Origin of the sequence: Pseudoalteromonas sp. T1lg22 (assembly GCF_002964645.1) — a bacterium.
Lineage (GTDB): Bacteria > Pseudomonadota > Gammaproteobacteria > Enterobacterales > Alteromonadaceae > Pseudoalteromonas.
In genome coordinates this window covers 431764-488179 of sequence record NZ_PQBY01000016.1, presented here as the reverse complement: position 1 = coordinate 488179, position 56416 = coordinate 431764, and the positions used below count along the sequence as shown (strand labels likewise).

Here is a 56416-nt window from a genome sequence, read left to right as displayed (position 1 = left end):
AACGCTTTACCGACTTGGCCGATGAAAAGCTTTTTGTCGATTACAACACCAAGGGGATCCTGGCCTATAAGCGCGCCGCCGATGCCTTGCTGCGTTTGCAGCCCTTAGGGATTTCTCACCCCATAGCCGCCGATCTATTGGCCGTAGCCGAGCAGGCCCTAAAGGATGTGATGACCAGCAACCGCTACCTCTTCCTGCATCTTGATACAGATAGATTCTTTTACTGTGTGCGCCCCTATTACAAGCCATATCGTGTCGGTAAAGAGGTGTATCGTGGCGCTAATGCCGGCGATTTTGCCGGTATAAACGTGATTGATATGCTATTGGGCCTGTGTCAGGCCAATGAAGTCAGTTATTCGCAGCTGCTGGTGGATAAGTTTCTCTATATGATGCCGCAAGATCAGCGTATCTTACGCGATTGTATGCGTTTACCTTCCTTTATGGATGAGTTCCTGAAAGTGGGTAAGCAGCATCATAAGGCCAGCTGGTTTCAGGATAACCTTAAAGCATTTTTAAGCGTGTGCAAGCTGCATGGGCAGACCGCCATTCAGCACCATAATCAGTTGGTGGAGAAGTATATTCGCGTGCCGAATGAGCAGCTCGGTGCCGAACATCAGGATAAGGTGACCGCCAGTGGTCCGCCCTTGCCCGTGCTTCTGGCGCAATTGGAAACACTCCGTGACCGCCGTGCCGCGCGTCCTCGCGATGATATTTTTACCCGCTACGACGATGTGCAGCGCCTAACCAAGATGGTGGATTAAGTTTTGAAAACTCAGTTTCGTTTGCCCGCAGGGCCTTATTTCTTAAGTCACTCTGTGGGTCGTCCGCTGCGCTCGACGGAGCAACACTTTCATGAGCATTTTTTCGCTCCCTGGCAGCAGGAGCAAAACGAGCCATGGCCACAGTGGCTCGGGGCAGTGCAGGATTTTACCGTCGCATTAGCACGCCTGTTTAACTCAGAGGCCAGCTTGTTTTGTCCTCAGGTGAATCTTTCCAGTGCCCTGAGCAAGTTGGTTGTGGCGCACCCGCGTTTGCGTAAGAACAAGTGCAAGGTGCTGATGTCGGAACAGGATTTTCCCAGCATGGGTTTTGCGTTGCAAAAATCTCTGACTCCGGACAGCGAAATCGTCTTTATTCCCGCCTCCGAGGACATCAGCGATATCCGGGTGTGGCAGCAACATTTGCAAGGGGATATGGATCTGGTCTTTATCAGCCAGGTGTATTCCAATTCCGGGCGTCAGGCGCCGGTGGCCGAGATAGTGGCCGCCGCCAAGGAGCTCGGCATCTTAAGTCTGGTTGATGTGGCTCAGGGCGCCGGGGTGATCCCCCTGGATTTGGCCCGGGTGCAACCGGATTTTCTAATAGGATCGAGCGTAAAATGGCTGTGCGGTGGCCCGGGAGCCGCCTATTTATGGCTTAGCGCCGAGCAATTACCTGGCTGTGAACCTAAGGATGTAGGCTGGTTCTCCCATGCCAATCCATTCGAGTTCGATATCCATCACTTTGCTTACCACGACAGTGCACTGCGCTTTTGGGGAGGTACACCCAGCGTCGCCCCCTATGTGTTAGCGGCGCACAGTATCAATTGGTTTAATGACTTTGGCATCGACAAGGTGCGCGCCCATAATTTGAAGCTGCAAGGGCAATTACTTGAAGAATGTGCCCACCTGGCGGCATCACCACTGGATGCACGGCGGCGCAGCGGTACCCTGATTCTTCATGCCGGCGACAGGCAAGAGCAGATGATGCAGGAATTAAAGCAACACAATATCAGCGTTGACGCGCGCCACCTCGGAGCCCGAGTGTCGTTTCACATCTATAACGACGAACAGGATGTGGCGCAGCTGGTATCAGCGTTAAAGCGGTTTATTTAACTTGGCCGCCGCGTTGATATTTTCTTTGTACTTTTGCAATTCGCTGATCGCCTTCTTTTCATTTTCGATAAGGGCGTGATAATTGGCGCGCACTATGGTTGCCTGCTGCTTCTTCGCATCGTCGATAGAGTCGCCGCCTAAATAGTTGGCGGTTGCTTGATTTATATTCTCAAGCTGCGCCAGATCTTTAGCCATACGCGTTTCGTAGTCACTGATATTACGTTGGTGCATGGCGATGCGGCGGTCGTATTCTTGCGACTTCAGGTAGCTGTCTACCTCACTCACATTAGGCTGTTGAGAATCGTCTTCTTCGCTGGTCACGGCCGTCACTGTTTTAGCACCAGAGTAACGCACCTTAATAATTTGCGCGTCTTTGCCACAGGGCTGCTGACTAAAGGTTGCTACGCCATTGATGGTGCATTTATAAACCGCCGCATAGCTGGGCAAGGTGGTCAAACAAAGAGCCGCGGCAAATATAACTGGGTATTTCATAGGACATGTCCGTATGGTTAGGGTTATAAGATTCTAGAACTTTCCATTGGGAAATCAACACCCCGTTAACAATCAATATATTAGTAGCGGCTATTTCCGCTGACAGAGTGGGTGCTGTGTATAGGTATATTGCCGATAGTACCAAGCTCTAATTAAGCTTTAGTTAAGGAGGTGGGGGCGCGATTGAACTTCGGACGCTTGCGACTGAACGCCGAAGGAGGGATGAGCGCTCGTGCCTCCTGCGCTTGCAGCCGCACTCACTCCTACGGGCGCCTGCGCGGCTCAAAATGTTCCGGACATTTTGTAGCTCTAGCACGCCCCTGTGCTAGCCCTTATAGGCGCCTACGCGGCTCAAAATGCTCCAGGCATTTTGTCGAAAGGGTTCGAACCAAGTCCGCCTGCTCGAAATTTAGTTATAAAAAAACCGCCGTAAAGGCGGTTCTTTTAAAACTAATGGCGGAGAAGGAGGGATTCGAACCCTCGATAGAGCTACAAACCCTATACTCCCTTAGCAGGGGAGCGCCTTCAGCCACTCGGCCACCTCTCCGGCGCGAATCAGTTTGATAAATTTGGCGGAGAGATAGGGATTTGAACCCTAGATAGGCTATTAACCTATGCCGGTTTTCAAGACCGGTGCTTTCAACCACTCAGCCATCTCTCCATGGGGTAGGATAATACTGAGGCTTGTGGCCAGTGTAAATAGATAATGAATCGTTTGCTTGATTTTTGTGCTAATTCAGGGCGCTAGCAAGAAAAAAGTGAGGATTTCAGGTGCTAAGCTGGTTGGGTCTTAGCACCTGCTGGTTGTTTTTAATACCAGAAAGTAACATTAGTGTAATTAATTACTTGTAACGCACAACACCGCTAAGAGCTAGCTCTTTACCAAAGCGGTTTAGCTTGGCCATCATTTTAGCTTTACGCTTGCTTGGCTTGGTTGCTACATGGTTGGCTGCTGTTTGATTTAGGGTGTTTACTGGGTTCATGTTTGCTTGCTCCGGGTTGTGCCTGTGGTTGAAAACAAGGCTATTGTGCAACCAGTGTGGTTAAAAATAAAACGATATATTTTGGCCCATTCGGATAAGTTTAATTAATGCGATTAATGTTTTATTAAGTTTCAAAAAAAAGATTTATGAATGAATATTTAGGTGGAAAATGCGCTAATAGACCAATAACCAAGGTTTTTTATCTTGTGGCAAGTGATTTTTTAAAATATCGTGCATATTTATTCAGATAAATCATATTTGTTATAGGTTGGCATTTTGAACCATCAAACCAGGTATTTGCTCTTGTATCATCCGCTGCAGGCAAAAGCGCAATTAAAAGCTATTCGCCAGCGTTTGCATTCCTTGTCATATGCCTATGTTGAGGTGGCTACCAGTGGCGACTTTTACGCCGATTTACAGGGGCTGCAAACCTATATTCCCAATACCAAACGAGTAATTGCACTTGGTGGCGACGGTACACTTAATCTGGCCGCCAATGCTTTCGCCTATAGCGAGGTCGAAGTAGCCCTGGTTCCCTGTGGTAGTGGTAATGATTTTGCTCGCCAGTGGCGTTGCTCTGAGCAGCAATGGATCGAAGCCGCATTAACACATGCCAGCTCGGCCATAGATCTGGGTAAGGTTAATGAGCGCTACTTTATCAATATCGCCGGCGTTGGCTATGATGCTGCCGTGGTTGCCGCCAGTCAAAATAAGCGCGGCCGTTGGGCGCACCTGAATTATGCCTGGCAGGGGATTAAAATGCTGTATCGCTACGCCCCCTCGTTATTGCAGTTTTCGACTACCAAGGCGCAAGAGCACAGGTTGCTGATGATGTGTTTAGCCAATGGCCGTTACTTTGGGGGCGGCATGTGTCTGGCGCCCAAGGCGAATATTTGCGATGGCCAATTAAGTTGCGTGCAAATAGGAGCGGCGCCGTTTTGGCGGCAAATTCAGGCGCTGATACTTAGCTATTTTGCCGCTCATACCCGGCTTAAGCAGGTCAATATAACCCCTGTATCCCAGCTTGATGTGCACACCGCAAATATAGGCATAGAGGCGGATGGAGAGTATATAGGCACCACACCCGCACTTTTTAGTGTGCAGCGCGGTGCCCTGAACTTTGTGATGCCCGTCTAGGCTGGTGCCTGTGTGCGCTTGAAAAAGAGGCCTATTTTATCGAATGGGGTCAGCACTATGGCGTTGCCCAGTAATACAAACACAAAGCCGTATACCGTATTAAGCTGCCATACGAAACCTTCAAACAGGGTGCTTAGAATCACAGCTACCAAAGGGAAGAGCACAATCACGTAGCTGGCTTTTTCCGGGCCGATATTCTTCAGCAAGACAAAATAACAGGCAAAGGCGATCACTGTACCGAAGGTGCTTAGATACAGCAGGGATAACCAATACGCGGTGCCGGCAGTGCTAAAGTCCCAACTAACATCGCTGATTAAAACGAACAGTGCCAGTCCCAGGGTGCTGTATAACATGCCCCAGGCATTGCCCTGCAGCACGCCTACCTGAGCCTGGGAGTTACGTACGCTCACCATGTTGCCTATGGACGCTACAAGCGTGCCAGCAAGACACAATAACAGGCCTATTAATAACTCATTACCGAGATCCAAAGTGGCGATGGCCGGCCAGAACAAGATCACTATGCCTACCACGCCGAGCAGGGCACCAAAGTAGATGCGTTTGGCTATGGGTTTGCCAAAGAATAATCGGGTGTTGATGATATTCATCAACAGCAGGGTGCTAAAGGCGATGGAGCTCATTGCCGAGGTGAGATAATGCTGCGCCCAGTAGAGGATCAGATAGTTGGCGCCAAAGTTACACAGGGCCAACAGGGTAAAAAAGCCATGATCGCGGGCGCTAAAGCGCATCGGCAATTTTTTAAGCAGTACAAAAGCCCACATAATGACGGCGGCAATGGCAAAGCGTAAAAACAGCGAAACTTGCACCGCCACATCGCCAAGCTGGAATTCTATGGCCAGCCAGGTTGAGCCCCAAATCAGGACGGTAAAAAAATACAGCAGGACGTTGTTCATGGCGTTTTTCTCAAGGCGACTAAAGCTGGTATTTTAAAGTTATTCTGTATACTGTACATAAACAGAAAACATCATTTTATACCTATACAGATCAGCCATGTCTCGCATTGTAAATAAGCAGGGTAACATCTACCTATATCAGCAAGTCATTGACTTGATTAAAGATATGCAGTCGCAAGGCACCTTGGGTGCGGGTGAAAAGCTGCCTTCTTTGCGTGCTATGGCACAAAAGTTGTCCATTAGTATTCCCACCGTTCAGCAGGCTTATCAAGAGCTTGAACGTCAGGGGGTGATCAGTGCCAGAGAAAAGTCCGGTTTTTACCTTAATGCCGGCTCAGATCAGTGTCATCAGCCTCGTCGTATTCAACTGGCGCGCCAGCCGGTAGCGGTTAATAAACAGGCCTTGATTGAGCAGGTTTTTGACAGTTTGCATCGTGCCGCCGTGGTGCCCTTAGGGATAGCCAACCCGGTGGCGGTAAACCCCACCGATAAGGTGCTGAGCCGGACCATGCGGCGAGTGATGAATGTGGCCGGGCATAAGGCTATCAATTATGGCCCCCTGGATGGTTTTGCGGCGCTAAAAAAGCAGATCATCAACCGTTACCTGGATTTTGCCATCGGCGTTAACAGTGATGAGTTGATCATTACCAATGGTGCCCAGGAAGCGCTGCATATCGCTGTGCAGTGTGTCACTCAGGCGGGGGATATAGTGGCCATAGAGTCGCCCTGTTATTTTGGCATTATCGAAATGCTGGAGAGTCTGGGACTCAAGGTGATAGAAATTCCCATGTGCCCGCAACAAGGGGTGTGCGTCGAAGATCTGCAGCAGGCGTTTGCCGAGCATGATATTAAGGCCTGCATCTTTTCCACCAGTATTAGCAATCCCTTGGGCTCGAAAATGCCTGAGGAGCGACGCCGACGTCTGGTGCATTTAGTGGAGGATCAAGGTGCGGTGCTAATTGAGGATGATGTGTATGGGGAGCTTGCCTACGAGCCAGATGGCGCCAAACCGGCTCAGTATTATTCGACCAAGGGCAAGGTGATCACCTGCTCGTCGCTGTCAAAAACCGCCGCGCCAAGCTATCGCGTGGGCTGGATGATAGCCGGCAAGTTTGCGCCTCAGGCGCGGCGTTTAAAGCGGGCCATGAGCTGCGCGTCGTCACTGATGAATCAGTGGACCCTGTACGAATTTATGAATAGCGGCGATTACGATAAAAATCTGCGGGTGATGCGCCAGCGCCTGGCGCTCAATAAAGAGCGGATGCGGGCCTTGGTGCAGCGGCATTTTCCGCCTGGCACCCGAATGACCAATCCACAGGGAGGCTGTGTATTGTGGCTGCAACTGCCGTCGCAGTATGATGTTGTTGCCTTGTTCCACCTGGCGCTGGAGGCGGGGATCAGCATTACTCCGGGAGCTATTTTTAGCGCCACCGACAAATATCGTCAGTGTTTACGCCTGAGTTTTGGGGTGCAATGGAGCGAGGAAATAGAAAAGGCAGTGGCCCGCTTAGGGGCGCTCTGCCTGCAAGTGCAAAAGGGTAAGGCGAAGGTTACGCCTATGGGCACGCCAATGGGCATGCCAAAGGCTTAGTTACTTAGCAGCTGATACTCTTTCAATTCGGGGATCATGCTAAGCAGCTGAGCTTCTTGTTGCGCCAACTCGCTAAATGAATGGCATAGCGCATCCGCACGTTGTTCTATTTGCGAGGCTTGCAGCTCAACTCTTTGCTCGACCTGCTCACCAAGGCGCTCCATACGTTGCTCAAATTCATCCATGTCGCCGCCTGAGCCTAATAACTCAGAGCCCAGAGCGATAAATATACTGCCGATAGACTGCACCATGGCCTGCTCTACGGCTTGTTCAAAGTCCTCATCAAACTGGCTTTCAATATCATTGCCTAATTGTTCAAAGCTTTGTTTGCCCATTACAAAGGCACCGTCCTGGTAGAAGGTCTGTTCAATATTGATGCCGATATTTTCAACTATATCGCTCAGCGCCTCATTGTGACTGATGCCAAATGCGGCGCCGACTTCTTCTAGGGCAACGCCGGCGATCTTAACGCCATCCAGGGCTATTTGAGCCACCTCGGGCATATAGGTTCGTACCTTATCTGTGTAATCGTCCAGGGCCTGTTGTTGCTCGGCATTTAACTCAACGGGTTGACCATCGACTTCAAGCAGACCTGAGCTGTACACCAGGTGCTGGTTATTGGCATTGGTGATCTGTAAACGCTGCGGCTCGATGCGTACATCGTTTTTAAATTCAATGTTGCATTGCTCAGAGCCAAACGAGAGCGAATTGGCTTCCCCGGCGATGGCGGTGCCAGAAAGGCTAATGGCAGAGATAATGGCTAGCGTGCTGGTTTTCATGGTGATAATTCCTGTTATTCTGTTGACGCTATGACTAATACAATTTCGGTGCCAATTAATAAAGATGATAAAAATCATAGCGTTATAATTTCATCTTGTGTGCTGCCAATGCCTTGTTTAGTGCCTTTTACTAACTTTTAGTGAAATTAACTTTGCCGTGGATTAAAACATTTGCTCAATTGTCAGCCTGCTAGGTAACTGCTCCTGCGTCACCCTAGTACCGCCGTCCATGGCGGCAAAAGCCGACCTAGGACCCTGGCAGCAAAGGCGGATCCACAACGGGCTATCCAAGGTGGAATAACCTTACGAATTAAGGCGGTATAATTATTAATCAATTATGTTTATTGAAACGATAAAAAAATCTCACTTTCCAGTTTGCGATTTAGCGGCTATTTATTCACTCGAAGGCGCCTAGCCCTGAATTCGCCGCACCTAAGTTGGGGAGCGGTGATAACTGATTTAGATTTATTGGAGTGTATTGTGGGTAAAACATATTCCTATGATGCGTTTGAAGACGAATTTGTTGCAGATGAATATGAAGCGATGGGACGCAATCAAAACGACCGTCGCAAGCGCAAGGTAAAAAAGAAGCTGGACGATTATTTAGAACAGCGCAAGCTGAGAAAGCATCTCGGCAGCGATGACTTTGACGAGTATTTAAATGAATAAATAACGGGCCTTTGGCCTATGAAGTCTTGGTGTAATTAAGCCGAGACTATTTTAAGACTTTAAAGGGGCTACGGCCCCTTTTTTGTTATACCAATGCTGTTAAGTATGTGAGCAGATATAGCGTTGGCTATTTAAGTGAATTGGTATTATCGCAGCGCAAAAAAGACCGCCATGGAAAGCAGGGTGGTGGCGTAGATACTATGGCTTTTGTAGGCGGTAATAATGGCGACAAGGGCCGCAACCAGATACGGATTCTGGTAGCTCAACTGCCACTGATTGCCAGGTAAAACCACTATGGGTACCCAGATGGCGGTAAGCACGGCCGGGGCGCTAAAGCTTAAAAAACGCTGCATTTTTGCGCCGACCCGAAATGGCAGGGCACGGTGTAAAAATAAATAACGACTGCCAAAGGTAATGGCCGCCATCAGTAATATGGTGGTGATCATTGCACCCTCCCGCGACTAAGCACATAGCCAACGCTCATGCCGATGAGGGCGCTAAACACCAGCCATAATTCTACTTGCCAGGACTTGAGCACCGCAGCACTTATCCCCGAAGCCAGTACACAGGCCAGAGTTGCCCAGTTTTTAATGGCCGGGATCACCAGGGCGATAAAGGTTGTGGCAATGGCAAAATCGAGACCAAGATTGGTTAAGTCAGGCAGCAACTGTCCCGCCACTATGCCCAGCAGGGTCCAAATATTCCAGGCAACATAAAAGCTAAAACCAGCACTGAGGGCATAAATGAGTCGTGCCTTGGTTTGATAGGCCTTTGGGTGGTGGGAAAAAGCAAAGAGCTCATCGGTCAGCACAAAGCTGACAGGTAAGCGCCACCTCAAGGGTTGAGCAATGACCTTTTGGCGAATGGCCAAGCCATATAAAAAGTGCCGAGAACTGATGATGAAGGTGGTGATGGCTATGGTCAGCAAAGGGGTGTCGTTGGCGATAAGCTCAATGGCCACCAACTGGGCCGAGCCGGCAAAAACCAATAAAGACATCAGCTGAGCTTCCATTAAAGTAAAGCCGTTTTGCATTGCCAACGAGCCGCACAAGAGCCCCCAGGGCAGTACCGCCAGGTTAAGAGGCATCATATCGATTTGCCCTTTGATAAAGGCATTTTGCTGCAGTTTGGTACCGCGTTTTATATGAGTAGACTTGCTCATAGATAAAAATTAACCGAGTTGATTTCGCACCGACGCTAGAGTTTGGCATAATCGCGGCTATTGCAAAAGAAGTGGAGCAGTTATGAAAGTTTGGGATGGATATATACGTTTTTTTCATTGGGCCTTGGTAAGTTGTTTGGTCGGCCTGTATTTCTCCGCCGAGGAAGGAGCCTTGGAGCTACACTTTGTGCTCGGTTATATCACCCTGGCGCTTTTGGCTACGCGTTTAATCTGGGGTCTGGTTGGCAGTGACACAGCGCGCTTATCGGCGCTATTTCATGGCCCCAAAGCGGTTGTTCAGGCTTTACAAGCCAAGCATTTAACTCCCGGGCATAACGCCGCTGGCAGCTATATGGTGCTGGTATTTTTTGCATTGATTCTGTTGCAGTTGGCGACCGGCTTGATGACCACTGATGACATCATGGTTGATGGTCCTTTGGTGCAATATGTGTCTTACGACTGGGTTGAATGGGCGTCTTCGTTGCATCATCAGAATTTCGATTGGCTGTTAATCGCCATCGGCCTGCATCTTGTTGCCATTGTTGTTTACGCCCTGCGCGGCAAAAAACTGGTGCCGGCTATGGTTACCGGACGTAATAAGCAAGTCAGCACCGCTGCACAGCTAAAAGCAAGTTGGCCAGCTTTTGCTCTGTTTGCCGTTTTATTAGGTGTGCTGCTAACAACCTGGGGTTATGAGCCACTACAAACTCTGCTATAGCGACGAATGGCGGCTGTTTACGATCTGTTACAAAACTATGAACAGCCGCTAGGGCTTACTAAATGCGGGGTCATGCCCCGCACGTAAGTCTTTATCTTCTGTTTACATGTTTACCATATTGTAACGTACCTGTTTTGGCATTATTGTCCGCCAGCAACAATAAAGCAGTAATGCTAACAATTAAAACAGGTATTTGTATGAAGCAAAATCTTCGCCGCAGCGCAATTGCGTTAGGCATTTCTTCTGCGCTGATGAGCGCCCCGGCCGTAAGTGCCACTCTAGAAGCGCAAGCTAAGACTCTGGATTCTCAGTACAAGGTGAATGTAGAGCGTCAGGTCGCTGAATTTAAACAACAAGAAAAAACTGCGGTTGCCTGGTTGGTCGAATTAAATGGTCAGTCTCTCTACGGTGTTAATAAGTCGCAACAGGCCACTGTGAGTGCCAACATTAGCGATATGCAGCAGCGTGTAATGAGCGATATGCAGAGCATGGATTTAAACCTTAAGGTTATTACCCGCACCTCTAAGCTTGCTAATGCCTTGGTTGTTGATGGCCAGGAAACCGATATACGTCAGTTGGAAAACCATACCGACGTTAAAGCCGTATATCCCGTTTATGATTACGAGCTGGCGGTAGCAGACAGCGCCGATTATGTTAAGGCCACGCCCTTGGTTGAAAACGGTCTTGCCAGCGGTAAGGGCGTACGTGTGGCCGTACTGGACACGGGTATCGACTACACTCATGCTGCCTTTGGGGGTGAAGGTACACTTGAGGCCTATGCCGCAGCCACTGCCGATGAATCAGTCACCTGGCCGCAGGGTATAGTTAAAGGCGGTTATGACTTCGTCAATATGGACCCAGATCCAATCGACAATGGCACTAACCACGGTACCCATGTATCTCACTCGGTAACCGGTATTGCCCCAGATGTTGAATTATTCGTGTATTCCGTGTGTGCAGGTGGATGTTCGGGTAAGGCCCAGCTTATGGCCTTGGAAGCGGCTATGGATCCTAACCAAGACATGGATATTGAAGATCGGGTTGATGTGATCAATATGTCACTCGGTGGTGACTTTGGCGATATCGCCGAAAGCGCCGTAGGCCTGTTTATTAACCGCGCCGTGGCCTTGGGCACCAATGTGGTGGTCTCTGCCGGTAACGATGGCGATATTCCATACATTGTTGGTGGTCCGAGCACGACCGAGCACGCTCTTTCTGTGGGCGCGATGACGCATCCAGCGGAAGAAGTGAGCATTGCCAAGGGTACGGTAGCCGGGGCCGAAGCGGTATTCCAGGGCGCCAGCTTTGGTCCGGGTGTAGGCAGCTTTAATAGCGATGATATTGAAGTTGTTTACCCGGAATCGAATCAAACCGCTTGTGTTGCTTTTGCCGATGATGTTGATTTTACCGGCAAGGCGGTGATTCTTGATCGTGGTGGTTGTGCTTTCACTCTTAAGGTATTGGCGGCGCAGGAAAAGGGCGCGGCCTTTGTGATTATCGCCAACAATAGCGATGACGGCACCCCTGCGCCTATGGGCGGCTTCGATGCGGCGGTTACCATCCCATCTGTGGGTGTGAACAAGGCTACAGGTTTACAGCTTAAAGAAGGCGCAGCCTTTACTGTTGAATTAACGCTGGCGACCACCGCCGGTGCTGTTGCTGACTTCAGCTCACGTGGACCTTCGGTAAGCGGCTTGCTTAAGCCGGAAATTACCGCTCCTGGCGTAAATATTATGACCGCCCACCCTGGTACGGGCGATGGTCTAAGTGGTGCTAACGGTACTTCATTCTCCGGACCAATTACGGCGGGAGCTATGAGTATCCTGAAAGAAGCTCTACCAGAGCGTAATGCCTTTGAACTAAAAGCAACGCTTATGAATGCGGCGAACATGGATGTCACTATGATACCACGAGAGCTGGATGAAAATGCCGAGCTGGCACCAATCAGTATTATTGGGGCGGGTCTGGTAGATGTTGAAAAAGCAGCCAACTTACCGGTAGCTGCCTGGGCTAAAGACACCCGTCAGGCAGCACTATCGTTTGGTTTACACAGCCTGGCAGAAGTGGCCACCATGACCAAGACGGTACAGGTTAAGAACTTCTCAAATACGGCGAAAACATACGATCTGGCTTGGCAGCAGCGCTATGCGGATGATGCGGAGTCTGGCGCCATCATGGCGGAATACCCTTCGTCAGTGACTGTGCCAGCAGGTCAAACTGTTGAGTTCGATGTAACCGTAACCATAGACCCTGCCAAGTTGCCGCAATGGGGCGTGGACTTCTCTAACACCTGGAAAAGTGAGGCAGGTCCGTTACTGACCAAATCTGAGCTAGACGGTGCCCTGGTATTCAATGAAGGTGGTGAGCATGCCTTACATCTGGTATATCACGTGCTGCCACGTGCCGCAGCAAAACCTGTGTTAGATGCGCAAAAGGCCGAAGAAGGTGTGGTATATACGGTTACCAACGAAGGTGTTACCGATTTTATACCTATGATCATTGCAAATGTTGCCACCGATGCGGTTGGTGACAGCGAGCGTCTGGACATAGTTTCTGGCAGTGTTGAAACTTTCGAAGTACCCACATCCTTCTGTGATTCTGGCTACGGTGTGTTTACTACCATAGTCTTGAACCAGGCTATTGCCTCTAACTTTATCGGTAACTTTGCCGCCGATTTCGACTTAGAAAGCGATGGTGTATGGGATGCGCGTGTGCATTCACTGAGCTACCGCTCATTTGAAACTACTGTGCCGTTACCGCCAATTCCGGTTACTTACTCTGTGCCAACTTACTCATTGAGCAACCTGTACTTTGATAGCGGAACCAATTATGTAACCCTGCAAAACTGTCTTGAAGACTATGGTCTAACCGCTGCAGAGCTGGGTACTCTTGATGCCACCGTCCGCTTTAGGGTAGGCGAAGGTTACTATGATGGTTCAGGTGCCAATGCGGTAGACAGTGTGCAAGGTAGTTACGACTTTGCCCTAGCAAATGTTGCGGCAATGGCTGTAGATGCACAGGGTAATGAAGTTGCAAGTCTGGCTCCGGGTGAATCGGCGCAATTGCTATTTACCGATGCTGACTTCACCATCTTGTCTGCTTCAGGCTCGACCCCGGTTGTCGCTTCGATTGGTGACGATATGAAAGTGGCACCAAGCCTAGCCGATGCCGAATTCAGCGTTGATGAAAACACTGTTGATGGCACAGTAATTGGTACTCTATCGGCAATGCGTAATGCGCCGCTGGCCGGTGCTATCTCTGAGTTTATCGTCACCGGCTCTACTTCAACGGCGGTAGAAATTAATGACATGGGCGAAGTGCTTGTGGCCAATGCCGAGCAGTTGGACTTTGACGCTGGCCTTGAGCAGATCACTTTGACAGTGGTTGCCACCGACACCTTTGGCCACATTTCAAATGAAGCAACTGTTGTTGTTAAGGTGAACAACCTGGCCGACGAGATTTCTGAGCAGCCGACAACACAGCCTAAGGTTGAACCTAAGAAGAGCACTAGCTCAGGTACTTGGGCCTGGTTGACTCTGCTGATGGCACCGGCGTTATGGTTACGTCGTCGTCGCGGCTAAGCTAATATTTGGGCACAAAAAACGGCGCTTATTGCGCCGTTTTTTTATTGCTTAAAGAGCTTAGTCTTTAAACGAATTGTGGCAGTCTTTACAGCCTTTCGCCCAGTTTTGGAAAGCTGGTACGATAGTTTCTTTATCGCCGCTTTGTGCTGCTACCGCTAGCTCTTGTGCGTATTTTGCAAAGGCATCTGCTTTAGCATCAAAGGTCGCACGGTCTTCCCAGATAGCTGGTAGTGCGCTGGTGTCGCCCTTGTCAGTGCCGGCACCGAAGGCTTCCCAAGGCATTTGTGAAAGGGCTGCGGCATTGTTAGCACGCATGGCAAAACGCTCGGCCTCGAAAGGTACCTTGCCTTTAAGCATGTCACCCATATCGGCGATTTGTACACGGAGCAGTGAGAATGTCGATTTACGGTAGTCGATAGCATCTTCAGGTTTTTCAAAAACCGAGCTTGCTAAGGCTGATGATGAGCTGGCAGCCAGCGCGATTGCAGTGATAATAGAGTGTAGTTTCATTCCATTAGTCCATTATTATAAAAGTTGTGTCCCTTTTTACCTAAGGGATGCAGCGAAGACAAGCCTGGCTCGGTAATTAGCATTGTACAGACCTGTCAGCACTGTGAAGAAGTATTTACTCGCCTAGGTCGATATCGGCAAAAATCATCCCCCGACGCATGCTTCTAAAGGCAAGATAAACCTCGGCAAGCAGGGAAATAAATGCCAGGATCAGCAGCACCATGGCAATCATAAAGCACAAGGCTATCGCGGTTCCCAGGTTAACCGATTGAATATTAGCCATAAAAAGCAGCATCACCACGGCACTTACCAAGGTGGCGCTAAGTACGCTTAAGCTAAAAGCCAGATGAATATAGCGGGCGCGTTTAAGCAGGGCACGCAACTCTGTGGTCAGGGAGCGGTTAAAATCTTCATCGCTGCTAGTTTTTAGCTTACGCTCAAGAGTGCGAGCCCGGTCAGTGATGCGCGCTAAACGATTTGATAGTACCCCCAAGGTGGCGGCGATACCCGTGATAAGGAAAACCGGGGCAACGGCGGTTTGAATCACCTTTGCCATGGTGAGAATATTAACGACATCTGTGTTCACACTGACTCTCACTGAAAGAATGACAATGTCGTTAGTCTAGCGGTAATTGCCGATGAAGGATAGAATTTTGCTCTGGCGAAAAGCTGGACACTAGGCAATAAAACTGAGAATCTCAGTAACTTAACAACAATCACAGGAGTGAACATGGAACCCGTATTACCTGAAAAAAATGACACGGCGAAAAGCAACGATGAGAAGAGCATGGCGATGTTGTGCCATTTAGCGGCTTTGGCCGGTTTTATCGTACCTTTTGGCTCAATTTTAGGCCCTTTGATTATCTGGTTGGTGAAAAAAGAAGAGATGCCTATTGTCGATCGTCATGGCCGCGAGTCATTGAACTTTCAGCTCACCATGCTGATCGCCTATATCGTTTGTTTTATTTTGATTTTTGTCGCCGTGGGTATTCTGCTGCTGCCAATCGTCGCCTTGTTCTCCTTTATTATGGTGATTGTGGCATCGATCAAGGCCTATGAGGGCAAAGAGTTTAGTTATCCGTTTACCATTAAATTCTTATAAATGGTGAGATCGGTAGCAGGATGCGTTTAGATGAACCCGTAGGGCAGCGCTTGTAGCGCATTTCTACTGTGTTGTTATATGTTAATGTACGCCTACATGGATGTAGGCGGTAGAGCGACGCAGGAGCCAAAGCCGAGAATAACTACACCACACATGTGCCGCCTTGTATAAATACACTACAAACTGCTGCAGAAACAAACAACAAAGGTCAACAGACCCTAGGAATTATGGCCTATTTAAGCCTGTTATTGAGCGCCTTTATTGCTGCCACTCTGCTGCCTAGCTCTTCGGAGCTGATGCTCAGCGCCATGGTGGTTAAGGGCGGGTTGTCCTTACCCTTACTCTGGCTCAGCGCCACCTTTGGCAATGTCTTGGGCAGTTGTGTGAACTATGCCCTGGGAACCCAGGTGACTCGCTTTGCCGATAGAAAATGGTTTCCCGTGTCCGCCAAGGGCATGGCCAGGGCGCAGCGGCAGTTTAATCGCTTTGGTGTCTACAGTTTGCTGTTTGCCTGGCTGCCAGTGGTTGGCGATCCGCTGACCTTAATTGGCGGCGTATTTCGGGTGCGCTTTAGCCTGTTTCTGCTGCTGGTCAGCATAGGCAAAGGCGCCCGCTATCTGCTGGTGATCCTGATGGCGCTCGGGCTTGAAGAATTCCTCTAAGCGCTCGCTACTGAGGGCGTTGCCAGTCCAAGGTCAGCGACACCGAATCGGCAAAACGCAAGGCATGGGGTTTATCGACTCTAGCCTTGGCGTAGTGCACGCTGGGGTGGCTATGACACAAGGCCAAAATCTCCGCCACCAACTTTTCCAATAACAGAAAATGCCCCTGCTCTACCAGCTCGATCACCGCCTTGGTGATGGTTTTATAGTTGAGCGCCTGAGCTACTTCATCTTGCTCGCAGGCCTTATCAGCCGGGTAATGAATCTCCAGGTTGATCACTACGTCCTGCTTCTTTTCCCGCTCCTCGGGATTAAAACCTATATAGGTGCGCAGCCTGAGGTTGGTGACATTGATAATGGCGTTGGTCATTAGTTTTTCACCAGCTGTAAAAATTCGTTGCGGGTTTTTGAGTCGGTACGGAAATTGCCCAGCATCACGGACGTACGCATTTTTGAATTCTGCTTTTCCACGCCACGCATCATCATACACATATGCTGGGCTTCAATGATCACACCCACGCCCTTGGCGCCAGTCACCTGTTCAACCGCCTTGGCGATCTGATGGGTGAGTTGCTCCTGAATTTGAAAGCGGCGCGCATACATGTCGACGATGCGGGCAAATTTCGATAGCCCCAGCACCTTACCATCCGGGATATAGGCGATATGGGCCTTACCGACGAAGGGCAGTAAATGGTGCTCGCACATGGAATAAAGCTCAATGTCCTGCACCAGAACCATATCATCCGCATCAGAAGAGAACACCGCATTGTTAGTGATCTCTTCAAGCGTTTGTCGATAGCCCTTGGTAAGGTATTCCATGGCCTTGGCGGCGCGTTTCGGGGTGTCGAGCAGACCTTCTCGCTGTGGGTCTTCGCCAACGGCGCTGATGATCTGCTTAAAGCTGTGTTTTAAATCGTCTTGCATACTGTTCTCGTCTATTTTAGGTGGCGGCCGCCGTCGATGGCGAGGCTGCGCCCGGTAATGTAATGACTATTGAGCAGCAGCTCCACGGCGGCAATAATTTCCTGGCAGCCGGGCTCTATGCCCATTAGGGATTTGGTTAAGGTCTTTTGCTTGTACTGCTCATCGTCATGGTCATTGAAAATAATCAGCGACGGGGCAATGGCATTGACCTTTATCTTCGGCGCCCATTTGGCGGCATACGACTTGGTCAGGTTGTCGAGCGCAGCCTTGGAGGCGGCATAGGCCAGATGTTTTGGGCTGCCGGTTTCGACCACATAGTCGGTCAGGTGAATCACATCGGCGTAGCCCTCGGCCTGCTCCAGCATATCGGCGCAGTACTGATTGATTAAATAGGGCACCTTGGCATGAATGCGCATCATGTCGTCGAACAGCTGGGCATAATCACTGTTGTTGGCCTCGCAGTCCCAGCTTGAGGCGTTATGAATTATGGCCCGCAGTCCACTGGTATGACGGCGAAGTTCGTCAATAAACTCCAAAATGCTGTGATCGTCGTTAAAGTCTGCGGCAATGCAGGTTGCCCCTTGCGCCGCCAGCTCGTCCACTGCCGGATGCCGGGTGCGGTAACTAATAATGACGTCGTGACCCTGGGCCAGCAAATGGGAGGCCAAAGCAAGGCCTATGCGCTGCCCGGCGCCGGTAATTAAAATAGGAAAAGACATAATTTCCAAAGGCTAAAAGCGTATAACCTTTACTATAAACAAATGAGTTCATGATTGCAGTGTTTACGTATACAAATGCGTGGGCGATCACTGTGTTAGCAAAGAAAAAGCTATTGGGCGGGTGGCTAAGCAGGGCACCGACAAGACACCGGTGCCCGAGCAGATCAATCGTAGATGGTAGGTATGGGTTGGCGCTTATGCTGGGTGCGCTGGTAGATGCCGATAATATGCGCTTCAACTTCGGCGCTCACCGGTTTGCCTTCTAAAAAGTCATCAATTTGGTCGTAACTCAGGCCAAGGGCGACCTCGTCGGCCAGCCCTGGGCGGTCGCACTCGAGATCCGCGGTAGGAACTTTGTGCACCAGATCCCTTGGCGCTCCCAAGGCTTCGGCCAAAGCGCGCACCTGGCGTTTGGATAGGCCGAATAAAGGCGCTAGATCGCAGGCGCCATCGCCAAATTTGGTATAAAAGCCGGTGAGGTTTTCGGCGCTGTGATCCGTGCCGACTACCAGGCCTTGAGTCAGACCGGCGATCTCATACTGGGCTATCATGCGCTGGCGTGCCTTCACATTGCCCTTAATAAAGTCCACCTGGGTCTGCGCCGGCAGGGCCAGCTCGGTACCCGCGGCCAAGCCTGCTAACACCTCATCATGCATATGATCGCTGGCCGGTTTGATATTTACGGTCACGCGTTGGCTAGGTTGTATAAAATCAACGGCCAATTGGGCCTCATGTTCATCGGCCTGGACGCCGTAAGGTAGACGCACGGCAATAAACTGATACTGATGGGTGTTATGCTCGTCATTGAGTTCGTTCACCGCCAATTGGCACAAACGACCACAGGTGGTGGAATCAACGCCGCCGCTAATGCCTAAAACCAAACTATGGCAATGGGCCTGCTGCAGACGGTGCTTAATAAATGCCACGCGACGGGCAATTTCCTGGTTAATATCAATGCTTGGTTGCACCTTCATTTCGGCAACGATTTCGGCTCGCATAACTCCCCCGCTTGAGCTCAATGGTGAGTCGCTATTATGTAAGTATTTAACCAAAAGTTAAAGCGCGCAGCGGAGCTCTTGTAGCTCGGCCTTTGCCGCCAAGGTATAAGGCAGCCAATGGTAACCTGTTCCCCCCTTGTCGACGCAGAACCAAAACTAAATACCGAGCGCTGCTCCTTGCCCCAATTCCCGCGCACAATTAAAAGACACCAACAAAGCTGAAAAAATGTCATACACTAATGCTCAAAATAATAAAAACGCTAACAAATAGGTAAGTTACACATGTTGAAATGGGGAAAGCGCATTTTAATGACGGCCATTATAGGGCTGCTGTTGGTGACCGCGCTGGTTTACGGCCTGCTGTCGCTGAGTTTACCGACCTTGGATGGCCGTGGCAGCAGTGATGCGATCGAGAGCACGGTTACCATTAAACGTGACGCCTTGGGGCAGGCCATTATCGATGCACAAAGCATGAATGATGCCGCCTATGGCCTGGGCTTTGCCCATGGTCAGGACAGATTTTTCCAAATGGATCTATTGCGCCGCAATTCAGCCGGTGAGCTCAGCGAGTTGTTTGGTGAGGCGGCACTGGAGCTGGATAAAAAAATGCGCTTTCATCAGCTGCGTCAGCGCAGTGAGCGTATTTTTGCGCAATTGCCCAAGTCTCAGCAGACCTTGTTAAGCAGTTACAGCCGTGGCGTCAACGAGGCGCTGCAAGCTCAGTCGTTAAAGGGCTTTGAATATCTGCTGACCGGCGCCGAGGTCACACCCTGGCAGCCAGAGGATAGCCTGCTGGTGATCTACAGCATGTACTTGGACTTGCAGGCTGGCACCTTTGATCGTGATATGGTGTTGGAGCAAATTGAACAACTTTATTCCGCGCAAATGCGTGAATTCTTAACCCAGCCCAGTCCCTACCAATCGGCGCTGGACGGCAGCGAAATAAGCCTTAAAGAACTGGCCATTCCCATGCTGTCAGCAGCAAATCTTACCGCCTCTGTGCCAGAAATTATCGCCACGCGAGAGGTGGGCAGCAATAACTGGGCGGTCTCCGGGGAGTTAACCAGCAGCGGCCAGCCCATGGTCGCCGATGATATGCACCTGGGATTAGCTGTGCCCATTATTTGGTATCGCGCCCAGTTAAATATCGCCGATATTCAGGTCACCGGAGTGTCGCTTCCTGGGGCGCCGGCGATTGTTGTCGGCAGTAACGATAATATTGCCTGGGGCTTTACCAATGCTTATGTGGATACCTCGGATTGGGTTCGCCTCGACGGCGATGACACCGTGGAAAAGGTGCAGGAAACTATCGCTATTGCCGGTGGTAAAACGCATGAATTCAGTCTATTAATGAGTGATTATGGCCCAGTGCAAGAGGTCAACGGCCAGCGCTATGCCCTCAGTTGGGTCGGTCATTATGACTACGCGGTAAACCTGGATCTGGCGGAACTCGCCACTGCCTCCTCTGTCACCCAAGCGTTTCAAATTGCCGATGATGCCGGTATGCCGGTGCAAAATTTAATGGTGGTGGATAAGCAAGGGCAAATTGGCTGGCAGCCCATGGGCGCCATTGCCGCGCGTACCAATCCAAGCGATATTGCTCTGGCTGCCGAAGAGTTTCAGTCCGACTGGTCCCACAATGAACCGCAGCGCCCCCGGGTAATGAATCCTAACTCGGGTCGTTTGTGGAGCGCCAATGCGCGGGTAATATCAACTCAGGAGCACGCCCGTTTGGGTGATGGTGGCTATGCCCTAGGGCCCCGCCAGCAACAAATACGCGACCGCCTTTTTGCCCAAAACACCTTTGATGAGCAGGCGTTCTTAGCCTTGCAGCTCGATAATGAGGCGCGCTTCTTATCTAAGTGGCAGGCGCTGTTAGTCGCAACGCTCAAAGAGCAAGGCAGTACCCAGAATTTAGCTCTGGTTGAGCAATGGCAGGGCTGTGCCTGTGCCGACTCCATAGGTTATACCCTGGTGCGTTATTTCCGCAGCGCCGTGATGGATACCCTGTTTGCCGATATTGAGGCCAGATTGGCTGAGCATGAGCTCTCCCTTGGTCCCATTAAGCGCAATTTAGAGCCGGCCACCTGGCAGTTGTTGGACAACCCAAGTGTCTGGGGTTTTGCCGATAAACAGCAGCTGTTAAGTAAGAGTTTTAATCTGGCGTTGGCGCGTCTGCGCAGTAAATTTGGCGAAGACACGGCGAATTGGCGCTGGGGTAATGTCAACGCCATGGAGCTGAAACATCCTTTTGCCAAGCAAATCCCGCAGCTGGGGAGCTGGTTGAACATGCCTAAAGTTGAGGCCTTTGGCGATAGCTTTATGCCGGCGGTACAGCGCACCGACTTTGGTGCCTCACAACGCTTTATTGCCCAACCGGGAAGGTTAGAGCAGGCGATTATGGCCATTCCCGGCGGCCAGTCGGCGCATCCCTTGTCGGCCTTTTACCGTGCCGGTTATGAGCAATATGCCACGCACCAGGCCACGCCCTTGCTACCCGGCGCGCCAGAGCACAGATTGGAGATCCGTCCGGCTCGTTAGGTCTATCAGCGGTCGCAACCCGAGTGAGGTTGCGGCTCTTATCTGTGCGCGCAATTTGGCGGCGATAAACTAGACTAGGATTATCGCTAAAAAGCTACATAAGGACACAATAATGAGTAAAAACAGCATGATGATTGCGGTTCTGGTTGCCACAGTGGTCACCGCGCTAACGGTAAAGGCCGCACAGGCAGAGGATGTTGAGGTAACCACTCAGCAACTGGACAAGCATATTTATGTCTTGTTTGGCCGCGGTGGCAATATTGCCGCCCATGTGGGCGCCGATGGCACCTATATTATCGATGACCAATTCGCCAAGCTGGCGCCGCAAATCAAAGCCAAGCTCAAAGAGCTCAACCCCAATGCCGCGGAGTTTGTGCTAAACACCCATTATCATGGCGACCACACCGGTGGTAACGAGGTGTTTGCGCAGGCGGGGGCCCATGTTATCGCCCACCATAATGTTCACAAGCGCTTGGAAGAAAAGCATGGCGCGGGCTCTGAATTTTTACCACGCCTGAGCTTTGGTGCCGACCTGACTTTGCACTTTAATGGGGAGCATGCGCGCCTGGTGCATTATGCCAATGCCCATACCGATGGCGATGCGGTGGTGTTCTTCAGCGACGCCAATGTGGTGCATATGGGGGATATCTATTTCAATACCGGTGGCCTGCCCTATGTTGATGTCGATGGCGGTGGCAGCGTCGAGGGTATTTTGGCGGCGCTGCAAAGTGTGCTAGAGCAAATTGACGACAGCACCCAGGTGATCCCCGGACACGGGCCCATCAGCGACAAGGCTGGACTAATGCGCTATCAGGCGTTGGTGGCCAAGGCCAAAACCCTTATGCTTGAGGCCATGGAAAAAGAGCAGACCCTGGATGCGGTAATCGCCGCCGACCCCTTTGCCGAACTGAATTTAAAATACGCGGACTGGTTGCCGAAAGAGCGGGTGATCACCCTGTTTTACCGCAGCCTGGGTGGCGAAGAATCGAAACCTTAATTTAACATTTGTAATCGCTTACTTTATACTCCTTGTTCTTAGCTACAAGGAGTATAAAGAATGAATAACAACAATAACTTGCCTGATCTCACAGCCTCGGTAGGCAAAAAGAAGGGACTGATCGGCGCTATTTTCGTGGTGCTGGTATTGCTGCTTGTGGGGTTCAAGAGCATGTATACCGTGGATGAAGGTCATGTCGGTATTATCAAGCGCTTTGGTGAGGCCACCGAGCAGGTTAACCCTGGTCTGCATACCAAGATCCCCTTTGTCGATACGGTGGAAATGCTGGAGATACGTACCCGTAAAAACGTCGAAAAACTGCGCGCCGCTACCCATGAGCAGATGCCATTGACCGCAGAAGTGAGCATCAACTGGACGGTCAATCGTGAGGAAGCCTTTGATCTATTCAAAAGCTATGGCGGCCTGACTCAGTTCGAAAGCCGTATTCTTGACCCTAAATTGCGTTCCGCGACTAAGGATGCTCTGGCGCGCTATAAGGCCGAAGAGCTGATCCAAAACCGCTCGCAGGTAATTGCCCGCATTGAAGAGTTATTGCTGGAAGAAATGAAGAGCTACCCGGTTAAACTGGACTCGGCGCAAATTGAAGACCTGGTATTGCCACCTAAATACATTCAATCCATCGAAACCAAGCAAACCGAGAAAAACCTGGCGGCGGCAGAAAAGCACAAGCTAGAGCGCCAGAATCTGCAGGCGCAGCAGGAAGTGAACACCGCTAATGCGCAACGTGATGCCGCCAAGGCCAAGGCCGATGGTCTGGCCTATGCGATCAAGGTTGAAGCCCAAGCCGAGGCAGAAGCCATTCGTATGAAGGGTTTGGCTGAAGCCGAAGCCATGCAAAAGAAAGCCGAAGCCATTAAGAACAACGCCACCTTGGTTGAGTACATGCGTGCGCAAACATGGAACGGACAAATGCCAACCACGGTTATGGGTTCGGATCAGGGTATTCTTTGGAATATGAAAGAAAAGTAACCCCAAGTAATTGATGAAAATAAAAGCGGCCTGGGCCGCTTTTTTCATGCCTTTAGGTTGTTAAAACACTTCCTTCAGGGTGGCCATCATTTCCTCAACCGAGAGGGATTGCGGCGTGTCGTAATCGCTCAGCAGGCTGTCGGCGAGGTCCCGTTTATGTTGGTGCAGGGCGAGGATCTTCTCTTCTATGGTGCCCTTGGCAATCAGGCGATAAACGGTAACCGGGCGGGTTTGCCCAAGGCGATGGGCACGGTCCGAGGCCTGCTGCTCCACCGCCGGGTTCCACCAGGGGTCCATATGAATGACGTAATCGGCGGCGGTGAGATTGAGCCCCGAACCACCAGCCTTCAGGCTGATCAAAAACACCTCGCCATCGCCATTTTGAAAGGCGTCGATACGGGCCTGCCTGGCTGCGGCGGGCGTCGAACCATCGAGATACTGATAGCCAATCCCCTGTTCTTCCAGGTACTCGCGGATCAATTGCAAGTGACCAACAAATTGGCTGAATATCAGCGCCTTATGATGGTTGTCGCGCAGTTCCTCGAGTAGGTGCCCCAGGGCCGAAAGCTTGCTGCTGGTCAGCGTGCTTTGCTCGGCCACCAATTGGGGATGGCAGCAGGCCTGGCGTAACTTGGTTAACTGGGCCAGCAGTTGAATGCGTTGCTCCCCCGGGTTATCTAGCTGCTGTAATTGCGTTAATTGTTCCAGGGCGTTTTGTCTCAGGGCTTCGTAAAGGTGCTGCTCATCCTCGCTGAGGGTGATCAATTGATCGATATCCGTGCGTTCGGGCAGTTCGGTTAGCACCTCGGACTTCAGGCGGCGCAGAATAAAGGGTTTGATCAGCTCTTTAAGTACGCGCTTGGCTTTGAGTGCCTTGGCGGGCTCCTGCTGCTGATTATCGATGGGCAGCACAAAGCGCCGGCTAAAACGTTTTAAGTTGCCGAGCAGCCCAGGATTGATAAATCGAAACAGGCTCCACAACTCGGTGAGGTTATTCTCTATGGGTGTGCCCGTGGTGATCAGGCGGAAATCGCCCTTGAGGGCATAGGCGGCTCTAGTACGCTTGGCCAGCGGATTTTTCAGGGCCTGAGCCTCATCGGCGACAATGGTACACCAGCGAATTTTTTCCAGCGTTTCAATATGACGCTGCATTTGCTGGTAACTGATCACCAAACAATCGAAGGCGGCGCTTTGCTCTATGGCTGCTTGTTGCGCCTCGGCAGTTTTTAACTCACTAAAGAGCTGCACCCTGAGGGTCGGGGCAAATTTCGCCGCTTCCTTTTGCCAATTAAAACAGACCGAGGTGGGGGCGATGATCAGTGTCGGCCCTTTTGCCGCGCGTGCCACTAGTACCGCCAGCGCCTGCAGGGTTTTGCCAAGGCCCATGTCGTCCGCCAAACAGCCGCCCGCACCCCAATGGGCCAGGCGCATGGCCCAATCAAAGCCGTCGACCTGATAGTCGCGCAGTTGCGCCTGCAGGGTATTGGGCAGGGTCAGGGTTAAGGCGTTCGCTTCGCTCATGCGTTGATGTAATTGCTCCCAGCCGGGCACGGTTTGCATGCGCATGCCTGTGGTGTGGTCACGAATAAGGCGACTGCTCAGCGGATGATAGAAGCCTTGGTCGGCAGCGCCGTTGAGCACATCGAGCTGGGTTTTTAACTGTTCACTGAGGGCGAGAATGCGGTTGTCTTCCAGGGTGATAAAGCGCCCGCCGCTGGTGGCCAGGGCATCAAGGAGCTGGCGTAACTCCAAGATCTTGCCATCGTCCAAGGTGGCACTGCCGGTAATATCGAACCACTCATTATGTTGGTTGATACTTAACTGAATATTCTCACTTTTCAGCGGCTTGGTCATATGCAGCGTTTTGCCCCGCGGCCAGCGTAGCTTGATTGGCAGCTCTTGGTTGGGTTTGCTAAGGGCCAGTTGCAGCTGCTCCAGGGTGGCCAGTGCCAGTTGCCAATCCGTCTGAGCTAAACAGGTGTCCTGCATGGCCTGAAAATCCGGGCATTGATTATCCAGCTGCTCTAGTAACCTCTGCTCATAGGCGAGATCGCGATCCAGAGCGATGCGTTTGCCCTTGATATGGGCGCTGACATGGCGACTGCCCAGTCCGGGCTTCATTGTCGGACCATGCTCGCCAAAAGGCATCACCACACAGTCGAAGTTCAGCCCGGTTTTCAGTGGCGTGATGTTGACCACCAGGTGTTTATCCGGCTCGGTTTGGGTGAGGGTTTCGCCAATCCCTTCGATATCCGACTCGAGATTGATCAGTGGCGCTATGGCGCGAATGCTGTCTATGGCTTTTTGTTTTGCATGTGCCGGAATCACTAACCCGGATTCGCCGATAATTTTGGCGACCTTAAGGTGATTGGCGTTGAAAATGCTAAATTCTGCTAAGCCGTCACGGACGTGTTTTAGGCTGACCACGGGGGGCTCCGAGTGCGCGGTTAACGCGGGAAGATGAGCGATACTTACGCTTAAATCAGGACCATGGGCGACGATACGAATGGTCGGTTCGCGCTGTACCAACTCCAGGGGCCGGCCTTCACCATCGACCAAGTTATCGGCGCCAACAACAATGGGGAGGGCGCTACTGAGGTTGAGACGATACTCTTTGCTGCGGTAATAATCCTTGCCCGTGCTGGTTTCAATATGGGCGCAAATGGCCTTGTCCTGCTCGCTTAGATGAAAGTGATCGGGCTCATTGACCAAGCGTTTTAAGCTCAGCGCCTTGCCTTTGCTCCAGCCCTGCTTGGTGCGTTTTTGCTCTTTTGCTTTGAGGCTTGACTCGAAACGACCAATATCCAGCTGCCAGACGACGCGGCTTGGCTCTTCGCTGTTTTGTGCCGCCGGGGTATCCAGTGCCAATAATTGTTCAAGGGCAATATCCCAGCTTTCCTGAGAACGCATTAATTGCGTTATATTGAACGTAAAATTCGGCGAATCGCCGGAAATTTGTAGTAAAAAGTACGTAAATAGCGGCCATTGAATATGCTCAAAAAAGCGTTCGGCCTCGGCTTTTAATGCCAGTAGCCAGGGCTCGGGTGTGCGCATACTCCAGGTGTAAGCCGCTAAAGCAAAACAGACATAGAGGTAATAGTTAAGCTCACCCTTTTGGCAGTAGCTAAGATATTCTTGGCGAAACAGGTAGTTATCGCGCCCTCGCAGGTGCAGTAACAGGCGTCGCAGCACCAAATCAATGGTCAGTGCAAACTCGCCACGTTGTTTATCTTGCTGTTGGTTGTCGAGTTGGGTTTGCAGCGTCTGCCAGGATGAGGTATCACCTTGCTGACCGTTGCCCAATGCCAGCAAGGTGAGCTGATAGAAGAGGCCATACAGCCCCTCGATATAGGGCTTTTTACGTTTTTGATAGCGGCCTTTTTCCAGCTCGGCCTGGGTAAACAGGCGCATCGCCTTGGCATACTGCTGCTGCAAAAATGCCAAGCTGGCACGCAACAACAGGCTGTAGAGAGAATTGTCTTGTTCATCGAGATGTGCGTTTAGCTTGTCCAGTTGCCCCGCGAGCAGGTATTGCTCGGCCTTTAGGTAGTGGAGCCAGCGGTTTTTTGGCAAGGCGTCGCAGGCCTGATGCAGCCAATGTAAAAGCTGCGCCGTACTTTGCCCTTTTTGCCTGTGTGCCGCCAGCAAGGTGGCAAAGGCCTGATACTGCAGGCGTTCATCCAGGGTCTTAAATTCACCAAGATTAAAAGGGTAAAACACCAGACTACATAGCGCCGGCGTGTGTTGCCAATCAAGCTGCATGGGATTTTTCGCCAGCTCCATCAGTTCCTTCACTCGCCCTTGCTCACCAAGGAAATACATATCGCGCAGCAAGCGGCGTTTATCCGTGGTGTTGTCTTGCCATTGGTAGCTGTTAAGTACGGGCGCCACCTGCTCGGCGGCGCTAAGCAGAGTCACAAATAGATTTTTGCCTATGCTGCGTTTTACCAACGCATTGGCAATCAGACGATTGATGATGTAACCGTGACGGCTTTGTTGTACCAGTTCCAGGGTGCATAAATCGGCGATGATATGTTTGAGTGCCTTGTCGGTAATTTCCTCAAGGGCGCGTAATTCACTGTGCGCTAAAATGCGTCCCAGGGCATGCAGTTCTATGGGCTTGTAGATCACCGCCAGCGCTTGCGCCACATGTTGATGGGCTGAGCCACACTCATTAAAACGGTGTAACAGGGAGGCGATGGCCTCGTTGAGTTCGGCGGTGATGGTAATAAAGCGCATTAAGGGGTTAGAAGGTACTGATTAAGTAGCGAACACGCTAACAAAGCGATGGGGGATGGGCAAGAGAAAAGGCCGCCAGGCGGCCTTTGAAGACAAGATTTTAAAGCGCTAACGTCAGGATCTTGGTGGCCACTTCTGGGGTAATATCACCGTGTTCACCGAGTGCCGTCAGGCCATTGCGGCGCAGGTTGTCTACCGCCTCGGTCACCGCTTGCTCCTGTAGGTCGTAATCGCTTAAGCGCGTTTTAACGCCCATTTGCTCGAAAAAGTCCTGAACTGCTTTGATCGTGGCGTCAATCAAGGCTTCTTCATCGGCATTTTCAAGGGCAAATACACGACGGCCCAGTTGTTGGATTTTCTCGCGTTTTTGCGCTTTTTTCTCGAACATCAACGCCGGTAATACTATGGCCAGGGTTTGCGCGTGATCCAGGTTATAAAGCGCCGTGAGCTCATGGCCGATCATATGGGTGGCCCAGTCGTGGGGTACGCCCTGACCGATTAAGCCATTGAGTGCCATGGTCGCCGACCACATCACATTGGCCCGTACGTCATAGTTTTGCGGCTCGGCCAGTGCCTGTGGGCCTTGCTCGATCAGGGTCGATAAAATGCCTTCGGCAAAACGGTCCTGCAGCGGCGCATTAACCGGGTAGGTGAGGTATTGCTCAATCACATGCACAAAGGCGTCAACCACACCATTGGCTACCTGGCGTGGTGGCAGCGAATAGGTGTAGGTAGGGTCGAGCACGGCAAATTGTGGCTGCACTATGGGTGTACCAAAGGCGCGTTTTTGTTGCGTCGCCTTCTTGGTAACCACTGAGTTACCATTACTTTCCGAGCCGGTTGCCGGCAGGGTGAGTACCGCGCCTATGGGCAGCGCGCTTTTTACCTCGGCGCCATTGACGAGAATATCCCAGCCATCGCCCTCATAGTGTGCCGCGGCGGCGATGTATTTGGCACCATCGATGACACTGCCGCCACCCACGGCAAGAATAAAGCTGATATTATGCGCTTTGACCACGTTTAAGGCCTCGCTCAGGGTTTCATAGGTGGGGTTGGGCTCGACACCGGCAAACTCCACAAAATCGAATCCTTCCAGGGCGTTGACTACATCGTCATACACGCCATTTTTCTTAATTGAACCACCGCCATATAAGAATAAAATCTTGTCGCTGGGCGCCAGGCGTGCGCTGATTTGCTTTACCTGGCCCTGGCCAAAGAGAATTTCCGTGGTGTTTTTAAACTCAAAATTCAACATAGTGCTGTTACTACCTCTTATTTGCTGCGCTGCTGCAAAGCAGAAATTAATGCCTTAGCTAATTGCTTGTCTGAAAAGGGGTTTTGTCCTGTGATTAATTCACGGTCGACCACCACATTGGGTTGCCAATCGGCGGCAAATTGCATCTTGCCGCCCGCGGTGGCCATGGCTTTTGCCGGGTAATAACGTAGCTTCTTACCATTTAATGAGGCTTCAAAAGTCGCCTCTTCAGGGTTAGAGAAGATGGTCATGCTGTAACCCTCATACAGCCAGTCAGTTGCTTTTGCCTCGGCACCTTGAGCAATGTTTTGCTCGTACTCCACTGGGCTTTGCTGGGCCGATAGCAAGGCGATGGGGCCGTGGCAGATTGCGGCTGTTGGCTTACTTTGCTCATGAAAGTGCTGCAATATGGTGCGAACATCTTCGTTATTGGCTAAATCGATTAGCGGCGCGTGGCCGCCGGGAATAAAGACACCGCTGTATTGGTCCAGGCCCTGTTCGATCACTTCCCTCAATGTGTGGGTGTCGTTGATGCCCTCAAGGTTGGCAATCACCTCTTGAATGCGTGCCATTTCGGCCTCGTCATCGCCAAAATACATGGCCTGCACCGAATTTTTATCAACAGCCGGCGCGTTGCCTTTGGGGGTGGCGAGAACCAGTTCATAACCGGCTTTAAGTAACTCGTCCGCCGGTACCCCGAATTCATTGAGGTAATACCGGTTTCATAGCTGCTGCCATCGGCAAGTTGCATTTGGGTTTCGCTGGATAATAACACCAGTATCTGTTCGCTATTTTCTTGTGCCTGTGCGGCGCTGGTGGCCGTCAGTGACAGAGCGGTTGCGAAGACCGCGGCAATTTTTTTCAAACTCATCTGTGCCTCTGGTTAATAATCAAGTTAGGTGAAAGATGTATCCAGTATAGTTAAGCTCTATAATAAGTAGAATTCAGTTTAATTTGGGTTAGGTATAAAATATCTGATGTCTTACTTTGTCCAGCTTCGTACCTTTGTTGAGGTGTATCGTTGCCTGAATATTTCCCGGGCGGCGAAAAACCTTGGTTTGTCTCAACCGGCGGCAACCGCGCATATCCAAAGCGTCGAGTCGACCGTGGGCAAGACCCTGTTCACCCGGCGTCATCGTGGTGTTGAGCCGACCAACCTAGCCCATGAACTGGCGGCGCAAATCGGCGGTCATTTTGATGCCATAGAGCAGAAAATGGCCTCCACCCGAAGCCGCTCCAGTGAGGTGAGAGGCACTATCACCCTGGCCGGGCCGGCGGAATACATCAGCTATGTGGCCTCGGCCCAGTTGGCCAACCTGCTGCAGGGTGGCCATGTCGATGTCAGCATTTTGCCCGGTAATAGGGAGCAGATTTATTCGGCCCTGGATAACGGCGTCGCGGATTTGGCCATTACCGCCTCCTTGCCCGATAGCAGCATGTATGACTATCAGGTGCTGGACTCGGAACGGTTGATGTTAGTGACGCATAAACTGCTGGCCGACTCATTGCCGACTCAGGAGATGGATGCCAATTTGCTCAACACCCTGCCGGTAGTCGCTTACAGCCCCCAGTTGCCGTTGATCCGCGAGTATTTTGATGTGGTGTTCAAGGCCCATTGCCGCTCGCAGATTATTGCTACTTGTCCGGATATTCGCGCCTTGGCCGGCATAGTGCGCACCGGCGTGGGCTATTCGGTATTGCCGGATTATTTATGTTATGACGACCTGCGCAGCGGGCGCCTGGTCAGCCTGGGTCCCGAAGGGCCGGAGAATAATATTTACCTGGCCTGGCGCAAGGGCGCCCTGGCTCATCCCAGGGTGAATTATGCCCGCGATATTTTGATGGCGTTTTCCAATATCAATCGCTATGCATTTCATCGCGAATAAGGAGTTAACCCTTTCGTTTTGGTGAGATTATCACCACAATAGTCTGAGGGTCTGTTTATCTTTGCGGTTTACTTTATGTTCAATCTAAACGCATTCTGATGAATATAATCACTGATTTATGTGGTTAAATTCATCCATGAAGCTTGGTTACATCGCGCATCCATGCGCTCACCTCGCTAAGCTGCGAAGCATTGCTTCGGTCTTGCTCGCCTATGTACATAGCGAGCAACACAGAGCAGGATGCGTTTAGATGAACCCGTAGGGCAGCGCTTGTAGCGCATTTCTACCGTGTTGTTACATGTTTATGTAGAATAACTACACCACACATGTGCCGCCTTGTATAAATACACTACAAACTGCTGCAGAAACAAACAACAAAGGTCAACAGACCCTAATTATTAGGAGATGAGCATGTCGGTCGAAACAACCCGTTTGGCTATTTGTAATCTGACAAAAGAGCAGTACCCGCAAATCAAAACCCTGATGGATGAAACCTATCCTGAGCTTGGCGGCGCCTGGCCCAGCCACACCATTTTTCGTTTGATAGACCAGTTTCCCGAGGGGCAAATCGGCATAGTCGACGATGAGAAGCTGGTGGGCATGGCCCTGAGCGTGCAGGTGGACTACGGGCGTTTTTCCAACCCCCATACCTATGACGATATCGTCGACAGCCATGATCGGGTGTTTAGCGATCCTAACGGCGATGCCCTCTATGGTTTAGACGTGGCCATAGCATCCACCCACCGCGGTATGCGCCTGGGTCGACGTTTATATGATGCCCGCAAGGAGCTGTGCCGTCAGTATAATCTGAGGGCGATTCTGGCCGGTGGCCGCATCCCTTTGTATCACAACTACCGCGAAAATATGTCGCCCATGGAGTACATAGAAAAGGTGGACCGCAGAGAGGTGTATGACCCTATTCTGAGCTTCCAGTTGGCGAATGATTTCCAAGTAAAGCGGCTATTGAAAAAATACCTGCCGGAGGACGAAGAGTCGGAGGGCTACGCCACTCTATTGGAGTGGAACAACATCCTCTTTGAGCCGACCGAGACTGTGCTCGAAAGCACCAAGTCGGTGGTGCGGGTTGGTGCGGTGCAGTGGCAGATGCGTCAGGTGGAAAGCGTCGATGAACTGCTTAAACAGGTGGAATACTTTGTCGATACCGTATCCGATTACCAAAGCGACTTTATTCTCTTCCCTGAGTTTTTTAATGCGCCCTTAATGGGGCTGCATAAGTATCGCGGTCAAACCGAGGCCATTCGCAACCTGGCGGAATACACGGACACCTTTGTTAAAGCCATGTCGCGCATGGCGGTGGAATACAACGCCAATATTATCACCGGCTCCATGCCCCTGGCTGAAGGCGATACCATCTATAATGTCAGCTACTTGTGTCATCGCAGCGGCAAGGTGGATGAGCAGCGCAAAATTCATATTACCCCGCATGAGGCCTATGACTGGGTGATCCAGGGCGGCGATAAAATAGCCGTGTTTGAAACCGATGCCGGACGGGTTGGTATTCAAATCTGTTATGACGTGGAATTTCCCGAGCTGTCGCGCATTCTCGCCGAGCAGGGGCTGGATATTCTCTTCGTGCCCTTTTGGACCGACACCAAAAACAGTTACCTACGGGTACGCCACTGCGCCCAGGCCCGTGCCATAGAAAACGAGTGCTATGTGGTTATCGCCGGCAGCGTCGGCAACCTGCCCGAGGTGGAAAGCCTGGACGTACAGTATTCCCAGGCCGCGGTGTTGACACCGTCGGACTTTTCTTTCCCCCACGATGCCTGCCTTAACGAGGCCACCCCTAACACCGAGATGCTGCTGTTCTCCGATTTGGACATGGATAAATTGAAGATACTGCACAGTGAGGGTACAGTGCGCAACTTGAAGGATCGTCGCGGCGATCTCTATGAAGTAAAATTGGTTAAGGAGAACGGCTAGTGGCCTGGGTGTATTTGATTTGTGCGGGATTATTTGAAATTGGCTGGCCAGTGGGGCTGAAGTTGGCGCAGGAGCCGCAAACCCGTTGGTTTGGCATTGCCATGGCGGTGATCTTTATGGCCATTAGCGGCTTTTTGCTCTGGCTGGCACAAAAAACCATTCCCATGGGCACTTCCTATGCGGTGTGGACCGGCATCGGCGCCGCCGGCACCTTCCTGGTGGGTATCCTCTTCTACGGCGACAGCTCATCGCTGATGCGCTACTTTGGCGTGCTATTGATTATTGCCGGGGTGATCACCCTAAAACTGGCGCACTGAGTATGGCGCTTGCCGCCAGAGTTGTATGTCGGCCTTTAGGCCGACAAGAAGGCAAGCGTATTGATGAAATTGAATAATGGTTAACCCCACATAACCGCGATAGCGGCCAAGGCAATTAAGAATAAGCCCAGGCTATCGCGGCGCCTTACCGGTTGCTTTAACCACAAATAAGAAATAGCCAAGGTAAAGAACACCTCGATTTGCCCGAGCGTTTTCACGTAGGCCACATGCTGCAGGCTCATGGCGCTAAACCAGCCTATGGAGCCTATACAGCTGGTCAGGCTGATCCACATTGTTAAGCCCTTATGTTGCCACAGACTGAGCAAGGCACTTTTGTTCTTAATTCCCAAATAAATCAGCAGCAGTATTGTTTGCAAACCAATCACCAAGAGCAAAACCCAGGCGGCGCTGTGAGGAAACAGCAAGCCCGATGACAGGCTGGCTTCGCGCACCCACAGTGATGTAAGCGCAAAACTGGTGCCGCAGGCTAAACCCATCCCCACGGTGTTAAGGTTTAAGCCGCGAATACTGGGGCCGGATAACAAGATGACGGCAACGGCACCGAGTATGACACCTAACCACCCCAGTAAACTCAGCGCCGAACCAAAGAACAGCATGCCAAGAATAGCCGCCACCAGGGCTTCACTTTTGGCCAGCCCCGCACCCACGGCGTAGTTGTTCATTTTAAAAAGGCGCACCATAAGGGCGGTGGCGATAATCTGCATGACCGCAGCACCGATTATGAAAAAAATAAACGAGCCGGAGGGCTCAAGCGCCGGTGCGGGTTCGAATTGATATAAGCCAGCCAGATACAAGGCGGCGATGGGCCCGGCAAGAATAAAGCGCGCCAAGGTCACGGCTAAACTGGCCGTATGCTGGCTTAATTTGCTTTGCAGGGCGTTACGCCAGCTTTGACTGAATGCGGCTAAAAAGGTAAAGAAAATCCAGGTCATAGCGGGTTAAGAGGGACTTAAAAAAACCAAGTTAGCATGGCCATGCGGCGCTGGCGAATGAGGAATTTACATACTGGTTATAGGGGAGGATTATCGCCTCCTCCCTCGCCAGGTAGTTAAACGCCCGGTGTTAGTTGCTAAACCAGTGCCGAGTTTTATTGACTATGGCCACAAGAGACAGCATAACCGGCACTTCAACTAACACACCCACGACCGTGGCTAGGGCCGCTCCCGAATGTAAGCCAAATAACGAGATTGCTACCGCGACCGCTAATTCAAAGAAGTTCGATGTGCCTATTAAGCATGCGGGAGCGGCTATGTTGTGCTTGAGCTTCAGCTTTACAGCGATAAAGTAAGCGAGAATAAAGATGCCGTAGGTTTGCAGTATCAGCGGAATCGCGATCAAGACTATGTTTAAGGGTTGAGCAAGAATGGTCTTGGCCTGAAAACCAAATAACAGTACCACAGTGGCTAACAAGCCCATGATCGAAAATGGTTTAAGCCGCGCCAGCAAATCAGCAACCGCTGCGTCATTTCTTCCAGAGCGGTTTAGCGTTTTGCGTGTTAAAGCACCCGCTACCAAAGGTAAAAGCACATACAGTACTACCGAAATAAACAGGGTGTTCCAGGGAACGTGAATATCGGTGACCCCCAAGAGCAAGCCGGCTATGGGTGCAAAAGCAAAGATCATTATGATGTCATTGACCGAGACCTGCACCAGGGTGTAGTTCGCATCGCCCTTGGTGAGTTGCGACCAGACAAATACCATTGCAGTACAGGGTGCTACGCCAAGCAAGATCATGCCGGCGATGTATTCTTGGGCTGTTTCGGGAGAGACCCAGTCTGCAAAAATACCTTCAAAGAACAACCAGCCCAAAGCCGCCATAGAGAATGGCTTAATAAGCCAGTTGATCACTAAGGTGAGTATCAGGCCTTGCGGGTTTTTCCCCACTTCTTTTATGGTGCTAAAGTCTACCTGTACCATCATGGGGTAAATCATTACCCAGATAAACAGGGCAACGACGACATTGACGTGCGCCACTTCCAGCGTGGCAACAAATTCGAACAGGGGTGGGTAAATCACGCCAACAGCAACACCCGTGGCAATGGCGATTGCTACCCAGATAGACAAGTAACGTTCAAATATCCCCATCTAAAACTTCCTTAATAAAAACAATTTGGTAACGCGAGTGGTAGGCTTACCTTTAGCTTAGGTGAGCAAATTCTTAGGCACGCTAAACCCAGGTTTGTACAAGATCACTTCGATAGGGCTGATCTTATTCCCTCAGAGAAGTTTGGGGTAGTCGTAATTAATCGCCTGGCGGGTATTATTACGCCAAATTGTAGCCAACAAGACCCGAAATCAGCATGAGCAGGGCAATAATGCTACTTAATGAAAGCACACCTCCTGGGTTGGCCAGGTTTACCGTCCATCCAAGTATCGGGTAGGGCTTCGGCACCCAGGATCGCGAGTCTTTTTTGCTGAAATAGAGCCCCATCCACTTTAATCTTGTCCAGTTATCGTCATTGCTCCATTCAACCTGATTAATTTCATCCTGAGTCATGGCTATCTCCTTATTTGGTTACAAGTATCACGCACCGCTTGCAGAGCGTTAGTTTCGTCTAATTAACAACCTAGATTAGCCTGTTGATTTTGTACAGCAAATGCTTGGCCTTGGCGTCACGACCCGCCAAGTTCTGCACCTAAAAAAGCCGGTGCTGGGCACCGACTTGGTTGGGTCCACAATATCAGCGCAGGGATCACTGCGGCGTAAACTTCAGCATCCGGGTTTGGTCCGTTAATTCAATATCCACCAGGCGGTAGGGGGCATTGGCACTTTGGGTGGCGCTAAAGGGCATAAGAAACTGGCCGTTACCATTGAGCTCCTTGGCGACCTCAACCGTTGCCAGCCTAATGCGCTCGCCATTATCGGCACGGCCGGTAAGGGTGGCGCGAATGGCATAGCGGCCGCCGTCTGTTACTTCCACCGGGACACTGGCCTGGTATTGATTACCGCCTAAGGCCTTTACCTTGGCATCGCTCATGCTGATGGTTTGCATGCTGTGCACAAAGGGCATTTTCACCGAGCGTTTGACCTTTTGGCCGTTAACCTGGGTGTCGATACTGGCCTCCAGTTCGTAGTAGCCATTGGCGGCGCCCAGGTAGGTCAGAGGCTGATCGAAAATCGCTTCGCCGCCTTGGTAGCGAGCACCTATTTGCTCTCCAGTTGGGCTATGGAGCTTAAGCTGCACATTTTTATCCTGCAGTTTCGTCTGCTCCATGTTGAGCTCGACCCCTAGGCGTTGCTGGTGCTCGGCCAGGGTGAACTGGGTACGGGCTCTAAGAGCATTGCTCGAGCCTTTTTCGATTACATGAACCAGATAGATATCCTGGTCATTGAGTGCCTGAGTGGTGTGCAGCATGGGCTGGCCCTTGCCATTAATCTGCCCCAGCTTGAGGCCGACGCTACCATCATTAAAACCGGCTTGCTGCATTTGCTCGCGCGCGGCAATGGCCTGCATCGGCAGCGCACGCTGGCTTTGGGCATCGCGAACGGAGAATTTATCGAGTTGCAGGTCATAGGGCTTGATCACCTCACCGTTTTCAAAACGGGCCTTGGGGGCAACGCGGATAAGGTGGTCGGCCTGGTTTACAAACACAGGTACCCCCTGCTTAAGCTCTTTACCCGAAACCTGTTGCCAGTATTCAACGCTGGTTTTTTCCAATGACTGTAAGGGCGTTGCCGGTGTGGCTTGTATCTGCGGGAATTGATATACGGTTTGGCCGTTATCGGTATTTGCCATGGCGCTTGTGCTGGTAAGCAAGGCTAGGGCGTAAACTGTGGTTAATTTTTTCATTTTTTAGCTCCTAGATACGGTTCTTCAGCATGTCGCCAAGGCCAAAACAGTTACGGCGGCTTTGTTGATGACTCAGAGGTTCGCGGCCTCGGGTGCGTGATTTATCTTGAAACCAGACCACACCGGCCATGGATTGCGAGCTGCAATTTAAGAAGCCGTCGGAGCAGCTGTCTAACCAATTCTGAGTGACTTCCAGCGACACCTGATTCTGGTAGCCGCCGCAATAACTGTCGCTATCCCAAATGGCCGAGTCCACGTCGCTGCCGACCACGGTTTCAAAATAGGACGGCAGGCCGGGGCGGTTGGGGGTGCCATAGAGCCACTGGGCATTGTAAGACGCCATCCAGGATACCTGTTGCTGCTTTACCGCATCATTGGCGAAGCCCAACAGCCAGCCAAGGCTTTGCTCAAAGGAATTGCCGGCCACCACCGCATCGGCTAAGGGCGTACCGCCACTGGACGGCGCCAGCGCTATGGTACGAGTGACCTTATTAATGATGTTGGGATAGCGGCTATCCCAGGTGGGGTTGGATAAAATCCAGCGCACCACGTTGCCCCCGTTGGAATGAGTGATCAGCGTCAGCTCGGTAATGTTTTTATTATTAATAAAGCTGGTGAGTTGTGAGGCTAAACAGCCGGCGGCACCATCGGTCCACATATACTGTTCAAAATCACAATTAATAACCGTGTAGTTGCTGGTATTGCTCAGGCCCTGGCGCACCGTATTGATGAAGCTGCCAGTCCAATAGTCGTTATAGGCGTCGGTTTGCTGGCCGGTGCCATGAATAAAGGCGACCCCTTGTGCGGCGAGTGCACCCTGGCTTAAACCCAGTGCCAGCGCCAATGTGAGTAGTTTTGTTTTCATGTGTGTTCCTGTTGATTCTATTTTTATCTATCAGGTTGGAGGAGTGACCTCCGATCAGAAAATAGACTAAACAGGTACAAATGCAAGAAATTGTTACAAATATTTAACCTAACTGTCTTAATGCCTTATCACTCTTATGTTTGTGGTGATAAAAGCGCAATAATTGATGGGGCGACAATGTGTGCTTTCTCTTTATACGGGCGGTGATGTTACATCTTGTGAGTGGAAGCTCGGCCAGTCATGCTGGCCATTTTTTTGCTCTAAATTTGGCTATTGAGCTTGATTGCAAAGCGGCGCACAATGGCAAAAACAAGAATAAAATTAAGGATCAAGCATGAGTACTTTAGTGATTTGCGCGCTCTTGGCGTGTTTAATTCCTTTTCTAGCCAAGGCTCCTTTGGCCTGGGCCCAGCAACAAAGCGGCGGCTACGATAACCGCCACCCACGGGCACAACAGCAGGCCTTAACCGGATTTGGCGCCCGCGCCCTAGCGGCACATCAAAACAGCTTCGAATCCCTGATCGTGTTTGCGGTAGCCCTGGCCGTGGTGCTGGGCACCAACACCTCGGGGGCTATGATGGATACCCTGGCCATTACCTATTTGCTTGCCCGCGTGCTCTATTGCCTGTGTTATTGGTATAACTGGCATGTGGCTCGCTCGCTGATTTGGGCCCTGTCCTTGGCCTGCCCCTTGGCCATGATGGCCCTATGTATCTAGCGTTTTTCTGTCGAGATCATTTCCTCGACCAAGGCCAGGCGCAGTTGTATATCTTGTAACGAGGCACTGCGCTGGCGCACCAGTAGTATCACTGTGGTCAGTGCCGCCACCATCATGGAGATAGCAAAGGCGATAAAGGCAACGCCCTTGAGTGCTTCAAATACATCCTCTTTAGGCGCCAGACCAACGCTGAATCGGCTTTGTATAAGCTGATAGTCCAAATATTCCGTATAACCGATAAAACACAGAATACCCAGCGTCAGCAGCCAGGCTAAAAGGCTGATGGCCGTGATTGAGGTGTATATTTTCTGGTCCCGATGAATTTGCTGAAGTACCGGATTGTGCTGGTTAGGCATGTGTAAGCTCCTTTTCAAGGTGTTTTATCTGTGCTGAGTTAGCCAGTTTTTTACGGGCATGAAATAAACGCGATTTTACGGTCGCCGTGGGCAAGTCGCAGATCACGGCAATTTCTGTACAGCTCATCTCCTGCCAATAGAAGAGGTAAAGCACCTCCCTAAAGTGTCGCGGCAGGGCGCCGAGCAATTCAATATCGAAATCCAGCAAGCAACTGGTTGGTTCTTGGTCAGGTGATTCAATAAGATCATCTGTTAACTCAATAACTTGAGGTTCTTTGATTTTTTTATAGGCGTGGTGGTGCGCAATGCGTAGCAGCCAGCGCTTAAACGCATAAGGAGATGACAGGGTGTGTAATTGCTTATATACAGTAAGCCAGGTTTGCTGTTGGACATCATCGCTGTCCTGGCCTTGAACACCTAGCTGTATCAGGTAGCCCGCGATGGTGGCAGAAAAGGTGTCATACACCTGAGTGAATGCCTGCTCACATCCTGTTTGTGCGCGAATTATTGTTAGATTTAGTTGCATCCGTGCTCATTTTTAAGGCTCTGTTATAGATAAAGAGGCCGTAAGTTTAAATTCGGTTTAAATTATTTTATAAAAACACAAAGCAAGCACCTTAATTAAGGGGCTTGCTTTATACTCTTGGTCGTTGCGTATTAATGTGATTTTACATTAATACGCTCTGTTAATTCAGGTAGTTGCACCTCTGCGCTGAGTGCGAAATCCAGCTGCACCAAATGTTCCTCTTGTGGAAATGCGTAAGGCTCATAGCGCCATTGTTGCAGCGCACGCACCGCTTCTTTATCAAATACCTTGGCCGGTTGAGACTGCACCACCACCACATTACGAACAGCGCCTTCCTCGTCAACTTGGAATCGCAAAACCACAGAACCGGAAATTTTTTGCTCCGCTGCTTCTTTAGGGTAAATGGGCTCAATACGCATCACGGGTTTTGGCTGACTCGCTGACTTTTGCTTATGGCCTTCGCCAGCCTGAGTGCCGGCAACCAGGGTGAAACTTCCCAGGGCAATAAGCAGGGCCAGGACCTTGGCCAGGGCATAGCCCTTATTGGCCGATTGCATATTGTATAGGCGTTGTAACATCATGTTTTTATCTCCGTAGTAAGAATAAGCCAAGCTATGCAGCCGTGACTGGCTGGCGCACTCGACCATGGATTTGCCGTACTGCAAACGCTGTGCGGCGGATTTATCGGCTAGCACCCGCTCGTCGCAGGCCAGCTCTTGAATGCGTCTCAGGCTGAAATAAGCCACCCAGCCCAAGGGGTTAAACCAGATTAAAATGGCGGCGCTCAGGGCAATCAGGTTGATGACATTATCGCGGCGCTCCAGATGTATCCGCTCATGCTCGAGCATCAGGGTGAGGGCCGAGGCATCGACGTCTTGCAGTAAACGCTGCGGTAGTACGATGCGTGGGTTAAAGAAGCCAACCACCATGGGTGAGCTGATCGCCTTGCTGCAATACAGAGTCGTATTGCCTGCCTGTCCCGGCAGCTGGTTATCAAGGGGGGCGGCGTTCAGGCGGCGCTGAAATACCAGATGTTGGTAGGCAACCAGGGCGAACAAGGCGGCGGCAATAAGCCAATAGGCCAGCTCCCAGCTAATGCTTACCTCGGCACTTGCCTGGCGCAAGGGTGTCACCACATACTGGCCAATCATGGCCGGCGCGGCTACCGTATTTTTTAGCTCTATGCTTTGCGCCAGCAGCAACGCTGGGAGCAACAACCAGAGGCCATAGATAAAGCGTGCACTCAGTGCCTTAAGGGCATAACGTTCCGCGATAATCAAGGCGGCGAGTAAGGTGCACAGCAGTGCCTGTTGTGAAATAAGCCATGACAACATATTACTTTCCTTGTTGGTCTTCCCACTCTTTAATAACGGCTTTGAGTTCGTTGATATCCTGCTGTGACAGCTGTTCGGTTTTGGCAAAGCCACTGACCAGAGGCGCAATGCGGCCACTGAAGAAACGCTGGATCAGATTCTTGCTCTGTTTAAGGGTGTAATCTTCGCGGCCTATGGTGGGGCTGTATTGGTAGAGACGGCCTTGCTTTTCAAAACTCACCGCTTGTTTCTTAACGAGGCGACCCAGTAGGGTCTTGATGGTTTTGTCATGCCATTGGGTGTCATCGCTGAGGCGCTCGATAATTTCACTCGACTTTGCCGGATGGCCCTGCCACAGCGCTTCCATGACCTCAAACTCTGCTTTGGATAACTCGATCATAACTTTGCTCACAAATGTAATCCTTGAATTTAAGATTACACTTGTAGTCAAAATGATCAAGCTATTTTTTCAACAAGTTAACTTCTTCCGTGGTGAGCTCGGTAAATTGACTTTCGGCTAAGCGCGTTGGGTCCAGGTGCAGTTGGCCGATGCGCACGCGCAGTAAGTCGACCACGCGGTAGCCGCAATAACGTGCCATTTTACGGATCTGCCGATTGAGCCCCTGGGTGAGGATGATCTTAAAACGTGTGGCTGAAAGCGCCGTGCAAACACAAGGTTTGGTGAGTGTGCCATCCACGGGTACACCTGCGCTCATGCGAGAAAAAAACGCTTCATCCAAGGGCTTGTCTACCTCAACCCAATATTCTTTTTCATGGCTGTGATCCGGATGGGCCAGCCGATTGCAGAGTTCGCCATCATTGGTCAGGATCAACAGGCCACGGGAGTCCTTGTCTAAGCGGCCAATGGGGTAGGTGCGTTGCTCGGGCGGTAAGTGATGGATCAGGCTGCTTGGATCTTCGGCTCTTAGCTTACAATCAATGCCCACCGGCTTGTGGTAGGCGTAATACAGCTTGGGCGCCAGTCCATCAATACGCCGACCATCAAGGCATATCTCATCCTGGTCGCTGACATGGTCGATATGATTGGCGGCGCGGCCATTGACCGTCACCCTGCCGGCATCAATTAGGCGCGAGGCGCCCCGGCGGGAACAAACTCCGGCATGGGACAAATACTTGGCAAGGCGAATAGTGGCGGACATAACAAAACTAGGAAATACAGATGCCAGCATATTAGCATGATGCTTTACCTAATGCCGCAAAGGCCGATGCCAAGGGCGTGCTTTAAGTATTTGTGCAAGCAAGGAAATAACCTTACTTTTCTGCTGGTCAATTACCTAATCTTATGTAAATCTGAGCTTTATTAGGGATAGAAAAAGTGTATGACCATGAGTGAGTTTTTGATCCATGCCATCGACTTGATGAGCAGCCTCTTTTTACTCTTTATCGGCTTTTTGGTGCTGTTGACCATCTATTATTATTTTGTCGATATCCATCAAAATAAGCATGCAATACGCCGAAATTATCCGGTGATCGGTCGTTTTCGATACTTTTTCGAGCGTCAGGGGGAATTTTTCCGACAATACTTTTTCGCTATGGACCGCGAAGAAATGCCCTTTAATCGCGCCGAGCGCAGCTGGGTATATAAGGCGGCCAAAAACCTCGACCGTACCGCCGCGTTTGGTTCCACTCAAAGCCTGGATCCCACGGGCACCATCATGTTTATGAATACCGCCTTTCCGACCCTGGAAGAAGACGCCATAGAGCCCGAGCCGGTGACCATAGGCGAGCAATGCCCTCATCCTTACCGGGCAAAAAAAGTGTTTAATATTTCCGGTATGAGCTACGGCGCGCTTTCCAAACGGGCTGTGCTGGCATTGTCTCGTGGTGCTCGTCAGGCCGAGTGCTGGATGAATACCGGTGAAGGGGGACTGAGTCCTTATCATCTGGAAGGCGGTGCCGACATCGTTTTTCAAATCGGCACCGCCAAATATGGGGTGCGCGATGAGCATGGCAAATTAAGCGATGCCAAGCTCAAGGAAATCGCCGCCCACGAACAGGTAAAAATGTTTGAAATTAAAATGAGCCAGGGCGCCAAGCCGGGTAAGGGCGGCATGCTGCCCGGGATTAAGGTCAATGCAGAAATTGCCCAAATCCTCGGTATTCCCCAGGGTAAGGACTCCATTAGTCCCAATGGTCATCCGGAAATAAGGAGTGTGGGCGATTTACTCGATATGATAGCCCATGTGCGTAACGTGACCGGCAAGCCCACCGGCTTTAAGGCGGTAATTGGTGAAACCTCCTGGTTGGAAGAGCTGGCCACGGAAATTAATAGGCGCGGCCAGGAATCGGCTCCGGATTTTATTACCATAGACAGTGCCGATGGCGGTACCGGCGCGGCGCCGCAGCCACTTTTGGACTCGGTTGGTTTGCCGCTAAAAGAAAGCCTGCCCTGGGTAGTAAACCTGCTTGAGCGTCACGATTTACGCAAACGCATTCGCATTGTCGCCTCGGGTAAGCTGATCGTGCCCTCCAAGGTGGCCTGGGCGGTGGCGCTGGGCGCCGACTTTGTGGTTTCCGCCCGTGGCCATATGTTTTCGCTCGGCTGTATCCAGGCCCTGCAGTGTAATAAAGACACCTGCCCGACCGGTATTACCACGCACAACCCTAAATTAATGAAGGGCTTGGACGTGGTGGACAAAACTCAGCGGGTGGCCAACTACAACAAGTATATTCACTATGGCATTGGCCTGATTGCTCACTCCTGTGGGGTCAATAATATCCGCGGCCTTAACCGCAAGCATGTGCGCGTGGTGCAGGAGGATGGCTTGTCGCAAACCCTGGATGAAATGTACTCCATGTACAAGTAGCACATGGCGAGTGCTTGCCAACTGCGTTAAACTGCTGGGTATTACTGGTTACGAGGCATTTTAATGCACCAAGAACAACCCAAGAATCCGCTGCACGGCGTTAAGCTGGAGCAAATGGTTACGCGCCTGGTCGAACATTTTGGTTGGGCCGAGCTGGGACAGCAGATCAATATCAATTGCTTTAAGAAAGACCCCTCGGTGAAATCATCACTGAAGTTTTTGCGCCGCACTCCCTGGGCGCGGGAGCAGGTTGAGCAGCTGTATCTCAAAACCTTTTGTACCTGGCCCTATAACGCCGGGGTATAGGAACCAAGCCCATGAGTCTTAGCGTCGCCCTGATTCAGCACGATATTCGTTGGCTCGATGCCGATACCAATCTTGCTCAGTTAAGTGTGCGCCTTGAGTCTCTCGGCGAGGTTGATTTAATTGTCTTAGCGGAAACCTTCGCCACCGGATTTGCCGTGGCCGATAGCCAGGTGCATCTGGCGGCCGAGCGGATCCTGGATTGGTTGAAGGAGCAGGCGCAGCGTCATCGGGCGGTGCTGTGCGCCAGCGTGCTCGTCGCCGAGCAAGGGCAAAAGTTTAACCGCCTGTACTGGGTGTCTCCCGATGGTGTGGTGCAGCATTATGATAAGCGGCACCTGTTTTGCCTGGGGCAAGAAGGCAAGTACCTTAATCCCGGTAAGCAAAGAGTCATTTTTACCTTAAAGGGTCTGCGTATCTTGCCGCAGATCTGTTACGACCTGCGTTTTCCCGTGTTTGCCCGCAATCGCAACGATTATGAGGTGATGATCAATATCGCTAATTGGCCGGCGGCACGACGCGGTGCCTGGGATACCTTGCTGCGCGCCCGCGCCATTGAAAACCAATGTTATGTGTTGGCGGTCAATCGTATTGGCGATGATGGTTACGGCATAGCGCATAATGGTGGCACCGCGGTCTATGACTTTAGCGGCGAACCCTTGGCTCAGACCGCAGATGACCAGCCACAAGTCCTCACTATTACTCTGGATAAAGATGCGTTAGAGGAATACCGCCAGGCCTTTCCCGCCTGGCAGGATGCGGATGCCTTTGACTTGCGCTAGGGTCGCTGTAAGGGCATCGGCAGGAGATGCCCGGCGGTGGTATAATACGGATATTAGTTAGCGAACCCGAGCCCCTATCTTGATTTTACCCGTACTTCTCGCCGGTGGTGGCGGCACCCGGTTGTGGCCGCTTTCGCGTCAGGACCGCCCTAAGCAGTTTTTGCGTCTTAACGGCGAGCATTCCTTACTCCAGCAAACGGCGTTGCGTTTTCGTCGGCAGGGCTGTCTGGCTCCTTTAGTGATCTGCAGTGCCGAGCATCGTTTTATGGTGGCGCAGCAGTTGCTGGAAATAGATATGCGCGCCAGCGCCATTATTCTCGAGCCCGATGGGAAAAATACCGCACCAGCGGCGGCTTTGGCGGCGCTGTGGGCGCAGCAACATCAGCCGGATGCCAGCCTGTTTTTCGCTCCCGCCGATCATGCCATTGCCAACTTCACCTTGCTTGGCGACCAGCTTGACGCGCTTGACGCCATAGCGCAGCAGCACCTTATTTTGTTTGGTATTACCCCCACCGAACCGCAAACTGGCTTTGGTTATATTCAACAGGGCAGCAGTTATGGCTCCGCCGAGCATGATGTTGAAGGCTTGTTTAAGGTTGCCGGCTTTTCCGAAAAGCCGGACAGGGTCACCGCCGAGTATTATCTCGAACAAGGGCAATATTATTGGAATTCGGGCATGTTGCTCGCCGGTTGTGGCATTTTTATCGAACAGTTTCAAAAGCATAGACCGCAGTTATGGGCGCAGGTGTGCCGCGCCGCAAAGTTTAGTAGCGATCTGGACTTTACCCGTGTCGATGAAAGCGCCTGGCAGCAGCTGGAAGGGGATTCCCTGGACTATGCGCTGCTTGAACGCAGCGAGCAGCTGTTGCTTTGTTCGCTGCCGCTGCAATGGTTTGATCTCGGCAGCTTTGCCCAGCTTTATCAATATCACAGTCGGGATAAGGATGAGAATCTGGTGCTCGGCAGCGCCGTCTGCGCCGATAGCCAGGGTAATCTGATCGCCGCCGATGAGCAGCATCTGGTGGCAACCTTAGGTATCAAGGACACGGTAATAGTGCACAGCGGCGACACCATTTTAGTGGCCGCCAAGGATCATCTGGATAAAATGCCCAAGCTGGTGGCCAAGGTGGCCGCCGAGCATCCGCAGCAGCGCCGCTATCACAGGCAAACCTTTCGCCCTTGGGGCCATTACGAGGTGCTGAACGAGGGCGCGCAATACAAGGTTAAACGCATTGTTTTGCAGGCGCAGGCGCGTTTGTCCTTACAGGCGCATCAACATCGTTCCGAGCATTGGGTGGTGGTCAGCGGCGAGGTGCTGGTGCAGGTGCAGCAGCAGGAGCACAGGCTAAGCGGTGGCCAGTCCATCTACATACAGGCACAGCAGCGCCATCGCCTGACCAATGTGGGTAATAAGGCGGCGATCATTATCGAGGTGCAAAGCGGCGATTATCTGGGTGAAGACGATATTATCCGCTTTGATGATGACTATGGCCGTTAAAGCACGGGGCCGCTAGCGCAGGGTTTGGCTGCGCATAAACTTAAGGTATTGTTCTAGGCTTTGCTGCCACAGATCGAGACCTTCCGCTAAGCCCGCGTCTATGGGTTTATCATCGAGCAGGCGGCGTTCGATTTTTTTCAACGCCATGCCATAGCGATTAAAGCCCAGCTGCAAGGCGGTGCTGGCTTGGCGGTGCAGCAGCTTGATGCACTGCTCCTTATCATTGCCCACCAGTTGCTGACAGCGCAGCAGCTTATTGCGCGCGGAAAGCACAAACTCATTGTAAATGGAGATCAGTTCTTGCTCGGCAAAGGTGTTGGCCATCAGCTCGGCGGCGGTTTCATCGTAGAGCACGTCCTTTAAGGCAACGCTGATATTCGGGGTCTGATTCGATTGCGAGTCGCTGAGCGCCTGTCTTAACTTCTCTTGTTTAATTGGCTTACCGACTATGTCCTTGATGCCCAGCGCCAGGTATTCCTTGATCTCATCCGGGCTCAGGCTGGCGGTAAAGGCCAGAATCGGGGTGCGGTGATTGCGATGATCCATGGTTTTAAGCTTGCGGATCACCTCCTGACCACTGAAGTCCGGCAGGTTCATATCCAAAAGCACGACATCAAAATGGTGTTTTTTCAGCAGTTCAATGGCGCTGCTGCCATCGGTGGCCAGTTTGACCTTGTGTTCATCCTCGGCCATAAATTCGATGGCGATTTTTTGATTCAGCTCTAAATCTTCAACCAGGAGCACATCTAACCCGGTGCGGTAGTTGTCTGATTTAGGGCGTTTTTCTACCAGGCTTAATTCGCCTACCGTGAGTTTCACGGCAAAGTTAAAGGTGCTGCCTTCACCCAGGCGGCTGCGAATATTCAACTGGCTACCAAGATGGGCAAGCAGGCGACTGGTGATCGCCAGTCCCAGTCCGGAGCCACCCTTGAGCTTGCCGGCGCTGCTTTGCACATAGGGTTCGGTTAAATATTGGATTTCATCTTCTTCGATACCCGGCCCCGAGTCGATAACGCTAAAGCTTAGGGTATGCTCTTCCTGGCCTCCATGGAGCAGGTCGACCTGCAGGGTGACTTGACCCTGATCGGTAAATTTAATGGCGTTACCTACCAGATTAATAAGAATTTGCCTGAGCTTTTGGTGGTCGCAGTAATAACAGGCCTGCTTCGCCAAATTATAGTTAAGCTCAAATTTCACGCCCTTTTGCTCCGCCAGTGGGCTCAGCAGCAGGCAGAGGTTATTGAGCCAGGTATGCAGTTCCACATCTTCTTCATACAGGGCCTCATCGCTTTGCTCCAGGCTGGCATATTCCAATACCTTGTCGATTAGCAGGGTCAGGGATTCGGCGGAGTTGATAATGGCCTCGCAATAGGGTTTGTTTTTCGGTGTGCTGGCCTGGTTCATGATCAACTGGGCACTACCGAGTATGCCATTCAAGGGAGTGCGGATCTCGTGGCTGATGGTGGATAAAAACATGCCACGGATCTCTAAATCCTTTTGTGTCTTGGCCGTCAATTGGTTGAGGTTAAGCTCACGGCGCTCGTTGCAAAACAGGGCGACACCAGCGGCAAACAGCATGGGTGCGAGCACCCCTTTTACCAGCAGCGCGGCACTAAACCAATCGTTATCAAACTGGGTGTTGTGCTCGCTGTGGTTCATCACCAGGGCGCGGGCGGCAAACACCAGGAGCGACATACTGAGAGCGATCAGATACACCAGGCTGGCACTGGGGTACTTGGTGCGGCCGTAGCGGCTGATAATGTAGAAAAGACAGGCAGCTTCGACGAAGCGATGCAGGTCTATCAGCAGCACCTGGGCGGAAATATCCACGGAGATAAACATAAAGTAGGTAAAGCTGATAAATAAGCAGCCGCTGACAAAGATAAAAAAGTAGGTCAGCAGGCCGTTATAGTTGAGGAAGCGATTAATGGCCAAAACATGGATCACCGAGCCGCAAATAAAGAAAAAGTTTGCCAGGGTGACAAGGTTCTCATGCTGTTGTGGTGCTTTGATGGCGGAGATGATAATCCCCACCAACAAGCATACCGGATACCACACATAGAGGCCGATGCCGACAAAGTTACGATTGGCGCGCCAGGTAATAAAATTGAGCAAGGTCATCACAAAGATGGCCGCGGCGCTGGTATAGAAGAGGGTCGACGTGTCTAGCATCCGTGATATGTATTGGTTATGGGTATTTAGTTTCTACTATACGGAAAATTCTCTGCTTGGCTATGCGTAAGTATCGAGAGGCAATTTATTGCGGATAAGAAAAAGCCGGCATGTCGCCGGCTTTGAGATTAAAAACAGACCCTAACGTAATTCGTTCGGGATATTGGTCTGAGCCCAGGACAATAACTCGATGCGGTTACGGCATTTGGTTTTACGGAAGGCACTGTAAAGGTGCGTTTTCACCGTATGCGGGCTGATGCTAAGCTGCTCGGCGATCTCTTTATTCTTAGCGCCTTTACTCATTAGACCAACTATGGCCTTTTCACGCTTGGTAAGTTTAACCGGCTCGATGTCGCCTTCGGTGAGTTTATGTAAGGAGTCCTTATTGAAATGCAGCATGCGATTAAGCACGTTACACATAACATCACGGCGATACCATAAATGGTTTTCTTGTAATAAGCGTATGCCCTTCATCATTACATCGGCATTGTCCGAGGTATAGAACACCCCGCGAATACCGCTTAACAGTGCACGGTTGGCCAGTTCCGGGTTCTCATCCAGGTTGAAGAGGACGATATCGCACTCTACCCTAAGGTTTATAAGGTGGTACTTTAAGCGACCCCAGGCGTCTTCGTTAGACGTCTCGATAAATAAATAAGCCGTACCTGGCTGCACTTGAGTTACGTCGGTACCCTTTTGTACTTCAAACCCTTGGGTGCGTAGTAACGGTGCCAAAACATTAGTGCCAATCTGGTTAATCGGTTCCTGCTCAAGCAGTAAAAATACGGTCTTACTCATTTAGTGGTCGGCTCATTAAAAACTATTTGCACTATCCTAACACGCTATTCACTTCTTTTGTATTAGGGTGTTTTGATTTATGTAGTGAAAAAAGACTATTTATGCCCATGTACCCAACATTTGTAAATAATAGGTTACGTAATGGCTAAATTAGGCGCCTAAAAGCGCCTGATTTAGCCAGAAAAAAGTATGTGGGTAGGTTAATAAAGTGATGATTCCTATACTTTTAGCTTATCCTGATAGGGGGGCCAACCCATTGCCTTACCGGCTAACATATGGAGATGAATATGGTACACGGTTTGTCCGCCATGGCCGTTGCAGTTCATCACCACGCGGTAGCCATCTTCGGCAAACCCATGCTCCTTTGCCAGCTTGGCCGCAACCACATAGAGATGACCGACAATTGCGGCATTTTCCGTGGTGACATCATTAATGGTCGCTATTGTCTTTTTTGGGATAATTAAAACGTGAAATGGGGCCTGGGGATTAATATCGGTAAAGGCCAGTGCTTGTTCGTCCTCATAAATGATATCGGCGGGGATCTCGCGATTGATAATTTTGGTGAAAATGGTCTCTGTGCTCACAGCGAGCTCCTTAATTTTACTAGCAGGGTGTCAGTAATGACAAAGAAAAGCATAAGTGTCAAACTGAGAACCAAAGCTTAAATGTAAGGTAGGTACCCCATGTGGAAAAAACTCTCCAGTGCTGCGGCGCTGGCTCTGTTGCTAATGCCCTCGGCTTATGCCGAAACTGTGTCCTTTGCGAGCGAAATTATCCCCTTACAGGTGAATGATAAAACCATTTCGCATTCTATTTTCAATACCGTTGATGAGCTGGAACTGGCTCCGGGTAGCTATCGTCTTAAGCTCAAATACAGCGACCTTTATGAAAGCGGTTTTGATGACCATGAGGTAATCGAGTCGGAACCCTTTTGGGTGACCTTGGCGGTTGAGGCCGGGCAGGATTATGAGGTGACGTTCGATCGGGCTGCAACCGTCGCTGGCGCTAAGCTTTTCGCGCAAAGCCCCATAGTGCGTTTACGCGCCGAGGGTCGGCAGCTGGAAGTGCCTATGCCTAAAGCGACCGCGCCTAGTGTGGTTGCACCCAGTACTGTCGCACCGAGTACTGTCGCACCGAGCACTGCCGCGCCTGCGCTGACAGCACCAACCTTGATGCCAGCCAATATAGCCCCAGCTCCGGCGGTTTCGACCAAGTCTGCACCGGCAGTTGCACCTGTCCCTCAAGCCGGTGGCAATGTCAGTGCCGCCGCCATGCTAGAGTTCTGGTGGCAGCAGGCTACGCCGGCACAGCGCCAGGCATTTTTACAGAAGGTGCAGTCGCAACAGTGATGCTTTGCGTTTTGTAGGTCGATGCTCTGCGTCGACAGCGGGGGCGCTTTCTCAGCAATGTGCTTCAGTGTTGCTCATTTGTCGGGCTTATCGGCAATATGCTCCCGCGTTGCTTATTTGTTGGGCTAAAAGCCCGACCTACAAGGTTCCACGCCAATCTTGATGCTTTGCGCCTTGTAGGTTGATGCTCTGCGTCGACAAAGGAGGTATTTGCCTGCCTTTAGGCAATAAAAAAGGGTGCATTTAGCACCCTTTTTACTTAGCGTGTCGCTATTAGTTAAATAGCGCGTCTATCGTACCTTGCGCCAGTGGGTGATAACCCGGACGAGCGCCCTGGTATACTTCATAGGCCCAGTCACGCTTGTTGTTATTAATCAGCGCCTTGTATAGAGGCACGATCAATTTACGACGACCGATGCCACTTAGGTGCTTATCCAGCGCCGGGTAAATGGCTTCATAGCCGTTGCCTACCGCCAGCATAAACCAGGCGAAGGCGACTTCCTTATTGGTTGACGCGGTCAGGTTAAACTGGGTATCCAGCTCGACCATCTTCTCGCCAGCCAGGTCGCGTGGCAGGTTATTGATAAAGTGCAACCACTCATGCACCGTCCAGTTTGCGGTCGGCAATTCACTGGCCGGTTTACTGCCGGCTAACCAGGCTTGCGTCTCGGCATCAACCTTGTCGAACACATCCGAAGTAGGCTGAGGTGCATCGGCAGGTAGACCCGGCTGATGGATCCACTCATTGACCTTCTCCATGCTGACCACTCCTGGGTGTTTGTTGATCAGATTCTCTTCTAGGTAACGCTCAAATTCCGCCGTGGTCAGCGACTGGAATGAATAGGCCTTAAAGTAACCCTTAACGAACTCGTCAAAGACATCGCGACCAAACTTTTCTTCCAAATAGATAAGGAATAGCTGGCCCTTGGTATAAGGCACAGAGCTAAAGGCGTCGTCCGGATCGCGACCGTTCAGCTCCAGGTTTAAGCGGGTATCCGGTGCCGGAATATCTTTTAGCAGGGCATTTAGGCCTGCGGCATCCAAAGATTGCTCCATCACCGCACGCTCACGACCGAAAACTTCTTCCATAATGCGGTTTTCAACGTAGGAGGTGAAACCTTCGTTTAACCATAAGTCTTCCCAGGTGGCGTTGGTAACCAGGTTACCGGACCAGGAGTGTGCTAGTTCGTGGGCGATCAGGTTAACTAGGCTCTTATCGCCGGCCACTACGGTTGGGGTGATAAAAGACAAGCGTGGGTTTTCCATGCCGCCGAATGGGAAGCTAGGAGGTAGCATAAGCAGATCGTAGCGGCCCCAGGCGTATTCGCCGTACATAACTTCGGTTTTATCTATCATCGCCTGGGTGTCGTTAAACTCGGCCACCGAGGCATCGAGAATTTGCGGCTCGGCGAAAATCGCGGTCTGGTGCGACATTTCCTTGTATTCCAAGTTACCGGCGCCGATGGCGATCAGGTAAGGAGGGATGGCCTGCGGCATATCGAAGAAGTAGTCGCCATCTTTGATAAAGGCACCCGTGTTGTCGGCACTCATTACCGCACGAACATTTTCCGGCGTTTCGATACGAGCGCTGTAAGTTACGCGCATGGCCGGCGTGTCTTGTACCGGGATCCAGCTACGGGCGTGAATGGCCTGTGACTGGCTGTACATAAAGGGTTGAGTTTTGCTGGCGGTTTGCTCCGGCGTCAGCCATTGCAGGCCAGATGCTTGTGGCAAGCTGTTGTAATAAATACGAACCTTAGGAGCTTGCTGCTTAAAGCGAATGGTTAGTTTTGAACCCTTCACATCGTCACGAGCCGCTAAATCAAATTTTGCCTTGTGCCATTTGCCTTGGGTGTCCTGGTAGATCACGCGGTCAACTTCAAGGTCGCGGGTATCCAGTACCAGGGTACGAGCAGCGGCATTTTTCCACTTCAGGCTATGCTCAACGAAGCCTTCTAATTGCTTGTCGGCGAAGTCGACATCAAGATCTAAAAACAGGTGTGTGGAGACCACATCGTCTAGGTTGGCATAGGTGTGCTCATCGCTGGCAGCCAGGCTGTGCAGGCTAACGCCGCCAAGCGCTAAGGCAAGAGCAAGAGGTTTTAATTTCATAGCATCCTCAGAACGGGTGAAATAAGAAGTGCTTGTTATATCAGATATAGTCAACGACTGACAGCTATGTCTGTTGGCTGGCTTGGGGTACACTTAGGGCAAATAGCCAAGAGAGACGTTTCCTTTGCCTGCATTACAAAGCCATCATACCTTTGCGCTGGACGTGCCCTGTCAGACGCTTGTGACCATCACAGATCCAGCCCAGCTTCGCGAGTTCGATTACGCCCAAGCGTTTTGTGTGCTCGGCGAGGGTAGCAACACCATCTTTACCACTCCCTATCAAGGTACGGTTATCTTGATCGCCAATAAAGGGGTGCGTATTGAGGAGTTGTCGCAAAGCTGGTTGCTGCATTGTGCGGCGGGTGAAAACTGGCATGCGTTGGTAGAGAACACCTTGGCCTTGAATATGCCGGGGTTGGAAAACCTGGCGCTTATTCCTGGTAATGTTGGCGCCGCGCCGGTGCAGAATATCGGTGCCTATGGTGTCGAGCTGGCGCAGTTTGTCGAGTATGTCGAGGGCTACCACATAGCGCACGGTGAAACCCAGCGCCTCAGTGCCGAGCAGTGCCGCTTTGGTTATCGCGATTCCGTCTTTAAACATGAGCTAAAGGGCCAGTTTATTATTACCCAGGTTGGTTTGCGCCTACCTAAGCAATGGCAGCCGAATATCAGCTACGGACCCTTGCAGGGTTTACAGCAGCCCAGCGCTAAGCAGGTATTTGATGAGGTGGTGGCGGTGCGTCAGGCAAAACTGCCAGATCCTAAGGTACTGGCCAATTGCGGCAGCTTCTTTAAAAACCCCATACTGCCACGCCCTCAGGTAGCCGCTTTAAAAGAGCAATATCCGCAACTGCCCTGCTATGACGTCGATGCCGAGCAGCAAAAGGTGGCCGCCGGTTGGCTGATAGAGCAGGCCGGACTAAAAGGCTTTCATATTGGCGATATCGCCGTGCACGATAAGCAGGCCCTGGTGCTGGTGAACCGCGGTGCGGGTCGGGCTGAAGAATTGTTGGAGATGATCAAGCATATTCAAAGCGTGGTAGCACAGCGTTTCGGCATTGACCTGGAGCATGAAGTGCGATTGATGGGCGAGCTGCAAGAAATTCATGTGGGGGCCACTCATGAAGGCACCTGACGGTAACAAGCTGGCCATATTACAGGCCTTAAATAAGGGCGAGTTTATTTCCGGGCAAGCCATGGGCGAGCAACTGGGCATTAGCCGTGCCGCCGTGGCAAAGCATATTACGTCCTTGCAGGAAATGGGGCTGGATATTTACAAGGTCAATGGCAAGGGCTATCGCCTCAGTCGACCTTTGAGCCTGCTTAAGCAAGCGGATATCGAGCTGGCCTATCAAGAGTTAGACGGCAGCGGCTGTCATTTTGAAGTACAGCCCATTATCGACTCCACCAACACCGAACTGATGCGCCGGGTGCAAAGCACCGAGGCAAACAATAACAGCGTGCTGGTGGCAGAAATGCAGCAGAAGGGCAAGGGACGGCGCGGCCGCACCTGGCAATCCCCCTTTGCAGCCAACCTGTATTACAGCTATTACTGGCGCTTAGACGATGGCATGCATGCGGCCATGGGTTTATCTATTGCCGTGGGTCTGGCGGTCCATGACAGCCTAAAGGCGCTCTATGATCTTGAAGTGCAGCTGAAATGGCCGAACGATGTGCTGGTCGATGGCCGTAAGTTGGCGGGCGTGCTGGTGGAGCTCGATGGCACCGCCGAAGGACCCTGTCATCTGGTGATCGGCATAGGCCTAAATATTTCCATGCCTCAGGCAGCGGCAGAGCATATAGATCAGCCTTGGTGCGATCTCAACGAGTTCGCCGGTGAGTTGGATAAAAACCAGCTAGTGGCCGTGCTCACCTGCTTTTTACAAAAGCGCCTGGCCCAGTATCGGCAAACCGGTCTGCAGGGCATGTATCAGCAGTGGAATAGGGTGCATGCCTTTAGCGGCCAATGTGTCGAGCTTAGCTCGGGCACCAATACCTGGCGTGGCATCTGTGAAGGCATTGACGAACAAGGTGCCGTGGTGCTGCGTGTCGATGGCCAAAGCAAGCGTTACTTTGGCGGCGAGATCAGTTTGCGTGTTAAGTCTACGGGTTAGGTTTATAAGTTAGTTATGAAACTATTAATCGACGCCGGTAATACGGCACTTAAAATGATGCTGGCCTCGGGCCCTGAAACGGGGCAGGGCATTCAGCTACAGCAAGTAGAGCCAAAGGCCGTGCCCTGGGACCAGATAGAAGAAGTGGTTATTTCCGCGGTAGCCGACTCAGACGCCTTAAGCGCCTTGGTGAAAGAAGCTGAGGTGCAGGGAGTGGGAGTGCGTCGCGCCAAGGTGGCGGCAAAGTGGCAACAACTTAACTGTGCCTATGACAATTATTCTACTTTGGGCATCGACCGCTGGTTGGCGGTGATCGCCGGTTACTGTGCAAATCCGAATGCTTATACCCTGGTGGTTGACGCTGGCACGGCGCTGACCCTAGATCTAATAGATGATGCTCATCAGCATCTTGGCGGCTATATTCTTCCCGGTTTAAGTTTGAGTGAGCACAGCATAGTGAGCCGCGCCGAAAAGGTTTTTACCCTTGATAACCAGGTTGCTAGTCCCGAGCCCGGGCGCTCAACCCCGGCAGCGGTGAAAAATGGCGCCCTTATCAGTGCCCTGGGGGCCATTGAATATGTGCTGGCGCATCACTGTCGTGGGCAAGATGTACAATTATTGATCACTGGCGGCGATGGTTTGGCTCTGCATCAACACCTGGGGCAAGGTATTTATCGTCCCCATTTGGTCTTCGAAGGCCTGTGGCAGTGGCAAAAACAAGGGTGAATTGTTTAAAAAAGCTCAGTTTTGGGTGAATAATGAACGTTCGCACCACAAACCTAAACTTTTTTTGATTTTATAGTTGCATCCCAATAAACCTTACTCTAGAATCTCGCCCCGTACTAAAGCAGTGCCGACTTAGCTCAGTTGGTAGAGCAACTGACTTGTAATCAGTAGGTCATCCGTTCGACTCGGATAGTCGGCACCATTTCCTCATCTTGGAAAGGCTTTAGAAAGAATTTTGCGTGGAGGGGTTCCCGAGCGGCCAAAGGGATCAGACTGTAAATCTGACGGCACTGCCTTCGCTGGTTCGAATCCAGCTCCCTCCACCACTCTAAATTCTTGACGGTTAGAGGTAGTTAAGAACAGGTTCCTAGAAAGCGGGCATCGTATAATGGCTATTACCTCAGCCTTCCAAGCTGATGATGCGGGTTCGATTCCCGCTGCCCGCTCCAGTTTTCTGGTGTGCTGATATAGCTCAGTTGGTAGAGCGCACCCTTGGTAAGGGTGAGGTCGGCAGTTCAAATCTGCCTATCAGCACCACTCCAGTCCTGTCTGTCCTGAAATACTTCCTTTGATTTGTCTAAAAAATATTCAATAATGAAGAATTGAATTGATCGTCGTTTTTTGTCGATCGTTTGATATGTAATCTAGATACACAAAAACTGATAGGTTCCGTCATGGCAAAAGAAAAGTTTGAACGCGTAAAACCGCACGTAAACGTTGGTACAATCGGCCACGTTGACCACGGTAAAACAACTCTAACTGCAGCAATCACTAACGTACTTGCAAAAGTATACGGTGGTACAGCTAAAGACTTCGCATCAATCGATAACGCTCCAGAAGAGCGTGAGCGTGGTATCACAATCTCAACTTCACACGTTGAGTACGACACTCCAACTCGCCACTACGCGCACGTTGACTGTCCTGGACACGCTGACTACGTTAAAAACATGATCACTGGTGCTGCTCAGATGGACGGCGCGATCCTAGTAGTAGCTGCGACTGACGGTCCTATGCCTCAGACTCGTGAGCACATCCTACTTTCTCGTCAGGTTGGTGTACCTTACATCATCGTATTCATGAACAAATGTGACATGGTTGACGACGAAGAGCTACTAGAGCTAGTAGAAATGGAAGTTCGTGAACTTCTTTCTGAGTACGAC

Annotated in this window: 55 protein-coding genes and 6 tRNA genes (1 of these 61 cut by a window edge); 29 read left to right on the top strand and 32 right to left on the bottom strand. The window is 51.2% G+C overall.

Features of this window, described 5'->3' with window-relative positions; all coding sequences use genetic code 11:
- Both C2M24_RS11990 and C2M24_RS11985 read left to right on the top strand, forming a co-directional pair.
- Positions 1 to 761, top strand: the 3' portion of a protein-coding gene (locus C2M24_RS11990; protein ID WP_105201146.1) for a PrnB family protein. Its footprint begins 412 nt before the window's first position; the window shows 761 of its 1173 coding nt (coding positions 413-1173); its start codon lies off the left edge, out of view; it ends in the stop codon at positions 759 to 761.
- Between the two features lie 3 nt (positions 762 to 764).
- Positions 765 to 1874 carry an aminotransferase class V-fold PLP-dependent enzyme gene (locus C2M24_RS11985; protein WP_105201145.1) on the top strand — a complete coding sequence of 370 codons (1110 nt, stop codon included), beginning with the start codon at positions 765 to 767 and terminating at the stop codon, positions 1872 to 1874.
- Here the strand turns inward: C2M24_RS11985 and C2M24_RS11980 are convergent.
- From C2M24_RS11980 to C2M24_RS16100, 4 genes are all read right to left on the bottom strand, one after another.
- Entirely contained in the window at positions 1857 to 2366 is a 510-nt protein-coding gene (locus tag C2M24_RS11980; protein WP_105201144.1) for a DUF4124 domain-containing protein, read from the bottom strand. The genes C2M24_RS11985 and C2M24_RS11980 overlap by 18 nt on opposite strands.
- A 454-nt stretch (positions 2367 to 2820) precedes the next feature.
- A tRNA-Ser gene (locus tag C2M24_RS11975) sits at positions 2821 to 2913 on the bottom strand.
- A gap of 23 nt (positions 2914 to 2936) precedes the next feature.
- Positions 2937 to 3027, bottom strand: a tRNA-Ser gene (locus C2M24_RS11970).
- Between the two features lie 181 nt (positions 3028 to 3208).
- Positions 3209 to 3349, bottom strand: coding sequence for a hypothetical protein (locus tag C2M24_RS16100; RefSeq protein WP_199774431.1), 141 nt, complete (start codon positions 3347 to 3349; stop codon positions 3209 to 3211).
- Between the two features lie 276 nt (positions 3350 to 3625).
- On the opposite strand from C2M24_RS16100, the gene C2M24_RS11965 reads away from it, so the two are divergent.
- Positions 3626 to 4486, top strand: a complete 861-nt coding sequence (locus tag C2M24_RS11965) for a diacylglycerol/lipid kinase family protein (RefSeq protein ID WP_158681396.1) — start codon at positions 3626 to 3628, stop codon at positions 4484 to 4486.
- On the opposite strand, the gene C2M24_RS11960 is transcribed toward C2M24_RS11965, so the two are convergent.
- Positions 4483 to 5397: a DMT family transporter gene (locus C2M24_RS11960; RefSeq protein WP_105215121.1), complete on the bottom strand. Its 915-nt coding sequence runs from the start codon at positions 5395 to 5397 to the stop codon at positions 4483 to 4485. The two genes, C2M24_RS11965 and C2M24_RS11960, sit on opposite strands and share 4 nt — an antisense overlap.
- A gap of 97 nt (positions 5398 to 5494) precedes the next feature.
- On the opposite strand from C2M24_RS11960, the gene C2M24_RS11955 reads away from it, so the two are divergent.
- The gene (locus C2M24_RS11955; RefSeq protein WP_105215119.1) at positions 5495 to 6988 is read left to right on the top strand and encodes an aminotransferase-like domain-containing protein; all 1494 of its coding nucleotides are present in this window, start codon (positions 5495 to 5497) and stop codon (positions 6986 to 6988) included.
- On the opposite strand, the gene C2M24_RS11950 is transcribed toward C2M24_RS11955, so the two are convergent.
- Positions 6985 to 7767: a YggN family protein gene (locus C2M24_RS11950; protein ID WP_105215117.1), complete on the bottom strand. Its 783-nt coding sequence runs from the start codon at positions 7765 to 7767 to the stop codon at positions 6985 to 6987. The genes C2M24_RS11955 and C2M24_RS11950 overlap by 4 nt on opposite strands.
- A gap of 480 nt (positions 7768 to 8247) precedes the next feature.
- Between C2M24_RS11950 and C2M24_RS11945 the strand changes: the two genes are divergently transcribed.
- Complete coding sequence (locus tag C2M24_RS11945; protein WP_105201139.1) at positions 8248 to 8436, top strand: PA3496 family putative envelope integrity protein; 189 nt, start codon at positions 8248 to 8250, stop codon at positions 8434 to 8436.
- 146 nt (positions 8437 to 8582) lie between these two features.
- Here the strand turns inward: C2M24_RS11945 and C2M24_RS11940 are convergent, their stop codons facing one another.
- Positions 8583 to 8882 (bottom strand): AzlD domain-containing protein, encoded by a 300-nt coding sequence (locus C2M24_RS11940; RefSeq protein WP_105201138.1) that lies wholly within the window; start codon positions 8880 to 8882, stop codon positions 8583 to 8585.
- Positions 8879 to 9598 (bottom strand): AzlC family ABC transporter permease, encoded by a 720-nt coding sequence (locus C2M24_RS11935; protein ID WP_105215115.1) that lies wholly within the window; start codon positions 9596 to 9598, stop codon positions 8879 to 8881. The genes C2M24_RS11940 and C2M24_RS11935 overlap by 4 nt, the downstream gene beginning before the upstream one ends.
- An 82-nt stretch (positions 9599 to 9680) precedes the next feature.
- On the opposite strand from C2M24_RS11935, the gene C2M24_RS11930 reads away from it, so the two are divergent.
- Positions 9681 to 10316: a cytochrome b/b6 domain-containing protein gene (locus tag C2M24_RS11930; RefSeq protein WP_105215113.1), complete on the top strand. Its 636-nt coding sequence runs from the start codon at positions 9681 to 9683 to the stop codon at positions 10314 to 10316.
- 197 nt (positions 10317 to 10513) lie between these two features.
- Positions 10514 to 13897 carry a S8 family serine peptidase gene (locus C2M24_RS11925; RefSeq protein WP_105215111.1) on the top strand — a complete coding sequence of 1128 codons (3384 nt, stop codon included), beginning with the start codon at positions 10514 to 10516 and terminating at the stop codon, positions 13895 to 13897.
- A 60-nt stretch (positions 13898 to 13957) separates the two neighbouring features.
- Here the strand turns inward: C2M24_RS11925 and C2M24_RS11920 are convergent, their stop codons facing one another.
- On the bottom strand, positions 13958 to 14410 hold the full coding sequence (locus C2M24_RS11920; protein WP_105201135.1) for a c-type cytochrome: 453 nt from the start codon (positions 14408 to 14410) through the stop codon (positions 13958 to 13960).
- Positions 14411 to 14525: 115 nt separating this feature from the next.
- A complete protein-coding gene (locus tag C2M24_RS11915) occupies positions 14526 to 14996 on the bottom strand; it encodes a DUF2721 domain-containing protein (RefSeq protein ID WP_105201134.1) in 471 nt (156 codons plus the stop codon).
- A gap of 144 nt (positions 14997 to 15140) precedes the next feature.
- Between C2M24_RS11915 and C2M24_RS11910 the strand changes: the two genes are divergently transcribed.
- Together C2M24_RS11910 and C2M24_RS11905 are read left to right on the top strand one after the other, a co-directional pair.
- Positions 15141 to 15512, top strand: a complete 372-nt coding sequence (locus C2M24_RS11910; RefSeq protein ID WP_105201133.1) for a DUF4870 domain-containing protein — start codon at positions 15141 to 15143, stop codon at positions 15510 to 15512.
- A 227-nt stretch (positions 15513 to 15739) separates the two neighbouring features.
- Complete coding sequence (locus C2M24_RS11905) at positions 15740 to 16174, top strand: YqaA family protein (RefSeq protein WP_105215109.1); 435 nt, start codon at positions 15740 to 15742, stop codon at positions 16172 to 16174.
- Positions 16175 to 16181: 7 nt separating this feature from the next.
- Here C2M24_RS11905 and folX read toward each other — a convergent pair whose 3' ends face one another.
- The 4 genes from folX to nadE form a co-directional block, all read right to left on the bottom strand.
- Positions 16182 to 16544 (bottom strand): dihydroneopterin triphosphate 2'-epimerase, encoded by a 363-nt coding sequence (folX, locus tag C2M24_RS11900; RefSeq protein WP_105201131.1) that lies wholly within the window; start codon positions 16542 to 16544, stop codon positions 16182 to 16184.
- Entirely contained in the window at positions 16544 to 17098 is a 555-nt protein-coding gene (gene folE / locus C2M24_RS11895) for a GTP cyclohydrolase I FolE (protein ID WP_105201130.1), read from the bottom strand. Before folE ends, folX begins: the two co-directional genes overlap by 1 nt.
- 11 nt (positions 17099 to 17109) lie before the next feature.
- Complete coding sequence (gene folM, locus C2M24_RS11890; protein WP_105215107.1) at positions 17110 to 17817, bottom strand: dihydromonapterin reductase; 708 nt, start codon at positions 17815 to 17817, stop codon at positions 17110 to 17112.
- Between the two features lie 164 nt (positions 17818 to 17981).
- The gene (gene nadE / locus C2M24_RS11885) at positions 17982 to 18815 is read right to left on the bottom strand and encodes an ammonia-dependent NAD(+) synthetase (RefSeq protein WP_105215105.1); all 834 of its coding nucleotides are present in this window, start codon (positions 18813 to 18815) and stop codon (positions 17982 to 17984) included.
- A 282-nt stretch (positions 18816 to 19097) separates the two neighbouring features.
- Here nadE and C2M24_RS11880 point away from each other — a divergent pair, with 282 nt between their 5' ends.
- From C2M24_RS11880 to C2M24_RS11870, 3 genes are all read left to right on the top strand, one after another.
- Complete coding sequence (locus C2M24_RS11880; protein WP_105215103.1) at positions 19098 to 21356, top strand: penicillin acylase family protein; 2259 nt, start codon at positions 19098 to 19100, stop codon at positions 21354 to 21356.
- 130 nt (positions 21357 to 21486) lie between these two features.
- On the top strand, positions 21487 to 22353 hold the full coding sequence (locus tag C2M24_RS11875; protein WP_233999550.1) for an MBL fold metallo-hydrolase: 867 nt from the start codon (positions 21487 to 21489) through the stop codon (positions 22351 to 22353).
- Between the two features lie 60 nt (positions 22354 to 22413).
- The gene (locus C2M24_RS11870; protein ID WP_105201125.1) at positions 22414 to 23343 is read left to right on the top strand and encodes an SPFH domain-containing protein; all 930 of its coding nucleotides are present in this window, start codon (positions 22414 to 22416) and stop codon (positions 23341 to 23343) included.
- Positions 23344 to 23403: 60 nt separating this feature from the next.
- Here C2M24_RS11870 and C2M24_RS11865 read toward each other — a convergent pair whose 3' ends face one another.
- From C2M24_RS11865 to C2M24_RS16185, 4 genes are all read right to left on the bottom strand, one after another.
- A complete protein-coding gene (locus C2M24_RS11865) occupies positions 23404 to 27582 on the bottom strand; it encodes a DEAD/DEAH box helicase (RefSeq protein ID WP_105215099.1) in 4179 nt (1392 codons plus the stop codon).
- 100 nt (positions 27583 to 27682) lie between these two features.
- The gene (locus tag C2M24_RS11860; RefSeq protein ID WP_105215097.1) at positions 27683 to 28837 is read right to left on the bottom strand and encodes an iron-containing alcohol dehydrogenase; all 1155 of its coding nucleotides are present in this window, start codon (positions 28835 to 28837) and stop codon (positions 27683 to 27685) included.
- Positions 28838 to 28854: 17 nt separating this feature from the next.
- On the bottom strand, positions 28855 to 29496 hold the full coding sequence (locus C2M24_RS11855) for a type 1 glutamine amidotransferase domain-containing protein (protein ID WP_233999549.1): 642 nt from the start codon (positions 29494 to 29496) through the stop codon (positions 28855 to 28857).
- Positions 29388 to 29708 carry a hypothetical protein gene (locus tag C2M24_RS16185; protein WP_233999543.1) on the bottom strand — a complete coding sequence of 107 codons (321 nt, stop codon included), beginning with the start codon at positions 29706 to 29708 and terminating at the stop codon, positions 29388 to 29390. The genes C2M24_RS11855 and C2M24_RS16185 overlap by 109 nt, the downstream gene beginning before the upstream one ends.
- Before the next feature lie 106 nt (positions 29709 to 29814).
- Here C2M24_RS16185 and C2M24_RS11850 point away from each other — a divergent pair, with 106 nt between their 5' ends.
- From C2M24_RS11850 to C2M24_RS11840, 3 genes are all read left to right on the top strand, one after another.
- Positions 29815 to 30723 (top strand): LysR family transcriptional regulator, encoded by a 909-nt coding sequence (locus tag C2M24_RS11850; protein ID WP_105215095.1) that lies wholly within the window; start codon positions 29815 to 29817, stop codon positions 30721 to 30723.
- Between the two features lie 411 nt (positions 30724 to 31134).
- Positions 31135 to 32667 (top strand): carbon-nitrogen hydrolase family protein, encoded by a 1533-nt coding sequence (locus C2M24_RS11845; RefSeq protein ID WP_105201119.1) that lies wholly within the window; start codon positions 31135 to 31137, stop codon positions 32665 to 32667.
- Positions 32667 to 32984 (top strand): DMT family transporter, encoded by a 318-nt coding sequence (locus tag C2M24_RS11840; RefSeq protein ID WP_105201118.1) that lies wholly within the window; start codon positions 32667 to 32669, stop codon positions 32982 to 32984. The genes C2M24_RS11845 and C2M24_RS11840 overlap by 1 nt, the downstream gene beginning before the upstream one ends.
- Positions 32985 to 33064: 80 nt before the next feature.
- Here the strand turns inward: C2M24_RS11840 and C2M24_RS11835 are convergent, their stop codons facing one another.
- From C2M24_RS11835 to C2M24_RS11815, 5 genes are all read right to left on the bottom strand, one after another.
- Positions 33065 to 33937, bottom strand: a complete 873-nt coding sequence (locus C2M24_RS11835) for a DMT family transporter (protein ID WP_105215093.1) — start codon at positions 33935 to 33937, stop codon at positions 33065 to 33067.
- 130 nt (positions 33938 to 34067) lie between these two features.
- The gene (gene arsB / locus C2M24_RS11830; protein ID WP_105215091.1) at positions 34068 to 35090 is read right to left on the bottom strand and encodes an ACR3 family arsenite efflux transporter; all 1023 of its coding nucleotides are present in this window, start codon (positions 35088 to 35090) and stop codon (positions 34068 to 34070) included.
- Between the two features lie 178 nt (positions 35091 to 35268).
- Positions 35269 to 35502, bottom strand: coding sequence for a DUF5808 domain-containing protein (locus tag C2M24_RS11825; RefSeq protein WP_105215088.1), 234 nt, complete (start codon positions 35500 to 35502; stop codon positions 35269 to 35271).
- A gap of 196 nt (positions 35503 to 35698) precedes the next feature.
- On the bottom strand, positions 35699 to 36796 hold the full coding sequence (locus C2M24_RS11820; protein WP_105215086.1) for a DUF4785 domain-containing protein: 1098 nt from the start codon (positions 36794 to 36796) through the stop codon (positions 35699 to 35701).
- A 10-nt stretch (positions 36797 to 36806) separates the two neighbouring features.
- Positions 36807 to 37661 (bottom strand): hypothetical protein, encoded by an 855-nt coding sequence (locus tag C2M24_RS11815; protein WP_105201114.1) that lies wholly within the window; start codon positions 37659 to 37661, stop codon positions 36807 to 36809.
- A 334-nt stretch (positions 37662 to 37995) separates the two neighbouring features.
- On the opposite strand from C2M24_RS11815, the gene C2M24_RS11810 reads away from it, so the two are divergent.
- Positions 37996 to 38379: an MAPEG family protein gene (locus tag C2M24_RS11810; RefSeq protein WP_105215084.1), complete on the top strand. Its 384-nt coding sequence runs from the start codon at positions 37996 to 37998 to the stop codon at positions 38377 to 38379.
- On the opposite strand, the gene C2M24_RS11805 is transcribed toward C2M24_RS11810, so the two are convergent.
- From C2M24_RS11805 to C2M24_RS11785, 5 genes are all read right to left on the bottom strand, one after another.
- Positions 38376 to 38735, bottom strand: a complete 360-nt coding sequence (locus tag C2M24_RS11805; RefSeq protein WP_105215082.1) for a hypothetical protein — start codon at positions 38733 to 38735, stop codon at positions 38376 to 38378. The genes C2M24_RS11810 and C2M24_RS11805 overlap by 4 nt on opposite strands.
- Positions 38728 to 39261: an RNA polymerase sigma factor gene (locus C2M24_RS11800; RefSeq protein ID WP_105215080.1), complete on the bottom strand. Its 534-nt coding sequence runs from the start codon at positions 39259 to 39261 to the stop codon at positions 38728 to 38730. Before C2M24_RS11800 ends, C2M24_RS11805 begins: the two co-directional genes overlap by 8 nt.
- Positions 39262 to 39392: 131 nt before the next feature.
- The gene (locus C2M24_RS11795; RefSeq protein ID WP_105215078.1) at positions 39393 to 40595 is read right to left on the bottom strand and encodes a M56 family metallopeptidase; all 1203 of its coding nucleotides are present in this window, start codon (positions 40593 to 40595) and stop codon (positions 39393 to 39395) included.
- A gap of 1 nt (position 40596) precedes the next feature.
- Complete coding sequence (locus C2M24_RS11790; protein ID WP_105201223.1) at positions 40597 to 40974, bottom strand: BlaI/MecI/CopY family transcriptional regulator; 378 nt, start codon at positions 40972 to 40974, stop codon at positions 40597 to 40599.
- Positions 40975 to 41035: 61 nt separating this feature from the next.
- Positions 41036 to 41734: a pseudouridine synthase gene (locus C2M24_RS11785; RefSeq protein ID WP_105215269.1), complete on the bottom strand. Its 699-nt coding sequence runs from the start codon at positions 41732 to 41734 to the stop codon at positions 41036 to 41038.
- A gap of 186 nt (positions 41735 to 41920) precedes the next feature.
- On the opposite strand from C2M24_RS11785, the gene C2M24_RS11780 reads away from it, so the two are divergent.
- The 4 genes from C2M24_RS11780 (at position 41921) to C2M24_RS11765 (ending at position 45985) form a co-directional block, all read left to right on the top strand.
- Positions 41921 to 43402: an FMN-binding glutamate synthase family protein gene (locus C2M24_RS11780; RefSeq protein ID WP_105215267.1), complete on the top strand. Its 1482-nt coding sequence runs from the start codon at positions 41921 to 41923 to the stop codon at positions 43400 to 43402.
- Positions 43403 to 43465: 63 nt separating this feature from the next.
- Positions 43466 to 43708 (top strand): VF530 family DNA-binding protein, encoded by a 243-nt coding sequence (locus C2M24_RS11775; RefSeq protein ID WP_105215076.1) that lies wholly within the window; start codon positions 43466 to 43468, stop codon positions 43706 to 43708.
- A gap of 11 nt (positions 43709 to 43719) precedes the next feature.
- Positions 43720 to 44487 (top strand): amidohydrolase, encoded by a 768-nt coding sequence (locus tag C2M24_RS11770; protein WP_105215074.1) that lies wholly within the window; start codon positions 43720 to 43722, stop codon positions 44485 to 44487.
- Between the two features lie 79 nt (positions 44488 to 44566).
- The gene (locus C2M24_RS11765) at positions 44567 to 45985 is read left to right on the top strand and encodes a mannose-1-phosphate guanylyltransferase/mannose-6-phosphate isomerase (protein ID WP_158683758.1); all 1419 of its coding nucleotides are present in this window, start codon (positions 44567 to 44569) and stop codon (positions 45983 to 45985) included.
- 12 nt (positions 45986 to 45997) lie between these two features.
- On the opposite strand, the gene C2M24_RS11760 is transcribed toward C2M24_RS11765, so the two are convergent.
- The 3 genes from C2M24_RS11760 to C2M24_RS11750 all read right to left on the bottom strand — a co-directional run bounded on the left by C2M24_RS11760 (position 45998) and on the right by C2M24_RS11750 (position 49539).
- Positions 45998 to 48157, bottom strand: a complete 2160-nt coding sequence (locus tag C2M24_RS11760) for a response regulator (protein WP_105215070.1) — start codon at positions 48155 to 48157, stop codon at positions 45998 to 46000.
- 141 nt (positions 48158 to 48298) lie between these two features.
- Entirely contained in the window at positions 48299 to 48955 is a 657-nt protein-coding gene (locus tag C2M24_RS11755; RefSeq protein ID WP_105201107.1) for a helix-turn-helix transcriptional regulator, read from the bottom strand.
- A 218-nt stretch (positions 48956 to 49173) separates the two neighbouring features.
- Entirely contained in the window at positions 49174 to 49539 is a 366-nt protein-coding gene (locus C2M24_RS11750) for a histidine triad nucleotide-binding protein (protein WP_105201106.1), read from the bottom strand.
- A gap of 99 nt (positions 49540 to 49638) precedes the next feature.
- On the opposite strand from C2M24_RS11750, the gene C2M24_RS11745 reads away from it, so the two are divergent.
- Positions 49639 to 50304 carry a DUF2057 domain-containing protein gene (locus C2M24_RS11745; RefSeq protein WP_105215068.1) on the top strand — a complete coding sequence of 222 codons (666 nt, stop codon included), beginning with the start codon at positions 49639 to 49641 and terminating at the stop codon, positions 50302 to 50304.
- Between the two features lie 273 nt (positions 50305 to 50577).
- On the opposite strand, the gene C2M24_RS11740 is transcribed toward C2M24_RS11745, so the two are convergent.
- Positions 50578 to 52416, bottom strand: coding sequence for a M1 family metallopeptidase (locus C2M24_RS11740; protein ID WP_105215066.1), 1839 nt, complete (start codon positions 52414 to 52416; stop codon positions 50578 to 50580).
- 124 nt (positions 52417 to 52540) lie between these two features.
- Between C2M24_RS11740 and murB the strand changes: the two genes are divergently transcribed.
- The 8 genes from murB to C2M24_RS11700 all read left to right on the top strand — a co-directional run.
- Positions 52541 to 53551 (top strand): UDP-N-acetylmuramate dehydrogenase, encoded by a 1011-nt coding sequence (gene murB / locus C2M24_RS11735; protein ID WP_105215064.1) that lies wholly within the window; start codon positions 52541 to 52543, stop codon positions 53549 to 53551.
- A complete protein-coding gene (gene birA / locus C2M24_RS11730; RefSeq protein WP_105215062.1) occupies positions 53538 to 54530 on the top strand; it encodes a bifunctional biotin--[acetyl-CoA-carboxylase] ligase/biotin operon repressor BirA in 993 nt (330 codons plus the stop codon). The genes murB and birA overlap by 14 nt, the downstream gene beginning before the upstream one ends.
- A 15-nt stretch (positions 54531 to 54545) precedes the next feature.
- Positions 54546 to 55256 carry a type III pantothenate kinase gene (locus C2M24_RS11725; protein ID WP_105215060.1) on the top strand — a complete coding sequence of 237 codons (711 nt, stop codon included), beginning with the start codon at positions 54546 to 54548 and terminating at the stop codon, positions 55254 to 55256.
- 126 nt (positions 55257 to 55382) lie between these two features.
- Positions 55383 to 55458: transfer RNA gene (locus C2M24_RS11720), tRNA-Thr, on the top strand.
- A gap of 39 nt (positions 55459 to 55497) precedes the next feature.
- Positions 55498 to 55582, top strand: a tRNA-Tyr gene (locus tag C2M24_RS11715).
- 48 nt (positions 55583 to 55630) lie between these two features.
- Positions 55631 to 55705: transfer RNA gene (locus tag C2M24_RS11710), tRNA-Gly, on the top strand.
- A gap of 12 nt (positions 55706 to 55717) precedes the next feature.
- Positions 55718 to 55793: transfer RNA gene (locus C2M24_RS11705), tRNA-Thr, on the top strand.
- A 137-nt stretch (positions 55794 to 55930) separates the two neighbouring features.
- A partial coding sequence (locus C2M24_RS11700) for a GTP-binding protein (RefSeq protein WP_158683757.1) occupies positions 55931 to 56416 on the top strand: 486 nt, incomplete at its 3' end.

What these genes read in the sequence shown, in the direction of transcription:
- C2M24_RS11865 (WP_105215099.1), bottom strand. Translation starts at nt 27,582, where the DNA reads ATGCGCTTTATTACCATCACCGCCGAACTCAACGAGGCCATCGCCTCC.
- C2M24_RS11875 (WP_233999550.1), top strand. Translation starts at nt 21,487, where the DNA reads ATGATTGCGGTTCTGGTTGCCACAGTGGTCACCGCGCTAACGGTAAAG.
- C2M24_RS11780 (WP_105215267.1), top strand. Translation starts at nt 41,921, where the DNA reads ATGAGTGAGTTTTTGATCCATGCCATCGACTTGATGAGCAGCCTCTTT.
- C2M24_RS11835 (WP_105215093.1), bottom strand. Translation starts at nt 33,937, where the DNA reads ATGACCTGGATTTTCTTTACCTTTTTAGCCGCATTCAGTCAAAGCTGG.
- C2M24_RS11960 (WP_105215121.1), bottom strand. Translation starts at nt 5,397, where the DNA reads ATGAACAACGTCCTGCTGTATTTTTTTACCGTCCTGATTTGGGGCTCA.
- arsB (WP_105215091.1), bottom strand. Translation starts at nt 35,090, where the DNA reads ATGGGGATATTTGAACGTTACTTGTCTATCTGGGTAGCAATCGCCATT.
- folM (WP_105215107.1), bottom strand. Translation starts at nt 17,817, where the DNA reads ATGTCTTTTCCTATTTTAATTACCGGCGCCGGGCAGCGCATAGGCCTT.
- C2M24_RS11770 (WP_105215074.1), top strand. Translation starts at nt 43,720, where the DNA reads ATGAGTCTTAGCGTCGCCCTGATTCAGCACGATATTCGTTGGCTCGAT.
- C2M24_RS11920 (WP_105201135.1), bottom strand. Translation starts at nt 14,410, where the DNA reads ATGAAACTACACTCTATTATCACTGCAATCGCGCTGGCTGCCAGCTCA.
- C2M24_RS11860 (WP_105215097.1), bottom strand. Translation starts at nt 28,837, where the DNA reads ATGTTGAATTTTGAGTTTAAAAACACCACGGAAATTCTCTTTGGCCAG.
- C2M24_RS11880 (WP_105215103.1), top strand. Translation starts at nt 19,098, where the DNA reads ATGTTGAAATGGGGAAAGCGCATTTTAATGACGGCCATTATAGGGCTG.
- C2M24_RS11755 (WP_105201107.1), bottom strand. Translation starts at nt 48,955, where the DNA reads ATGAGTAAGACCGTATTTTTACTGCTTGAGCAGGAACCGATTAACCAG.
- birA (WP_105215062.1), top strand. Translation starts at nt 53,538, where the DNA reads ATGAAGGCACCTGACGGTAACAAGCTGGCCATATTACAGGCCTTAAAT.
- folX (WP_105201131.1), bottom strand. Translation starts at nt 16,544, where the DNA reads ATGACCAACGCCATTATCAATGTCACCAACCTCAGGCTGCGCACCTAT.
- folE (WP_105201130.1), bottom strand. Translation starts at nt 17,098, where the DNA reads ATGCAAGACGATTTAAAACACAGCTTTAAGCAGATCATCAGCGCCGTT.
- nadE (WP_105215105.1), bottom strand. Translation starts at nt 18,815, where the DNA reads ATGCGAGCCGAAATCGTTGCCGAAATGAAGGTGCAACCAAGCATTGAT.
- C2M24_RS11870 (WP_105201125.1), top strand. Translation starts at nt 22,414, where the DNA reads ATGAATAACAACAATAACTTGCCTGATCTCACAGCCTCGGTAGGCAAA.
- C2M24_RS11810 (WP_105215084.1), top strand. Translation starts at nt 37,996, where the DNA reads ATGAGTACTTTAGTGATTTGCGCGCTCTTGGCGTGTTTAATTCCTTTT.
- C2M24_RS11790 (WP_105201223.1), bottom strand. Translation starts at nt 40,974, where the DNA reads ATGATCGAGTTATCCAAAGCAGAGTTTGAGGTCATGGAAGCGCTGTGG.
- C2M24_RS11800 (WP_105215080.1), bottom strand. Translation starts at nt 39,261, where the DNA reads ATGCAACTAAATCTAACAATAATTCGCGCACAAACAGGATGTGAGCAG.
- C2M24_RS16100 (WP_199774431.1), bottom strand. Translation starts at nt 3,349, where the DNA reads ATGAACCCAGTAAACACCCTAAATCAAACAGCAGCCAACCATGTAGCA.
- C2M24_RS11745 (WP_105215068.1), top strand. Translation starts at nt 49,639, where the DNA reads ATGTGGAAAAAACTCTCCAGTGCTGCGGCGCTGGCTCTGTTGCTAATG.
- C2M24_RS11740 (WP_105215066.1), bottom strand. Translation starts at nt 52,416, where the DNA reads ATGAAATTAAAACCTCTTGCTCTTGCCTTAGCGCTTGGCGGCGTTAGC.
- C2M24_RS11725 (WP_105215060.1), top strand. Translation starts at nt 54,546, where the DNA reads ATGAAACTATTAATCGACGCCGGTAATACGGCACTTAAAATGATGCTG.
- C2M24_RS11805 (WP_105215082.1), bottom strand. Translation starts at nt 38,735, where the DNA reads ATGCCTAACCAGCACAATCCGGTACTTCAGCAAATTCATCGGGACCAG.
- C2M24_RS11825 (WP_105215088.1), bottom strand. Translation starts at nt 35,502, where the DNA reads ATGACTCAGGATGAAATTAATCAGGTTGAATGGAGCAATGACGATAAC.
- C2M24_RS11910 (WP_105201133.1), top strand. Translation starts at nt 15,141, where the DNA reads ATGGAACCCGTATTACCTGAAAAAAATGACACGGCGAAAAGCAACGAT.
- C2M24_RS11980 (WP_105201144.1), bottom strand. Translation starts at nt 2,366, where the DNA reads ATGAAATACCCAGTTATATTTGCCGCGGCTCTTTGTTTGACCACCTTG.
- C2M24_RS11775 (WP_105215076.1), top strand. Translation starts at nt 43,466, where the DNA reads ATGCACCAAGAACAACCCAAGAATCCGCTGCACGGCGTTAAGCTGGAG.
- C2M24_RS11905 (WP_105215109.1), top strand. Translation starts at nt 15,740, where the DNA reads ATGGCCTATTTAAGCCTGTTATTGAGCGCCTTTATTGCTGCCACTCTG.
- C2M24_RS11850 (WP_105215095.1), top strand. Translation starts at nt 29,815, where the DNA reads ATGTCTTACTTTGTCCAGCTTCGTACCTTTGTTGAGGTGTATCGTTGC.
- C2M24_RS11925 (WP_105215111.1), top strand. Translation starts at nt 10,514, where the DNA reads ATGAAGCAAAATCTTCGCCGCAGCGCAATTGCGTTAGGCATTTCTTCT.
- C2M24_RS11950 (WP_105215117.1), bottom strand. Translation starts at nt 7,767, where the DNA reads ATGAAAACCAGCACGCTAGCCATTATCTCTGCCATTAGCCTTTCTGGC.
- C2M24_RS11935 (WP_105215115.1), bottom strand. Translation starts at nt 9,598, where the DNA reads ATGAGCAAGTCTACTCATATAAAACGCGGTACCAAACTGCAGCAAAAT.
- C2M24_RS11955 (WP_105215119.1), top strand. Translation starts at nt 5,495, where the DNA reads ATGTCTCGCATTGTAAATAAGCAGGGTAACATCTACCTATATCAGCAA.
- C2M24_RS11940 (WP_105201138.1), bottom strand. Translation starts at nt 8,882, where the DNA reads ATGATCACCACCATATTACTGATGGCGGCCATTACCTTTGGCAGTCGT.
- C2M24_RS16185 (WP_233999543.1), bottom strand. Translation starts at nt 29,708, where the DNA reads ATGAGTTTGAAAAAAATTGCCGCGGTCTTCGCAACCGCTCTGTCACTG.
- C2M24_RS11760 (WP_105215070.1), bottom strand. Translation starts at nt 48,157, where the DNA reads ATGCTAGACACGTCGACCCTCTTCTATACCAGCGCCGCGGCCATCTTT.
- C2M24_RS11845 (WP_105201119.1), top strand. Translation starts at nt 31,135, where the DNA reads ATGTCGGTCGAAACAACCCGTTTGGCTATTTGTAATCTGACAAAAGAG.
- C2M24_RS11820 (WP_105215086.1), bottom strand. Translation starts at nt 36,796, where the DNA reads ATGAAAAAATTAACCACAGTTTACGCCCTAGCCTTGCTTACCAGCACA.
- C2M24_RS11795 (WP_105215078.1), bottom strand. Translation starts at nt 40,595, where the DNA reads ATGTTGTCATGGCTTATTTCACAACAGGCACTGCTGTGCACCTTACTC.
- C2M24_RS11785 (WP_105215269.1), bottom strand. Translation starts at nt 41,734, where the DNA reads ATGTCCGCCACTATTCGCCTTGCCAAGTATTTGTCCCATGCCGGAGTT.
- C2M24_RS11815 (WP_105201114.1), bottom strand. Translation starts at nt 37,661, where the DNA reads ATGAAAACAAAACTACTCACATTGGCGCTGGCACTGGGTTTAAGCCAG.
- C2M24_RS11930 (WP_105215113.1), top strand. Translation starts at nt 9,681, where the DNA reads ATGAAAGTTTGGGATGGATATATACGTTTTTTTCATTGGGCCTTGGTA.